The organism is Janthinobacterium sp. MP5059B (assembly GCF_001758645.1).
Taxonomy (GTDB): Bacteria; Pseudomonadota; Gammaproteobacteria; order Burkholderiales; family Burkholderiaceae_D; genus Janthinobacterium; species Janthinobacterium lividum.
In genome coordinates this window covers 169,858-226,819 of sequence record NZ_LRHX01000004.1, presented here as the reverse complement: position 1 = coordinate 226,819, position 56,962 = coordinate 169,858, and the positions used below count along the sequence as shown (strand labels likewise).

Below are 56,962 nucleotides of genomic sequence, written 5' to 3'. Positions count from 1 at the left end.
AGGTACACGGCCTGATGGGCACGGAAAAAGCCGCCCACACCGATATGCACGATGCTGGGCACGAGCGCGCCGCGCGCATACGCGGGCACGGCTGCGTCCACCGGCAGCTTGGCCAGGTTCGCCTGGTTCAATGCGATCGCGTCCATTACAGCGCTCCTTTCGCCGCCGCGTAGGTCTTGCCGGCGCGGTCAAAATAATGGACGAAGCCCGGCTCGAACGTCAAATGCGTTTGCTGGCCCGGCTGCAGGCTGCTGCGCTCCGCCCCGCGCGACACTACCTGCACATTGTTCGGCAAGCGCACATAGGTCAGGGTTTCCACGCCCAAGGACTCCACCAGGTCGACCGTGACGGGCACGCTGCCCGGCTGCGCCGCGCCCAGGTGCACGTGTTCGGGGCGGATGCCGACGAAGCCGTCCGCCTGCGCCGCGCTGCCCGCCTGCGCCAGCAGCTGCGGCGCCGCATCGGCTGGCACCACGTTCATGCTGGGCGTGCCGATGAATTGCGCGACAAAGCGGTTGGCGGGACGGTCATACAGTTCCAATGGCGAGCCATGCTGCTCGATCTGGCCGTCGCGCAGCACCACCACGCGGTCCGCCAGGGTCATCGCCTCCACCTGGTCATGGGTCACATAAATCGTGGTGGCGCCCAGTTCGCGGTGCAGCTTGGCGATCTCGATGCGCGTCTGCACGCGCAGGGCCGCATCGAGGTTCGACAGCGGTTCGTCGAACAGGAACACTTTCGGGTCGCGCACGATGGCGCGGCCGATGGCCACCCTCTGGCGCTGCCCGCCAGACAATTCTTTGGGCGTGCGTTCCAGGTAACGCCCAAGGTCGAGGATGGCGGCCGCCTTGTCGACTTTTTCGCGGATGATGGCCGGATCGACGCCGGCCAGTTTCAGCGCGAACGACATGTTCTGGAACACCGTCATGTGCGGATACAGCGCATACGACTGGAACACCATCGCCAGGTCGCGCTTGGACGATGGCAGGGCCGTGATGTCGCGCCCGTCGAGCGACAGCTTGCCGCCGTCGATCGGTTCCAGGCCCGCGATCAGGCGCAGCAAGGTGGATTTTCCGCAACCCGACGGACCCACGAAGACGACGAATTCGCCCTGCCGGATCTCCAGGTCGATGCCCTTGATGGCGCGATGCTCGCCAAAGAATTTTTCGATATTGCTCAGTTGAAGGTAAGCCATGATGTGTGTCTCTATTCTGTAGTTTATTTGACTGCGCCAAAGGTCATTCCCTGGACCAACTGCTTCTGGCAGAACCAGCCCAGCGCCATGATGGGCGCGATGGCCATCAGCGAAGCGGCCGACAATTTCGCCCAGAACAAGCCTTCCGGGCTGGAATACGAGGCGATGAGCCAGGCCAGCGTGCCCGCGTTGGAGGCGCCCAGGTTCAGCGACCAGAACGATTCATTCCACGACCACACCATGCACACGAGGGCCGTGGAAGCGATGCCGCCCACGGACAGGGGCAGCACGACGTGGCGGAATTCGTCCCACACGGTGGCGCCATCCATGCGCGACGCCTCCAGAATTTCGCGCGGCAGCTCCTTCATGCTCGTGTACAGCAGCCAGATCATGATGGGCAAATTCATCAGCATAAACATGATGGTCAGGCCGATGCGCGTGTCGAGCAGGCCGAAGTACTGGTAGCAGATATAGATCGGCATCAGGGCGCCCACGCCGGGCATGTAGCGCGAGCTGAGCATGAATTTCAGCAAGCCGATGGTGCCGCCCGTGGGAAAGAAGGCCATCGAATAGGCGGCCGGGATGGCGATCAACAGGCCGATGGCCGTCGAGAGCACGCTGGTAAACAGCGAGTTCCACGCGTAGCCGAAGTAATTGTCGCGTGCCAGCACTTCGCGGAAGCTGTCGAGCGTGGGCGTGAAAAACAGCAGCGGCGGCGTGGAAATGGCTTGTCCTTCCGTCTTGAAGGCCATCAGGCCCAGCCAGAAGATGGGAAAGAACAGCAGCAGCGCGAACAGCCAGGCGGCGGCCGTGCGGCCATACAGATTGAGTTTGCTATGCATCAAGGTCTCCTTATTTCGACAGATTCTTGCCGATGACGCGCATCAGGAAGAAGGCGGCGATGTTGGCGATGAGCACGGCGAACAGGGCACCGGCCGAGGCCGCTCCCACGTCATAGGACAGCAGTGCCTGCTGGTAAATCATGAAGGTGATGGTGGTCGTGTCGAAGCCGGGACCGCCGCCCGTGGTGGTAAATATTTCCGCAAAGATCGACAGCAAAAAGATCATCTCGATCATCAGCACCACCGAGACGGCGCGGCCCAGGTGGGGAATGTAGAGGTAGCGCAGCTGCTGCAGATAGGTGGCGCCATCCATGCGCGCCGCTTCCAGCTGTTCCCGGTCCATCGACTGCAGGGCCGTCATGAAGATCAGGCAGGCGAACGGCAGCCATTGCCACGAGACCATCATGATGATGGAAAACAGGGGATGGGCCGACAGCCAGTCGACGGGCGTGGCGCCAAAGAAAATGCTGATTTGCGCGAACAGGCCGTAGATCGGATTGAGCAGCATGTTCTTCCACATCAGGGCATTCACGGCCGGCATGATGAGAAACGGCGAAATCAGGAGCACGCGCACGATGGCGCGTCCCGGGAACGCTTCATTGATCAGCAAGCCCAGCGCCGTGCCCAGCACCACCGTGACCAGCATGACGGAAAACAGCAGGGTAAACGTGTTCTGCAATGCTGGCAGGAACGAGGCATCCGTAAAGAAAAAGTGGAAATTGGCCAAGCCATGGAAAGGATGGCCGCTCGGATCGAGCATGGAATAGCGCACGAACGAGTAATACAGGGTGATCAGCAGCGGGATCACGGAAATGACGGAGACGGCGACCACGGCCGGCGTCAGCAAAGTCCGAGGGATAATGCGTTTCATAGGATTTCTCTTGGGACGTGAGGTGAGTGATCTAGCGCAATAGCAAGGCCAGTCACATCACCTGTGTTACAAACCAAACAGCACAGCAAAGATGCCTGACAAAACCGTAGCGAGCGGCAGTGATTTGTGGCCGAGAAGCGCAGCCGTACTTTAGTACGGTGAGCATCGCCGGCCGCAAAGCGCGACGCGCAGTAGGTTTGGTCAGGCTATCCTCTTACTTGTAATAGCCGCCTTTACGCATTTCTCTTTCCGCCGTCTGCTGCGACAATTCCAGCGCCTGGTCCACCGTCACCTTGCCCAGCAGCGCTGCCGCCATCTGCTGGCCGGCTGCCACGCCGATCACCTGGAATTCGGGAATCGAAGCAAATTGCACGCCCACGTAAGGCGACGGCGGCAAGGTGCTTTGCACGGCGCGCGTGGTGGCCAGGGCCTTGCCTTCGGCGGCGGCAAATTTCGCCACTTTCTGGAACTCGGGGCTAGCATAGGTCGACTTGCGCGTGCCGGTCGGCACGTTGGCCCAGCTCGTTTCCTTGGCTACCAGTTTCACGTAGTCGGGCGACGTGGCCCAGTTGATGAAGCGCTGTGCTTCATTCGGGTGCTTGGAACTCGCGGGGATGGCGAGCGACCAGATCCACAGCCAGTTCGCGCCCCGCTCCGTCACGCCGATAGGCGACTGGGCAAACGCCACCTTGTCGGCCACCTTGCTTTGCTTGGGGTCCGTGATGAAGGAGGCGGCAATCGTCGCATCGATCCAGATGCCGCACTTGCCCTGGTTAAACAGCGCCAGGTTTTCATTGAAGCTGTTGGCGGCCGCGCCCGGCGGGCCGTATTTCTTCATCAGGTCGACATACATGGTGACCGCGTCCTTCCATGGCTTGCTGGTAAATTGCGGCTTCCATTTCATGTCGAACAGCTGGCCGCCATAGGAATTGGCCATGGTGGTGATGAGTGCCATGTTGTCGCCCCAGCCCGGCTTGCCGCGCAGGCAGATGCCGTACACGCCGTTGGCCGGATCGTGCAGCTTGGCCGCCACGTCGCGCAGCTGGTTCCAGGACGGACGATCCTCGATCGTCACGCCCGCCTTTTTGACCAGGTCGCTGCGGTACATGATCATCGAGCTTTCGCCGTAGAACGGCGACGCATACAGCTTGCCGTCGCCGGAGAGCCCTTCGCGGATGGCCGGCAGCAAGTCGTCGATATCGTACTTGGCGTCCGGCTTGATGGGGATCAGCCAGTTTTTCTTGCCCCAGATGGGCGTTTCATACAGGCCGATGGTCATCACGTCGAACTGGCCGCCCTTGGTGGCGATATCGGTGGTCATGCGCTGGCGCAAGACGCCCTCTTCCAGGGTCACCCATTTGAGCTTGATGTCAGGATTGGCTTGCTCGAAGAACTTGCTGAGCTTTTGCATTTCGATCATGTGGCCGTTGTTGACAGTCGCGATGACCAGGTCGGTGGCGGCAAAAGCGGACGAGCTGAGGCAGCCGGCGAACAGCGCGGCGATGGCGTAACGTTTCATTGTATGTCTCCAGTGTTTTTGTCGTTGGCAATGCTCAGGTACTTGGCACCACGACCACAATGTAGCACCGGACTTTGATACTTTCTGATACTCCAAAACCGCAATTCGATACTCTTTTGCAAGCCCGCTATGCGCAAGAGTATCGATATGTAGCAAAAACAACACTCTGAAAGAAAGTATCAGCACTTGCACGTTTTGTATCAGGGTGGTTAAAAAAGCGCTGCTAGACTTGGTTTTCGGCATTAGACCGCGTGCGGTGGTCGCCTTCAGGGGCGCCACCGCTACCACTTACATTCTTCTGGAGACCGCATGAACCGTACTGCATTGAAAACTTTACCTGCCCTGATCCTGGCCATCGCCAGCGCTTCCGCCATGGCCGACCCCATGTACCCAAGCGACGCCGAAGGCTTCCACGGCTACCTGCGCGCTGGCGCCGGCAGCAATACGTCGGGCGACGGCGGTTCGCAAGGCTGCTTCGGCCTGGGTGGCAATACCATGAAATATCGTCTGGGCAATGAGTGCGACGCCTACACGGAATTCGGCTACACCAAGTCTGTTGCCAAGTCCGGCGGCGTGAACTACCTGGCCACCATCTGGGTCAACGCCTACGCGCCAAACTCGGATTTCGGCGACAACAAACTGGGCATCGTCAAGGCCTATGTCGAAGCGCAGGGACTCGATTTCCTGAACGGCGGCACGGCCTGGATCGGTAAACGCTTCTACTACCGTCCTGACATCCACATGCTGGATCTGCAATACATCAACATGAACGGCACGGGTGCCGGTCTGGACCGCATTCCTGCGGGCCCGGGCAAGTTCTCGTATGCCTTCTTCAAGGACAACGACATCAACACCGTGTCGCCGACCGGCGTCGTCAGCACCAAGTCTGCCGTGCGCCAGAACTTCATCTACGGCGAAATTCCCGTCAATGAAAACGGCACCCTGGACCTGGCCGCGACCTACATCATCGGCGAAGGCAAGGACAACGATGCGAATGGCCAGAAGCACAATGGCTGGCAGCTGTCGGCATTCCACCGTCAAGGCAAAGTCTTTGGCGGCGGCAATACCTTCGGCGTGCAGTACGGCGTCGGTCCCGGCACAGGCAAGGGCGCGCAGTTCGGCGCTTCGGGCGACACCGGTTTCGGTTCGGACGTGAAACGCACGCGCGTGTTCAATGACATGGCGATCCAGCCGTTGCCGAACTTTGGCATGGAATTCGTCGCCCTGTGGCAAAAAGACGAGTCGAAAGCCACCGGTTCCTCGACCTGGACCTCGGTTGGCGTGCGCCCTGTGTACGCGTTCACCGACAACTTCAAGCTGGTGGGCGAACTGGGCACGGACCGCGTGACGCAGTCGGGCGGCCAGCCAGCCAAGCGCCTGACCAAGCTGACCATCGCGCCGACGATCTCGGCCGGTCCTGGCCTGTGGTCGCGTCCTGAACTGCGCGCTTTCGTGACGTACGGCAAATGGAACGATGCGGCCACCGCCTCGGTCAATGCGTCGAACAACGGCGGCCCGATCTACAACAACAATACCAGCGGCACGTCCTACGGTTTCCAGGTAGAAACCTGGTTTTAAGCCAGCTTAGCTAACGCCAGAAACTAAAAAGGGCGGAACCGCGGTTCCGCCCTTCTCTGTTTACATTACCGGATTCAACTTATGGCAAGGCTACCGGCAATTCCGGATACTCCTGCGTCAGCGCATACTTGGTGCCGCCCACGGTGACCGTGTAGTTGGCCGGTCCCGAGATCGGCAAACGGTAATTCAAGGTCAGCGCCACGGAGCCGCCCGGCGCCAGCGATTGCCAGGCGGGAATCGCGAAGCGGGCGCGGTTGTAGTTCTTCGTGAAGCCGCCGATATTGTTCGGCCCCGTATAGCCGGCATTGATCACCGTCAAACCGAAGCCTGACTGGTCGCTCATGTCCGATGGTGCCGAGACGGGATAGTCGAACTCCACCACGGTGCCGCCCGGCAAGGTCGACGCCGTATTGTTCTTCACCGTCATCACCGGGTTGATGGGGAAGTTGTTGTCGCCCAGCTTCCAGCCGCCCAAAGTGATGCTGACGTTGGCCGCCGTGCCCGGCATGGCGATTTCGGCGCGCTTGTTGCCATACACGCCAGCCGTGCGGAAGGCCTGGTACAGCACGTCCGTCAGGGTGGTGCCCATGAAATACTCGCCCTTGCCGCCGTTGCGCGTGGCATCCCAGGCATAGTCGCCCGCCATTTCCCAGATCATCACGCCGCCGATATTGTTGTTGACGATGTACTGGGCCTTGGCCGCGATCGACTGCGTGGTTTCCGTGGAAATGAACACTTTCTTGGTCGCATTCCACAGCCACGGCGCCACCATGGTGCTGCTGTAATGCGGCACATAGGTGCCCACCAGGGCCTTGTCCGTGACTTTATAGGCGTCCAGGTAGCTCGGCACGATACCGTTCTGCAAGTTCAACGCATGCCAGATCGGATTGCCGCCGCCTGGCGTGGGTTTACCCTGCGAGTCCAGGTCGTACCAGACGTTGTCGATGCCGGTGGCGCCCGTGCCGCACGTCTTGGTGCCGGCGCAGGTGACCGTGGAACTGATCAGTGGCGTCGTGCCCCACAAGCCATTCGTGCCACCCGTCACATCCTTCCAGCCCCGCGTGTAGAACGGCACGCCGATATTGATGCGCCCCGCCTGCATGGCACCGCGGTAGTAGCGGTAGGCCCAGTCCGTGTTCAGGTAGCCGATGTTCTGGAACTGGTAAGCGTTACCGGCACGCAATTCACCATCGTTGCCGTCGTCAAACAGCGCCGCGTTCGGCCCCACATACTGGTTCCACGCGCCGTGCAAGTCGTAGCTCATCAGGCTGGCGTAATCGAGATATTTCAATCCCGACATGTTTTCCTCCCCGCGCAAGACCCAGCCCGAGGCGGAGCCGGCGATGGTGAGCAGATAGTATTTATTGTCCTGCACGGCCGCCTCGTCGAGCTTCTGGCGCAGCACTTTCAGCAGCAGGTTGTAGCTCGTCATCAGGCCGGCCAGGCGCGGCTTCGAGACGGCGAAGTCGTTCGGATTGCCCGCTTCATTATTGGTGGTCGGATGTTCGTAATCGACATCGACGCCATCGAAGAAGTTGTACTGGCGCACGAAGGCCACCATGGAATCGGCCAGGGTGTTGATGCCGGCCGTGTTGATGCTGCCGTCCGCATTCGTCGTGGCCGTGTAGAAGCCGCCGCTGCCGGCCCAGCCACCCACGGAAATCATCAGTTTCACGCCCGGATACTTCTTCTTGTATTGCGACAGCAAGTTGAAGTGCCCCTTGTACGGCAAGGATGGGTCCATGGCGGCGGCTGGCACGTTCGGCCACGTGAGGCCCGTGTCCGGATTGGCCGCGCCGCTGCCGATGGCGATTTTCGAGGTTGCCGGATCGACGGAAGCGAACGCATAGTTCAGGTGGGTGATCTTGTCCCAAGGCAGATTGTTTACCAGATAGGTGGGGCTACCATCGACACCGGTGCGCCAACTGGCGAAGTAGCCGACGATGCGCCGGTTCAAGCCATTGCTCAGCACTTCGCGGCCATTCGCGTCATACACCTTGCAATACGGCACATTCGGCACAGCCGAGATCAAGCCGTCCGGGCGGCAAGGCGTGGGCGTTGGGGTCGGGGTCGGGGTCGGCGTCGGCGTTGGGTTGGTGTCGGGTTGGTGTCGGGGTTGGTGTCGGGGTTGGTGTCGGGGTTGGTGTCGGGGTTGGTGTCGGGGTTGGTGTCGGGGTTGGTGTCGGGGTCGGCGTCGGTGTTGGCGTTGGCGTTGGCGTCGGTGTCGGGGTTGGTGTCGGCGTATCCGTCACGGCCCATGGGCCCCACTGGTCGGCGGCGCTGGGGACATTGCCCTGCGTCCACCACTTGGCCTTGTAGGTGACGCCCTGGTAAATCACGCACTGGCCGCCCGTGTAGACGGTGGCGGCGTCCCAGACGGCGCACGCTTCGACGGCGGCGAGCAAGGTGTTCGGGGTGGCGGTCGTACCGTCTTGGCCACCGCCGCCGCAAGCGACGAGTACGCCGCTGAGCAGGGCCATCAATAATGCATTCGATTTCATGTTGTATTGGTCTCCGTTATGGTTGTACAGGTTGTACGTTGTGAGCTGTTGCAGGCCCCTGAAGGGGCTCTTGTCAACTGTTATCCCTGGCCGGCTATTCCTGCATTTACTGCTACTGCAACTTCACATTCCAGTTGGCTTCCACGCATTTCACGTAGTTCCCGGCCAGCAAGGCGCTGTACGGGGTTTGATAGCTGACCAACTGGCATTGGTTGTCGCCACCGGCGCTCCAGTTCTTTTCCCAATAGATGTTGTAGGAAGCGGAACTGGCCGGGGTGAAGCGTTGCATGTTGGCGCAAGACAATTGTTCGCCGGAATAATCCCAGCCCATGTCGGCGGCAAATTGCTTGTAGTAATCGATGCGGTTTTGCGCGGCCTGCTTTTCCGTGCCCTGCCCGCATTCGGCGTTGATGATCATGATGGTGGTGGCGAAGTTATTGCCCGCGCCAGCCGTCGTATCGGCCGCGTTCGGCACCCACGTGCCGTCGAGCACATGCAGCATCGACGGCTTCGGCGGTTGCGGATAGACAAAGAAGAACGTGGCCGAGGCCAGGTTCAGCCAGGTTGAGGCCACCAGGTCCGGGTTCTTCAGCAGCACGGACTGGTCGCCGTCATGCATGGCTTGCGAGAATGGGCCGTAATTGTAGTTGTACGACAGCTGCTTGGCGCCGCGGCCGAAATACTTCTTGAAGCTGCCATCGGCGTTCTTGCCGCAGGTCCAGACCTTGTTGAAGACGGGATCGGCGCACTCGACGTTGTAGCCGCAGCCGGCGCCCGTCTCGTCGCAGCCCAGCTCGCGCAAATACTTCAAGCCCTGGCGCCATTGCGGCAGCGGGCTGCTGGCGTTATGGTCGCCCGTTTCCTGTACGAAATGCGCGAACATGGTGGCCAGGCTGTGGCGGCAGATGGCGTCCGCATTGCGCCCGTCGCTGTAGTCGTCGCACACGGCGGGGAACTTGGCTACGGCTTGCAGGAAACGCTGATAGGTATAACTGGTGTCGCGCGCGGCAAAATAGTAATCCCACTTCGCCGCCGGCAGCAGGCGCTCGACCCGCTTGACGTTGAGCGGATTGCTGGCCAGGCCAGGCTGCACGGCCTCGACGGCCGTGTTGCCCAGGGTGCGGATCGACGCCTTGACCTTGCGGAAGAAATCGTTGTTCGTCAGCGCCGCCTCGTTGGCCTCGGCCTGGGCCTTGGTGGGGATGCCGGGCGTTGGCGTTGGCGTCGGTGTCGGTGTCGGTGTCGGCGTCGGGGTGGGTGTCGGGGTCGGGGTGGGCGTCGGGGTTGGAGTGCTGCTGTCGAGACTCCACGGTCCCCACTGGTCGTTGTTCGGCGCCGTGCCCTGCACCCACCATTTGGCGCGGTAGACCTTGCCGTCATACACGGCGCACTGGCCCGCCGTGTAGACGGCAGCGGCGCTCCAGGCCGCGCACTGATCGCTGGCGGCCGTGGCGGCCAGCAGGGTCGATGGGGGTTCGGTGGTGGAATTGCCGCCGCAAGCGAGCAGCGCGCTGCCCAGCAGGCCAGCCATCAAAGGCGAGGCCAGCCGGCTAATTTGCCGTGTCTTCACAATGTCTCCTGAACGTTATACGAAAACTATCGAAGTAGCTTTTTATGTTGTACGTAAAGAAAGCACAGCGAAGCGTCGGCTTTCTGCAGAGAGAATGCGACGCTCTAAATTGGTAGTCAAGTGGTTTTATATAACGGTGTTTTTTACAATACCAGTGCTGGCGATCGCTGCGGTGGCAAGCGATGTGGTGGCGAATGGGACAAGTAAAAAAAGGCCCGCTGCATGATGGCAGCGGGCAATACCGCGCTGGATGGGTGGCGGCAAGTGGTATTAAGGGTTGCGGCGCGTCCGGGACGAACTTATCTGTTCAGCACGTACTTCGCCAGGCTTGCCGCATCCGCTTCGCTCAGCTGGCTGAATGGCGGCATGGGTACGGGGCCCCATTTGCCCGCGCCGCCACTGCGGATGTTGGCCGCCACGGCAGCGACACCGTCCTTGCCCTTGTATCTGGCTGCCACGTCGGTAAAACCCGGGCCGACCACCTTCTGGTCGAGCGCGTGGCAAGCCATGCAGCCGTTTGCCGCCAGCAGGGTTTTGACATCCTTGCCGCTGGCGGCCGGGACAGCGGCTGCCACGGGTTTGGCGACGGCCGCGCCCGTTGCTGCCGCGCCCCGCTCCACGCCATAGGTTTTCACCAGGTAATCGACCATGGCCGGCATGTCCGCGTCGTCGAACTGCGCGCCAAACGGCTTCTTCATCTTCTTGACGGTGGCTTCCCAGTAGGCGCGCGGAGAGGCCGGCGGCTGGCTCGACGCATACTGGGCCGCGTGGCACGTCATGCAGTTGCGCTGCACCAGCTGGTAGCCGGGCAATTCGCTGGGTTTGTACGTCGCCGTTTCCGGCGGCAAGTGGATTTCCAGCGCGCACGCACCACCCGCCGCCGCCAGTGCCAGCGCGGCAATCAATATTTTCATTCGCATGTGAATCTCCTCAGACTGCCTGGATGCGCGTGGTTTCCACCACGTTGCGCATATAACCCATGGGATTCCACAGGGCTTTCATGGGCTGGCTCTGGCCGATGCGGTTGACGGCGCGCACCATCAGCACGTGCTTGCCCTTGCGCGGCGCCTTCATGAGCATGGTCCATACACGGAACGAGTAGCGTCCCAGGTCCTTGCCCAGCTTCGCTTCCTGCCACGTCTGGCCGCCGTCAAGCGACACGGTCACCTCGCTGATGCCCTGGCCGCCATCAAAAGCGATGCCGCGCAGGGCCAAGTCGCGCCCCGCCTTCACTTGCGCTCCATCCTGCACGCTGGTGATGAAAGAGCGCACGTTGAGGCGGCTGATCGGCGTCGTCTTGCCCACGGGTGCGCCCGGCTCGATGAAGCCGGAGCCGTTGTCGGGGATACGGTAGCCCGTGCTCATCCAGAAGCCATCGAATGGCTTGTCCAACACGGTGATGTCGCTCAAGTGCTTGACCCAGTAAGTGCCGTAATAGCCTGGCACGATCAGGCGCAGCGGATAGCCGTTGAGGAAAGGAATGTCTTCGCCATTCATGGCCCAGGCCAGCATGACGTCGCCCGCCATGATGTGCTCGACGGACAAGGCTTTTTGGAAGTCGGGACCATCGCCCACTGGCGGCGCTTCCAGGCCATTGAAGGCTACTTGCACGGCGCTGGCCGCGATACCGGCCTTTTCCAGCACGGTCTTCAGGGGGATGCCCGTCCAGCGGGCATTGCCCATGGCGCCATTGCCCAGCTGCCCGCCATTCGCGCGCGGGGCAAAGAAGCCGCGGCTGTTACCCGAGCATTGCGTCACGGCCACCACGTCGACCGGCTCGGCCAGCTGTTTCAGTTCCGCCAGCGACAGTTCCAAGGGAGTCTTCACCAGGCCGGCGATGCGCAGGCGGTAGCTGTCGCCATCGATGCTGGTAGGCAAGCCACTCCAGTGGTAGCGCACGAAAAACGCATCGTTGGGCGTGATCGCGCCTTCATTGAACACGCTGAACGGCGTTTCCAGCTGGGGAGGACGGCTGGTCAGCAGGATCAGCGGGCGCTTTTGCGGAAAGGCCACCAGTTCGCGCTCGCCATTTTCAAACGGCAAGGTGACGGACGCGCCGAGCGCCGGCCCCGCCACTGCGGCGGCGCCCAGGGTGGCCGTCGTACGCAGGAAGCGGCGCCGGCCTGCGGGCAACAAGGTCGTGTCAGACATGTTTGAGCTCCACTTTGGCTTCGTTGTCGCCGTTGCGGTCGTCGTTGACGAGCTTCTTGATGTAGTACATGACGCTCATGATGACCACGCTCAACAGGCCGAACCAGAACGACACGCGCTGCTCCGTATCGGACGACACGCTCATGGCACCGAGGATCACCAGCATGGCGATAATGGTGAAATACGTCAGGTAAGGGAACAGCCACATGCGCACCTTGATGCGTTCCGGACATTCGCGCTCCAGACGGCGGCGCAAACGCAATTGAGATATCGCAATGAGCAGGTACACGAACAGGATCAGGATGCCGTAGGAATTGACGATAAAGGGGAACACCAGGTCGGCCGATACATACGATACGGCAATGGCGAAATAGGCGAACAGGGTGCTGAACAAAATGGCGCGGATGGGCACGCCGTTCTTGCTCAGCTTGACCAGGCCCGTGGGCGCATCGCCGCGGCGCGTCAGTGCAAAGATCATGCGCGACGAAGCGTACAGGCTGGAATTCAAGGCCGACAGCACGGCCGTCAAAATGATGGCGTTCATGATGTGGGCCGCGTACGGGATGTTCATGACGGTCAGGGCGCTGACGAATGGCGTGGCGATGGCCGGCGAATCCCAGGGCACGATGCAGACGACGACAAACATGGACCCCACATAGAACATCAGCACGCGCGTGATGACGGAATTGGTGGCGCGGGCGATGGCCTTGGCCGGATCCGACGTTTCGGCGGCGGCGATGGTGACGATTTCGGCGCCCGAATAGAAGGCCGTGGCGGCGACGGCGCCACTGAGCACTGGTCCCCAGCCGTGGGGCATGAAGCCGCCGTTGCTGGTCAAGAAACCCAGGGTCGGGATGCTGTTGGGCAAGCTACCCGTGATGAACAGGGCGCCGACAAACAGGAAGACGATGATGGCGACGACCTTGATCGAGGCGAACCAGAATTCGAATTCGCCGAAGGCCTTGACCGAGAACAGGTTAAGGATGGTCATCGAGACGAGGAGCACCAGGCTGATAGCCCACGACGGTACGTCCGGCAGCCAGAAGTTGACCAGCTTGGCGCCGGCGATGGCTTCCAGGGCCACGACGACGACCCAGAAATACCAGTACATCCAGCCGCTCATGAAACCGAGGAATTTCGAGACCTTCGGCTTGTCGTCGAAGGCCAGGCGCGCATATTCGTAGAAGGAGCCGACCACGGGCAGGGACGAAGCCAGCTCGCCCAGCATGCGCATGATCAGGACGACGAGGCCGCCCGTGAGCAGGAAGGAAAGGATGGCGGCCGGGCCGGCGGCCTTGGCAATGACGCCGCTGCCGACAAAGAGGCCGGCGCCGATCACGCCGCCGATGGCGATCATGCTCATGTGGCGTTGCTTGAGCGAGTGCTGCAAGCCGGTACTGTTATGCGATTCGCTAATCATGTTTTGTCTCCTGAAAATCTCTGAAGCTCGGTGCGCCCTGCCTGCTGCGGCTTGTTCACGCCGCGCGGCTTTGTTTTATTTAGGCAACACCGTCAAGCAGCATCGATACATCGTGTGAATCAGTCTGGTTGGCCGCATTCCATAAGTCAATCTGGAAATGCAGCGGCCCGGCGCGGCGTCCAAGGGGCAAGCGCGCTGGAGAGTAAGTACGGGGTATTGCTGAGTTATTGCTGCTTAAAAAATGGGAGCGGCGGCAACACTTGTGGCGTGCGCGCCACTCCCAAGAACGTCTTACACCTTGCCCTTCCATGGCACGAGGGTACGTTCGAGGTAACGCATCATCAAATCAAACAGGAAAGCAAAGAAGCCGATCACGATAATGCCCATGATCACCACATCGCTGGCCAGGAACTCGGAGGCGCTCAGCACCATGTAGCCAAGACCGCGCGTGGCCGCCACCATCTCGCCAGCAACCAGGGTGGTCCAGCCCACGCCGATGCCGATCCGCATGCCGGTGAGGATTTCCGGAATCGCGGCCCGCAGGATCACGTGCACGATGACCTGGAAACGCGTGGCGCCCATCGAGTACGCCGCGTGGATTTGCTCCAGTGACACGGAGCTGACGCCGGCGCGGGCCGCGATCGCCATCGGCGCGAAGATGGCCAGGAAGATCAGGTAGACCTTCGAAAACTCGCCGATGCCGAACCAGATGATGACCAGTGGCAAGTAAGCGAGCGGCGGCAACGGACGGTAGAACTCGATCAAGGGATCGAAGATGCCGCGCGCCACGCGGTTCACGCCCATCATCACGCCGATGGGAATGGCGAACAGGCAAGCCAGGCCAAAGGCGCCAAACACGCGCACCAGACTGGCGACGGTGTGTTCCCACAGGGTGGCGCCGCCGAAACCCGTGGTGGCCGCCATGATGAATTTTTCATACACGGCTTGCGGCGACGGCAGGAACAGCGGCTTGACCATGCCGCTGGCCGTCACGCCAAACCACAGCAGCAGTACGGCGATGACGGTGACGGTGGCGATGCGGCTGGAATTGCCCTGCCCCGGCGCGCCGAACGCTTCGCCGGGCATGGCGCAGCGGGGAGCGAACAGGCGCGAGAAAAAGCCGGCGCGCTTGGCGGTGGTGGGAGGAAATCCCACGACGGATGGGCTATGCATGGGACACCTCCAGCTCTTTATTGACGGCGCGTTCGTCGCCATAAATGATGTTGAGCACCGTTTCGCGCATCTTGATGAAGTCCGGGCTCGATTTCACGGCGCGCGCATCGCGGCATTCGAGGAAGCGCTTGTTGAAATCGAGTTCATACGTGTGCGTGATGCGGCCCGGACGGGGCGACATGACGATCAGCCGGTTCGCCAGGAACAGCGCCTCGTCAACACTGTGGGTAATGAAGAAGAACATGGTGCTGGACTTGGCCCAGATATCGAGCAGCAATTCCTGGATGGTTTCACGCGTCAGCGCATCGAGCGCCGCCATCGGTTCATCCATCAGCAGCATGGCGGGATTGCTGGTCAGGGCGCGGGCGATGCCCACCCTTTGCTGCATGCCGCCCGACAACTGATAAATCATATTGTCATGAAAGTCCTTCAAGCCGACCAGCGCCAGGTTCTTGGCCGCCTGTTCGCGCCGCACGGCCTTAGCCACGCCTTGCAGCTTGAGGCCGAATTCCACGTTTTCCATCACGTTCAGCCATGGCAGCAAGGCATGTTTCTGGAACACGACGCCACGGTCGGCACCCGGCCCTTCCACTTTATTGTCGCCGAGCATGATCTCGCCCTTGGAGGGGGCGATGAAGCCTGCCATCAGGCTCAGCAAGGTAGTCTTGCCGCAGCCCGAGGCGCCCAGCGCGACGACGAAGTCGCCGCTATTGATGGTCAGGTTGATATTATTTAAGGCATGCACGCGTTCACCGGCCGTCTTGCCCGGATAAATCACGCTGACATCCTTGACGTAGAGATTTTCCATCGTGTGCCCCGCAAAGGTGTAGTCACTTCAGTTCAACGCATTCTGTTCAGTCAGCGCGCCCGCAGGCGCGCCATTGCACAACGTTTACTTCAGCAGGCCCGCGGCCTGTGCATACTTGGGTGTCACATATTTGGCGTAATCGCTTGCCAGGGTGTCGATCTTGCCTTCGCCCTTCAGGAATTGCGCCGTGGCCAGCAAGGCTTGCGCCACGCCGCCCTTCGCGCCGCCGCCGAGCCAGGCCGGCGAGGCCTGTTCCTGCAGCGATGGATAGGCGTACAGGGCCACGGAAGCGGCCACGTCCTTGGCGGCCGCGCCCGAATGCTTGACGTTGGCTTTCACTTGCGGGGAATCGATGGTCCACGCCTTGGGATTGGCGCGGTAGTCGGCATCGGCGGCGGCCATCACCTTGACGAACTTGGCCATGAAGTCCGCGTTCGCTTCGCCCCAGGCGCGCTCGACGGCCATGCCGTCAAACGTGGCCTTGCCCTTCTTGCTCAGTTCGCCAGAGGTGACGAGCACCTTGCCGTTTTGCTTGAGCTTGCTCAATGCCGGATCCCACACGAAGGCGGCATCGATATCGCCCCGTTCCCAGGCCGCGGCGATCTGGTTCGGCTGCATGTTCAGCAATTTCACTTCCGTGGGCTTGATGCCCCACGTTTCCAACGCGAACATGGTGTGGAAGTGTGTGGTGGAAACGAAAGGCACGGCGATCTTCTTGCCGCGCAAGTCGGTCGGCTTGGTGATGCCGGCGCCATTGCGGGCCACCATCGCTTCGGCTTCATTGATGTCGTCGATGATCCAGAACAGCTGCAGATCGACGCCGCGGCTGACGGCCGCCGTCAGGGGACTGGAACCGATGACGCCGATCTGCACGTCGCCGGAAGCCATGCCGGTGGCCACCTTGGCGCCCGAATCGAACTTGCGCCAGTTGATTTTATAGCCGGTGGTTTTCTCCACTTCGCCGCTGGCGATGGCCACCAGGAAGGGACCGTTGATTTCCTGGTAGGCAATCGTCACTTCCTTGCTTTGCGCGAAGACGGTGCCGCTGGAGGCAAGGGTAACGCCCAGTACCAGGGTGCCGAGGACGGCGCGGCGCATCGTTGAAAATACCGTGTTTTTGCTCGTATTTGTGTTCATGTCTCACTCCAAGTTATTGTTATGTGTGAACGTGCGGGCAATCTCATCCCTTGCGGGAGGCGCCGCTGGTCGATCTATGTCAACGCATGCGGCGGCTTAGTACGGCTACTGCTATTTAAAACACTTCATCCTTCAAGTGATACCAGCGGTACAGGAAGCGCTGGCCCAGGCGGCGGAACGGGGCGAACGCTTGCGACTCGACCAGTTCCATCATGTTGGGATACGGCAGTTTGGAATTGAAGATCGGCAAGCCCGTGTCGCTGGCCTTGCCGGCGATACGCTCGGCCATGCGCCGGCCCGCCTGCGCCGAGTACATGACGCCGTTGCCGCCGTAGCCGAGCGAATAGAAGATCGATTGCTTCGGGTCCGGTTGCACGATGCGCGGCATCATGTCGTGGCTGACGTCGACCCAGCCCCACCACGAATAATCGATGGCGATCCCGGTCAGCGCGGGGAACTTGCGGTGCAGATCGTTGATCAAAAACTGTTTGTACTTGTCGTCCGGCGCGTCGGCGCCCGTGATGGCGCTGCGGCTGCCGATCTGCACGCGGTTGTCCGGCATCAGGCGGTAGTAGTGGCGCAGGATGCGCGTATCCGTGATCACCTGGTGGGTGCGGAAGTTGCAGGCCTCGATTTCCGCCGGAGTCAGCGGACGCGTGACAAGCGAGTTCGACAAAATCGGCAGCAAGCGGTTCTTCACTTGCGGATGCAGATGCGGCGAGGTGTAGCCGCCCGTGGCCACGGCGACGGATCGGGCACGCACCACGCCGCCTGGCGTTTGCAGATAATGCACGCCGTTGCGCGTTTCCCAGCCCATCACGGGGCTGGACGGATGCACCTTGGCGCCCAGCGCGCGCGCCTTGCGCAGGTAGCCGAACGCCAGCTTGCCGGCATGGATGCCGATGCCTTCCGGCTCGTGCAGCGCGCCGGCCGCTTCCTTGTCATCGACGAATTCGCGCTTGACGGTGTCGGCGTCGAGGATGCGGGCGTCGTACTTGAAGATCTCGCGCATGACCTTGGCTTCTTTTTCCAGCGCGGGCATGGCTTTCGCTTTGTGGGCGATGTACAGGTGGCCGCCCGGCTGCGGGTCGCAATCGATGTCGGCCGTGATCTTCTTGAACGTTTCCATCGCATCGCACACTTCCGCGTGCAGTTTCAGGGCCGTGTCCAGCCCATAGCGATCTATCCACTGCGAGCGTTTCAGGCGGCCCGTCGTGCATTGCGCCTGGCCGCCGTTGCGCGTGCTGCAGCCCCAGCTGACCCGGTTCGCTTCCAGCACGGTGGCCTTGATGCCGTGTTCCTGGGCCAAAAAGATGGCGCAGGACAAGCCCGTGAAGCCGGAACCGATGATGGCCACGTCGACGTCGATGTCATGCGTGATGGGACCGTCGTCGGCGGGCGGCTCGCCGGCCGTGCCGATCCAGTAGGTGGGCGCGTAGGCATTGCCGTGGCCGGGGCGCTGGGCCACCAGCGGATCGAAGGCGGGATCGTAGGGCGTGCGGGCGGCGGTGCTGTTGTTGCCCATTACGCCAGGCGGGGTGTCGACAGGTTTGTTCATGGTCATTCCTGGTGAACGTGCTGGCTCAGACTGTGACGACGGGTGGGCGATCCTTGCGGAAAGCATTCTTGACGGCGATCTTGCCATCGCGGAAGGTGAAGATATCGACCATGCGCGCTTCGATGCGCGTGCCGTCCGCCTTGGTGCCGGCAAAGGTCGACTCCGTCACGCCCCGTTCGCCGCTGACGAAATGCACGGGGTTGAGCCAGGCGGCGTCGGGGAAGGTTTGCCAGGCCAGCTCGAAGCCGGCGCGCACGGCGTCGCGGCCGATGAAGCTCTTGCCCAGAAGCTCTGGACCGGCGACGGCGTGGAATTCGCAGTCGTCGGCCATGGCGGCCATCAGGGCCTCGATATCGTGGCGGTTCCAGGCATCGCCGAATGCTTGCAGGAAGTCCGTGGTGACGGCGTCAGTGTGCGGTACAGGGTGGTTCATGGTTGTCTCCGTAAATCGTTTTTGATACGATACGTTCCGTTTTTTGTCTTTTATTGAATTTAAGCCTTAAGCATGGCCTTGTCAAATCAAATAATTCAAAAAACGGGACGCCTTGTATTCTTTAATGAAATTATGATGCTTTCGTGACAATCTGTGAGAATTTGGTCACAGCGCTGTGTCGGATTACGCCGGGCTTGCGCCCGGCTAATCCGACCTACGCCAGCACCACGCGTCAATTGCGTAGGTTGCGTAGGTTGGATTAGCCCGCCAGGGCGTAATCCAACAACACCATCACATCAAACATAGTCTTTGTACTTGTCCAGGTGACGGATCGGTTTGCTCAGCGCATCGCGGCGGAATGGGTCGCCCAGCTCGCGCGTGCACATGATTTCGATGATGGTCGTCTTGCCTTCATTCATCTGCATGTCGATCGCCTTTTTCAAGGCCGGGCCCACGTCTTCCAGCTTGTCGACCGTGATGCCTTCGGCGCCCATGGCGCGCGCGATTTCCGCGAAGCTCTGGTTGTCGAGCTCGCCTGCGACGAAGCGGCGGTTGTAGAAATCGACCTGGTTTTTCTTTTCCGCGCCCCACTGGCGGTTGTGGAACACCACGGCCGTGACGGGAATGTTGTGGCGCACGCAAGTCATCGTTTCCATCAGGCTCATGCCCCAGGCGCCGTCGCCCGCATACGACACGGCCGGACGGTGCGGTGCGGCCACTTTCGCGCCGATGATGGTCGGGAAGGCATAGCCGCAGTTGCCAAAGCTCATCGCCGCAAAGAAGCTGCGCGGCTTTTCAAAGCGCAAGTAACTATTGGCCACCGAGTTGATGTTGCCGATGTCGGTCGACACCATCACGTCTTCCGGCATGGCCTTTTCCAGCTCGCGCAAGACCTGGCGCGGGTGCAGATAGTTGCCCGGCTCTTTCTTTTGCTCTTCGATCATGTCCAGGCTGTACGCATCCTTCTCGTGCGTCCAGTTGGTCAGCTCATCTTCCCACGCGGCCTTTTCCGCTTGCACGGTGGCGTAGCGCTCGTCGCGCGTCGCGTCGCAATCGAGGGTCTTGCCGTCCAGGCGCGCCAGGATGGCTTTCGCGGCCGCCTTGGCGTCGCCGCAGATGCCGACCGAAATCTTTTTCACCAGCCCCAGCATCTTGTTGTCCGCGTCGATCTGGATGATCTTGGCGTTTTTCGGCCAGTAATCCATGCCGTGCTGCGGCAAGGTGCCGAACGGGCCCAGGCGCGAACCGAGGGCCACGACGACGTCGGCCTTGGCGATCAGTTTCATGGCCGCCTTGGAACCCTGGTAGCCGAGCGGGCCGCACCACAGCGGATGGCTGGCAGGGAAGGAGTCGTTATGCAGGTAGCTGTTGACGACGGGTGCGCCCAGGCGTTCGGCCAGGGCCTTGCACTCTTCGATCGCTTCGCCCATGACGACGCCGCCGCCCGAGATGATCACAGGGAACTTGGCTTTGGCCAGCAATTCCGCCGCATCGTTCAGGCTTTGTTCGCCGCCGGCGCCGCGATCCAGGCGGTTCGGTTTCGGGATTTCCGCCTTGATTTCACCATAGAAATAGTCGCGCGGGATGTTCAATTGCGTCGGCCCCATTTCCGACATGGCGCGGTCAAAGCAGCGGCCCGTGAATTCCGCCATGCGGGCCGGATTGGTCACGTGGCCCTGGTATTTCGTGAATTCCTCGAACATCGGCAACTGGTTCGCTTCCTGGAAGCCGCCCAGGCCCATGCTCATGGTGCCCGTCTCCGGCGTGATGATCACGACCGGGGTATGCGCCCAGTAGGCGGCGGCGATGGCGGTCACGCAATTGCTGATGCCGGGGCCGTTCTGGCCGATGACGACGCCATGGCGGCCCGAGACGCGGGCGTAACCGTCGGCCATGTGGCCGGCGCCCTGCTCATGCACGACGGGAATCAAACGGATGCCGGCCGGGGCAAAGATATCCATCGGGTCCATGAAGGCCGAGCCCATGATGCCGAACATGTCGGTCACGCCATTGGCGGCCAGGGTTTCCACGAACGCTTCGGAAGGCGTCATCTTTTGCGGTCCGGTGGGGATGGCCGCTGCGGCGGCGGCTTTTTGCTCGGTCATGTCATTCATGGGTGTCTCCTGGTCTGTGGTGATTGAAGCTGTTGAAATTATCAACTCATTTATTAAAAATCGGTATATTTTGTTCCGAAATTTGATATACAATTCAATTTAAGCGTTCAGCAATCAAAAGTCAAACAGATTTTCAAGGAAACGGTACAATTTGAGTTCGAAAATGAAATAAGCTGAAGTAACACTCATAGCTACCCAACCGAGGCCACCATGGACATGATTTCATCCCCAAAACTTGAGCCGGAAAAACTGGAAGGCGACACGCCCACGATGCGTTTGTTTGCCTTGCTGGAAGTGATTGCCGAAAAAGACCAGTTGCTGTCGCTGCAAGCGCTGGTGGAAGAAACGGGGCTGCCCAAGCCCACCCTGCACCGCATGCTGCAACAGCTGGAAAGCGTGGGCGTGCTGCAGCGCGAAAGCGATGGCCGCCACTACAGCACGGGCGTGCGCCTGCGCCGCCTCGCATCGAACCTGCTGATTAACAACACTTTCCATGGCGCCCGCCGCATGGTCTTGCGCCAACTGGTCGAGGAAGTGGGCGAAAGCTGCAACCTGACGGCCTTCAGCGGCAGCGAAGTGGTGTACCTGGACCGCGTGGAAACGGCGGCCCCACTGCGCTTCTACCTGCATCCCGGTTCGCGCGTGCCGGCCCACTGCTCGTCCAGCGGCAAGCTGTTCCTGGCGCAAATGACGCCCGTGCAACGGCGCCGCCTGCTGGGCCACATGGAATTGACGCGCTTTACGGACAAGACGGAAACGGACCCCGTCAAGCTGGAACGCGAACTGGAATTGGTGCGCCGCAACGGCTATGCGCTGGACGACGAGGAATTCCTGCCCGGCCTGCTGTGCGTGGCCGTGCTGGTGCCGAACCCGAACGGCCGCTCGAACCTGGCCGTGGCCATCCAGGCGCCCATCATCCGTTTAACGCACGACAAGGCTTTACATTTCTTGCCAGCATTGCAACGCGCCGCGCAAGCCCTGGCCGCCATCGAATCGGAAACCATGCCGACGACGGGCGGGGACGACGACGCATTGCAAGCCGGTCACTCATAACCGCCGTAGCGCCCATGCTGCGGTTTCACAGGAGAACAAGGTGCCAGATTCACGCCAACATCCCCCCGCCGCAGCGGCGCAAACCTTGCAGTCCGTGCGCAGCCTGTTCAATATCGACAGCGACCTGCGCGTGCCCGTCTTCACGGAGCGCGACCCGCACGTGCCCGACATCGATCCCGCCTACCGCTTCAACCAGGACGTGACCCTGGCGATTCTGGCCGGCTTCAGCCACAACCGCCGCGTGATGGTGCAGGGCTTGCACGGCACGGGCAAGTCCACGCATATCGAGCAGGTGGCGGCGCGCCTGAACTGGCCTTGCGTGCGGGTCAACCTGGACGGCCACATCAGTCGCCTGGACCTGGTCGGCAAGGACGCTATCGTGCTGCGCGAGCAGCAGCAGGTGACCGAATTCCAGGAAGGCATCGTGCCCTGGTCGCTGCAGCGTCCCGTGGCCCTGATTTTCGACGAGTACGACGCGGGCCGCCCCGACGTGATGTTCGTCATCCAGCGCATTCTGGAGCGCGACGGCAAGTTCACCCTGCTCGACCAGAACCGGGTCATCACGCCGCATCCCCACTTCCGTTTGTTCGCCACGTCGAATACGGTGGGACTCGGCAACCTGAACGGCATGTACCACGGCACGCAGGTGCTCAATCACGCGCAGATCGACCGCTGGAATATCGTTGCTACCCTGAACTATTTGCCGCAGGCGGAAGAAACGGAGATCGTACTGGCCCGTGTTCCCGCCATGAACGACGAGGCGGGCCGCCAGCTGGCAGCCGCCATGGTGGCCGTGGCCAGCCTCACGCGCCACGGTTATGCGGCGGGCGACCTGGCCTGCCTGATGTCGCCGCGCACGGTGATTACCTGGGCCGAGAATTGCCAGATCTTCCGCGACCCGGCCCTGGCCTTCCGCCTGTCCTTCCTCAACAAATGCGACGAGGCCGAGCGGCCCTTGGTGGCCGAGTATTACCAGCGCTGTTTCAATGAGGAATTGCTGGCGAGCCAGGCATGAGTACGGAAGCGACCGCGCCTGCCGCCTACACGCGCGAACAGCAGGAAACGGACGAGTTGTGCGCGGGCGCCATCCGCGCGCTGAGCGGCGTTGCCTCCATCCGCTACCGTGGCCGGCGCCTGCACGATGGCCACCGCCCCGTGCCCATCCACGCAGCCCATCTGCAGCCCGATGCCGCGCTGCAGGATTTGCCCTCGCTGCGCGGCGCGGCAGACAGCGTCGCCCTGCGCCTGCTGCACACGGACGCCGCCTTGCACAAGTCGCTCTGCCCGGCCGAGCCCGTCGCGCGCCTCGTGTTCGAATTGCTGGAACAGTTAAGGGTGGAAACGCTTGCGCCCGAGCACCACGCTGGCGTCATCGGCAACCTGCGCCACCGTTTCACGGCATGGTCGCACGCATTCTACGATTCCGGCCTGGCCGAAGGCGCCTCGGGCTTGCTGCTGTACACGGTATTCCAGATGTGCTGGTCGCGCCTGACGGCGCGGCCCGTGCTGGAAAAGACGGAAGATTTCATCGAAGCGACGCGCTGGTCCATCTCTTCACAATTGAGCGGCGACCTGGCCGGATTGCGCCGCCACCGCATGGACCAGGCGGCCTTTGCGCGCCACTCTCTGGCCATCGCCCACGCCGTCGATGCCATGCTGCAAGACGCGCAAACGGCGCGCGACGGCAGCCAGGACGAGTCCGGCGACGCCAAGGCGCAGGCGGCCTTCAAGCTGCTGCTCGATTTTGACAGCGAGAATGACAACGTTCCCGATAGCGCACCGCTGGGCGAGAGCCGCGCCTTCAGCGACGGCGATGGCGCCTACCGGATTTACAGCACGGCGTACGACCGCGAAGAAAAAGCGGGCGAGCTGGTGCGCCGCGCCCTGCTGCTCGAATACCGCGAACGCATGGATGCGCGCATCGCCAGCCTGGGCATCAACACGGCCCGCCTGGCGCGGCGTTTCACGCAACTGCTGGCCATACCCGAGCGCGATGGCTGGTCGTTCGGCGAGGAAGAGGGCACTATCGATGGCCGGCGCCTGGCGCAACTGATCAGTTCACCGTCGGAGCGCCGACTGTTCCGCAAGGAACAATTCCTGCCGCAGGCCGACTGCCTCGTCACCTTCCTCGTCGACTGCTCCGGCTCCATGAAGACGCATGCGGAATCCGTGGCCGTGCTGCTCGACATTCTGCTGCGCGCGCTGGACCAGGCCGGGATCAGCACGGAGTTGCTGGGCTTTACGACGGGCGCGTGGAACGGGGGACGAGTCAGGCGCGACTGGATGCGCGCCCGCTCGCCCGCCAACCCGGGCCGTCTGAATGAACTCGTGCACATGGTCTTCAAGGATGGCGATACGAGCTGGCGCCGCGCGCGGCCCGACATCGCGGCCCTGCTGAAAGCGGACCTGTACCGCGAAGGCGTCGATGGCGAAGCCGTGGACTGGGCGTGCAACCGCATGCTGGCGCGCCCGGAACGGCGGCGCATCCTGCTCGTCGTGTCCGACGGCTGCCCGATGGATACGGCCACGAATCTGGCCAACGACGAGTTTTACCTGGCGCAACACTTGAAGCAAGTGGTGGCGCGCCGCGAAGCGCAGGGCGCCGTGGAAATCTGCGGGCTGGGCCTGGGCCTGGACCTGGGCGCCTACTACAGCCGCAGCCTGGCCACCACCCTGCCCGCCTCGCTGAACAATGAACTGTTCAGCGAAATCGCCCAGTTGCTCGCCGGACGCGGGAAACGCTGATCACACCATGGACTTGCGGCGGCGCGTCATCACGCCGGCCAGCGCCAGGCCCGTCAGCAGCATCACATACGTTTCCGGTTCCGGCACGGCGCTGATGTATTCATACGTCACTGCCACGCGGCCGGAAGCGGCCGTCTGGAATTGGGTCAGCAAATTACCGGAACCGCTGCCCGTCGAGGAACCGATGGCGTTCAGTCCCAGCTGGATCAAGCCACCGCCGGCCGAGGAAAACAGGGCGAAGTCGCTGGCACTGCCGCTCGTGTAGGAGTTGGCGCCCGTGCTGGACCGGGGTCCTGTATTGGCGCCCGAGGTGCCTGCAAAGTCGATGCTGCCATCGAAGGCGCTCAGGGCGAACGTCTGCGTGAACAGTGGGTTGGCCACCAGCAAGGTGGAATTGTCGGGACGGTACAAGGTCAGCAGCGACGCCAGGCTCAGGGTCACGTCAGAGGCGCTGGCGTCAAGGCTTTCCGCCTTGCCACTGCCCTGTACGGCGCCTTCCAGGTGGAACTTGATCGAGGTCAAGGTACCGAGGTTGCTGTCGAACTTGCCCAATCCCAGGGTGTCTGACCAATTGGTGGCACCCAGGGCGCGGTCGGCGCTGAAGGTGATGGTCTCGGTAGCCGCCTGTGCGGAAGACATGGCGCCAAAGCCAACCATGGCGGCGGCGGCCAATGCGATGAGAGATTTGTGCATCGATGACTCCTGTTCATTCAATGAGGGGGACGTGGATCAGCCAGTGATTCACACGGGAAACGCGAGGGTAGCCCCTCGCGCCGCAGCCCGGCAATGCGGCTATCCAGGCAATTCATTGTAATAAATGAAAAAGTCGCAATATACTCACTTTGTTGCAATTTTAAAAATAAGTGTTGTTATTTTGATTTCCCCGGAAACGATCAAACAGCCGGCCGAATGAAGCGCCGCACCTTTGCTGGCGCCTCAAGCGACACAGTAACGCACGGCATGCGCTTCCATCGGCAAGGGGATTTCCCAGTTCCACAGCATCGACTGCAGCTTCTTGTTACTGAGCGATGTGTCGCGCTGGCCATTGCGCCGCAATAACTCCTTGCGTGGCTGCTCCAGGTACACGAGTTCCACCTGCGCGTGGTATTTATACAGCAGGTTGAGCGTCTTTTCGCGCATCAGTTTTGACAGATGCGTGGCATTCCACACGAACGGTTCGCCCTTGCGCAGCAGTTCGCGCGCCCGCTCTTCCGCATAGTCGCCCACCTGCCCTTCGTTCTTGCCGTGCTTCAAGCCCAAGGCCATCCGCGCATCGTCGAAGGAGACTACGGGCAGGCGCGGATGGTGCTTCTCCACCCACGTATTCTTGCCCGAAGCAGGCAAGCCCGACATCACGATCACGTGCGAACCCGGCTCCTGGAACAGGGAATAATCGGGATGCGCCTCGGCGCCGCGAAAATATTTGACGCGCGTGTGATCATCGACAAAGACCTTGCGCTGACCGTAGCAGCCCTCCTCGCACGCCAGTTCGCGGAACAGCTCGATGGCGTCAAGTATGCGCTGCGGATCGGGACAGATCCGTCCACGGATATCGGCTTCGGCCAGCATGGCCAGCAAGCGGATATCGACCTGCCACGACAGTTCGCGCACGATAAATTCCGGCGTGACGCCGCGCCGCGACGTTTCCAGCGCAAAGAAGGGCACTTGATGTACGTTAATCAGGCGGCAGATTTCCTCGCGCGCGGCAAACGGCACGTCGCAATCCCACAGGGCGATGCGCGCATCGAGGGCGCCCTTGCGCGAGTGGCCGGGCTGGCCGATGGCGCCCGTCACCGGGTCGATCACCGTGGTGCTGCACTTGGCCACGTCGTGCAGCAAGGCGGCGAGGAACACGATTTCCTGTTCCGCCCGCGTCGCTTGCTGGTAATCGGGCATGGCCAGCAGGGATTCCACCACCATCATCGTATGCGTCCACACATCGCCTTCCGCGTGATACACGGGGTTTTGCGGCGTCGTTTTCGCCAGTTCCAGCTGCGGGAAGGCGGCCAGGCAGGCATTGAAATCGGGCGACTGGCCCGCTGGCGGCACCAGTTGTTGTAACTGTTTCCAGTTCATCTTGTACTCCTTGGAAAGGTTGCCAGTTCATCCAGCGAATGGCAGGTGTGCAAGCCCAGGCTTTCCCACGTCACCAGCGGCTGCGGCGCGTACAGGTCCACGCCTTCGGCCAGCTGGTTCGGGATCAAGGGCCGCGTGCTGTGGTGCGAACCGCTGTCGAGGATGGTTTGCGTAAAGTCATGGCGCACCAGCTTGTAGCGGGCCAGTACTTGCTCGTCGTCTTCCACTTTCAGGTACAGGCCTTCCGCGTGGTCGGACTTGTCCGTCTGCTTCCAGCACAGGTCCAGCGGCAGGCGTTCGCGCGCCACCGCGGTTTCAAAAGCGTCGCGCCACAGGCGGGACTTGGCCAGCGAATGGCGCAGCAACTGCCACAACTGTTTGGGCGACGAGGGCATCTTGCCCGCATACAGCACGGGGACGGAGAGCACGGGCGAGCCGGCCAGCATGGCGTGGCGGCGCGCCGTCGACAAAAACATCTGGGTGCGGCGGCAATACACGTCGAACTCGTTGAAGTAATGGGGCAAGCGGTCGTAAAACACGGAATGCTTGCTGTACGACCATTCGCCAAACAGCACAAATTGGTCTTCCAGCAGATGCAGCAAGGCGTGTTCATGCGCGTGCGCCCACGGTTTCAACAGGTTGAACTGGCGTTCGCTGCCGCCGCCCGCCAGGTAATGGCCGCGCGACTGCAGCAGCACCTCGCCCGCATCGCTGAACGACACGGCAGAGTTGGCGCCATCGATTTTTTCCTCGATGACGACGTACTGGCCGGCCAGCTTTTTCAGGGGCATCTGGTCGGAACCGTCGTCGCCGTCCTGCAGGCGCGAGCCTTCCAGGTGCGGCGTGCGCGGGTATTTGAATAAGGGTAAAGATTGTAAAAACATAGCGTCCCACGCCGCGTTCACCGGGGCGTGTCCATACAGGGTCAGGGGTGCTGACGACGTGTTCGGGCGTGGACGATCGAGACTGGCGTCTCGCATACGTGTGCGGAGGGAGCAAAAACAGTGCCGCAGCAATCGGGGGCGTCAACGCGCCGAACGATGCTGCAGAGAGCATTTCGTCAGCGTTAGCAGGTGATGGCGAAGAAGCGAGGCACTTTTGGCTCCAATAAGGAAGAGGTTCGAGAAAGAACCGCGAATATAAAGGCTGTTTGATTATTTTGCAAGTGGCTCCGCGTATTGTGCGCGCTCTTGCGCGCACTGTCGGCACCGGCGGCTTTGCAATCCGCACAAAGTTTGCTAAGCTGGCGGCACTTCCTGTCGCTGCTGCGTGGAAAACAAACATGGCCCTTGCAAAAGGGCCGTGCATTCGTTATTTCCGGAGCAGAATCGTGTTTCCCCTATCCAGATTACAAAAAGCCCTGCGCCGCCAGGGCATCGCTGTCGCCTATGCCGACGGCATTTATACACTCAGCAATCCGCACGCGCAGGCGTCCGTGCTGCTGCCCCACAACTTTCCGCTCGAGGAAAAAGCCGTGCGCCAGCTGATGGAGTTTGCCGCCGTCAGCGTGCCCGGCCAGGATGGCCATGTGTGCAAGGCATGCGCCACGCCCGACTTCCACCCGGGCAGCATCGCCCCCGTGGGCAGCATCGTTGCCACCAGCCCCGACATGGTGATCCCCGCCATTCCCGGCACGGACATCGCCTGCGGCATGCGCCTGATCACGACGGGCCTGAGCCTGGCGCAGTTCGAGGTGCGCAAGCCGCAGCTGCTCGGCAAGCTCAAGCACGTGCTGCTGGAAGACGGCCGCAACGTGCCGCTGCGCTCGAAAGCGTTTGCCGCCCTGTTCGACGTAGGGCCGGAAGCGTTCATCGACAGCCTGCACAATGAGGGCTTGTGGCCCCGCGTCGACAAGCAACGCCTGCTGCGCGAGCTCGACGATTGCATCGCCCTGCGCGAACTGGGCGGCGGCTTGCGCCATGCGCCCGAAGCGCTGGTCGGCACGCGCGAAGTAATACGCGACCCCAGCCTGGGCACCACGGGATCGGGCAACCATTTCGTGGAAATCCAGCTGGTCGATGCCGTCATGGACCGCCATGCCGCGTACCGGCACGGGCTGGTGCCTGGCGAAGTGGTCGTCATGATCCACAGCGGCAGCCGCGACGTGGGCTTTTTCGTCGGCAGCCGCTGGATGGACCGAGCCAAAGAGGCCTGGCCGAAAGGCGTGCGCCACCCGCAGTCCGGCCTGTACGGCTTGACGGGCGAACTGGCCGGCGAATACATGGACGCCATGGGCGTGGCATCGCGCTATGCCTGGGTCAACCGCATGGTCCTGGCCGAGCTGGTGCGGGACAGCCTGTCGCAGGTGTATGCGCACGATACCTCTCGCCTGGTGGTGGACGTGCCCCACAACGTCATCCTGCGCGAGCACGGCATGAACATCCACCGCAAGGGTGCCACGCCGGCGCGCGAGGGCGACCTGGCGCTGATCCCCGGCTCCATGGGCGATTACTCCTATGTGGCAACGGGCACGGGCAATCCTGACTGGCTGTGGTCGTGCTCGCATGGCGCGGGGCGCAGCATCCGTCGCCAGGCCATGCGCGCCATGCGGCCCACGTTGGGCGGCGACGAGATGGCGTTCCAGTGCGTGACTTTGCGCGAAGAACGCCGCGTCGAGGAAGCGCCGATGGCGTATAAAAAGATCGGTCCCGTCATCGCCGCGCAGGAGGAAGCTGGCTTGCTGCAATCGGTGGCGCGCTTGAAGCCCCTGCTGACGTTCAAGGCCTGAGCAATTGCGGCACGGCGGCCGCCATCAATGAGATACCGATGGCGGTCAGCACGGCAAACGCGATCCGGCGCATGCCGCGCTGGGCGATCGGTGGCGGATAGCGCTTGCCGGCCATCGTGGCCAGCACGCCAACGGGCAAGGCCAGCGCGCACAGCAGCAAGACTTTCGCGTCGAGCTGGCCCTGGCTGCCCGCCATCAGCGAGCGTCCGCCCGCGCTGATGGCGAACAAAAAGATCAGGCTGTAGCGGATGGTTTTCAAACTCATTTCCTGGCGATAAAACTGGTACACGAGCGGCGGTCCCGCCAGCGAAAACAGGCCCGAGAACAGGCCGCCGCACACGCCGCTGATGAAGAAGCTGCGCTTGTCCGCCGCGCCCGGCCCCGGCGGCGCCTGCAGCAGGATGCTGACGCCGCCATACACGATGGCCGCGCCCAGCAACAGTTTCAGCAGGGGCGCATACGCCTGGTCCAGGTATCCCAGTAACAACACGCCAGCCGCCATGGCTGGCAGCAGGCCGATGCTGGCCGCGCGGATGGCGCGCCAGTCCAGGTGGTGCAAGGCGCCCGGCAAGGCCACCAGGCAATTCGCCAAGGACAACAAACTGACGAGGGCCGCCAGTGCGGGCACGGGCGCCAGGCCCATGCCGCTGGCCACGCCCATGACGATCATGCCCAGGCCAAAACCCGTGACGGTCTGAAAATACGTGCCCGCCGCCACCACGCCCAGCAGCGCCAGCACCGGCAAGCTGAACAGGAAGTCAGCGTCCACCCTGGGCCTGCACGGACGTGACGGCAATCACGTTGTACACGTCGTCGGCGCTGCAACCGCGCGACAGATCGTTGGCGGGCTTCTTCAAGCCTTGCAGCAGGGGGCCGATGGCGACGGCGCCGCCCATGCGTTCGGCCAGCTTGTAGCCGATATTGCCCGCGTCGAGGTTCGGGAACACCAGCACGTTCGCGCGGCCGTTGACGACGGAATCCTTGACTTTTCTCTGCGAAATCTCGGCCACGATGGCCGCGTCGAGCTGCACGTCGCCATCGATGGCCAGCAGCGGACGCTGGGCCTTGACCCGGTCTGTTGCCGCATGCACCTTGTCGACGGCCGCGTGGTGGGCGCTGCCGCTGGTGGAAAACGACAGCATGGCCACGCGCGGTTCTTCCATCAGCAAGGCTTGCGCGCTGTCGGCGGCCGCCATGGCGATGTCGGCCAGTTCCTCGGCCTTCGGGTCGACAACGAGGGCGCAGTCGGAAAAGATGAAACCGCCCTTGAGGCTGTGGAAAGGTTCGCACAGCATCATCAGGAAAAAGCTCGACACCAGCTTGAAGGCCGGATCGACGCCGATGATCTGGATGGCGCTGCGCACCACGTCGGCCGTCGTGTGCACGGCTCCCGCCACGCAGCCATCCGCGTCGCCCAGGCGCACCATCAGGTTGGCATAGCACAGCGGATCCTGCACGGCGATCCTCGCCTGCTCCACCGTCATGCCCTTGGCCTGGCGCAGCACAAACAATTGCTGGGCATAGTGTTCCGACTCGCTGGACTCTGCCGGGTCGACCAGGCGCACGCTATCGAGGTCCAGCGCATGTTCGCGCGCCAGGGCCAGGATGGCGGCCGGCTTGCCGACGATGGTGATGTGCGCCAGGCCTTCGCTTGCCGCCCGCGCGGCCGCCTGCAGCACGCGCGCGTCGTCGCCCTCGCACAACACGATGTTCTTCGGCACGGCGCGGGCTTGCTCGATGATGCGGTGCAGGGCTTTCATGGCGACTCCAATTCGGTAAAAAAAGTACCGGAACCATGGAAGCATGAAACATGGTTCCGGCACATAAAACCCGGCAAGCCGGGGTCATACAAGGATCGGTCAGGGTGGTGCCGGATTACGCCGGGCCGAGGCCCGGCTAATCCGACCTACACAGTCGCGTAGGTTGGGTAGGTTGGATTAGCCCGCCAGGGCGTAATCCAACAACACCATCACATCAAACATAGTCTTTGTACTTGTCCAGGTGGCGGATCGGTTTGCTCAGCGCATCGCGGCGGAACGGGTCGCCCAGCTCGCGCGTGCACATGATTTCGATGATGGTCGTCTTGCCTTCATTCATCTGCATGTCGATCGCCTTCTTCAAGGCCGGGCCCACGTCTTCCAGCTTGTCGACCGTGATGCCTTCGGCGCCCATGGCGCGCGCAATCTCGGCAAAGCTCTGGTTGTCGAGCTCGCCTGCCACGAAGCGGCGGTTGTAGAAATCCACCTGGTTTTTCTTTTCCGCGCCCCACTGGCGGTTGTGGAACACCACGGCCGTGACGGGAATGTTGTGGCGCACGCAGGTCATCGTTTCCATCAGGCTCATGCCCCAGGCGCCGTCGCCCGCATACGACACGGCCGGACGGTGCGGTGCGGCAACCTTGGCGCCGATGATGGTCGGGAAGGCATAGCCGCAATTGCCAAAGCTCATCGCCGCAAAGAAGCTGCGCGGCTTTTCAAAGCGCAGATAGCTGTTCGCCACCGAGTTGATGTTGCCGATGTCGGTCGACACCATCACATCTTCCGGCATGGCTTTTTCCAGCTCGCGCAAGACCTGGCGCGGGTGCAGATAGTTGCCCGGCTCTTTCTTCTGCTGTTCGATCATGTCCAGGCTGTACGCATCCTTCTCGTGCGTCCAGTTGGTCAACTCTTCTTCCCACGCGGCCTTTTCCGCTTGCACGGTGGCATAGCGCTCGTCGCGCGTGGCGTCGCAGTCAAGGCTCTTGCCATCCAGGCGGGCAATAATCGCCTTGGCAGCCGCCTTGGCGTCGCCGCAGATGCCCACCGAAATTTTCTTGACCAGCCCGAGCATCTTGTTGTCCGCGTCGATCTGGATGATCTTGGCGTTTTTCGGCCAGTAATCCATGCCGTGCTGCGGCAAGGTGCCGAACGGTCCCAGGCGCGAACCGAGGGCCACGACGACGTCAGCCTTGGCGATCAGTTTCATCGCCGCCTTGGAACCCTGGTAGCCGAGCGGGCCGCACCACAGCGGATGGCTGGCAGGGAACGAGTCGTTATGCAGATAGCTGTTGACGACGGGCGCACCGAGGCGTTCGGCCAGCGCCTTGCACTCTTCGATGGCTTCGCCCATGACGACGCCGCCGCCGGAGATGATCACGGGGAACTTGGCTTTGGCCAGCAATTCCGCCGCATCGTTGAGGCTTTGCTCGCCGCCGGCGCCGCGATCCAGGCGGTTCGGTTTCGGGATTTCCGCCTTGATTTCGCCATAAAAATAGTCGCGCGGGATGTTCAGTTGCGTCGGGCCCATTTCCGACATGGCGCGGTCAAAACAGCGGCCCGTGAATTCGGCCATGCGGGCCGGATTGGTGACGTGGCCCTGGTATTTGGTGAATTCCTCGAACATCGGCAACTGGTTCGCTTCCTGGAAACCGCCCAGGCCCATGCTCATCGTGCCCGTCTCAGGGGTAATGATCACGACCGGGGTATGCGCCCAGTAGGCGGCGGCGATGGCGGTCACGCAATTGCTGATGCCGGGGCCGTTCTGGCCGATGACCACGCCATGGCGGCCCGAGACGCGGGCATAGCCGTCGGCCATGTGGCCGGCGCCCTGCTCGTGCACGACGGGAATCAAACGGATGCCGGCCGGGGCAAAGATATCCATCGGGTCCATGAAGGCCGAGCCCATGATGCCGAACATGTCGGTCACGCCATTGGCGGCCAGGGTTTCCACGAACGCTTCGGAAGGCGTCATCTTTTGCGGGCCCACAGGTATCGCTGCGGCGGCGGCTTTTTGGTCGGACAAATCGGTCATGGCTCAGTCTCCTTACGGTTTTATAAAAAATCGGTATATTTTGTTCCGATATTTGAAATACGTGTTCAATTTAACGGTTGCGAAATGCGCTGTCAATGAAAATTCATGAAAAATCGGACTGTTTCATTCCTGAATCCGGAATCCGTGACTTAGGTCCACTCCTGAAACAACAATGGCGGCTTATCCGCAACAGACAAGCCGCCATCGTTCTCCTTTTGCGCCGCGCTTAGAACTTCAGGCGCATGCCGGCCGTGAAGGCGCTCGAGTTATGCCCAGGCAAGGGCACGCTGCCGCCGCTGGAGGCATCGCCAACGAAATTGGTGCCCGCGCCATCATTGTTGATGCGGCCGTACGAGGTGTACAGATTCGTGCGTTTGGACAAGGCATAGGTATAGCCGATGGCCAGCTGGCGCCCGCCGCGGCGCGCATTCGTGCGGTCATCCTTCTTGATGTAGGACGCCATCACGCTGCCCGCCGCGCCTACAGGGGCCGACGCACCCAGCATGTAGTTGCGGAAATCCGTGCCCGCATCATCCTTGTCCGTCTCATACGCGGCGTGCAGCTTGGCGGGACCGAAGTCATAGGTGCCGCCCAGCAAGGTCACTTTCGCCGTGTTCAGCGGCGTATCCTTGCGGTTGTCATGCGCCAGCGTCAGCACCAGCGGGCCATTGGCGTAGTCGATGGAAAAGTCGATGGTGCGGCCCAGGGTGTTGCTGTCCGGCTTTTCGCCCAAGCCATACATGATGGCGGCCGACAAGCCGTTCACCTTCGGCGTTTCATACATGATGGAGTTTTTCGTGCGCAGGCTGGCCACGCTCATCAGGTTGATCGAGGCGCCCGTCATGCCCGTCTCGAAGGGGTCGATATTGTCCAGCGCGGTAAACAGCGGGTTGTGCTGCAAGCCCAGGTTTACGGCACCAAAGCCGCCCGACAGACCCACGTAAGCCTTGCGGCCGAACAAGGCGCCCTGGCGGTTGGCGCCCGTATCCACGTCGAGGCCATTTTCCAGCAAGAAATTGGCCTTCAAATTATTGCCCAGGTCTTCCGTGCCCTTGAAGCCGATGCGGCTGCCCGACTGCACGCCGGTGGCCAGCTTGGTGACGGAACCGTCCGCGCCGCCATGTTCGGATGTCAGGCCCGCGTCGAGCAAGCCGTACACGGTGACGGACGATTGGGCGCTGGCGTTGCCAGCGAAGAAGGAGGCCAGGATGGCTGCCGCTACGAGTGTGTGTTTCATGTCATCTCCAGGTATTGTGGTTTTTATAAACGCTTGAAACGATAATCAACTACGGTGCTGCAAACTTGGCTCAGGCGATCAGCCCGGCCATTGGCGACGAGGGCGAGGCGCGCATGGCGCCAGGCTGCGTCATACTTTTCGGCATTGCGTTCCGGCCAGGTAAAGCCTCGCGTCGCGCCTGCACTGCACTGCCAGTTTCATGGCGCGCGCCATGCGTATCGGTTCGCGCGCCGCCGCGATGGCGGTATTCATCAAAATGCCGTCGCAGCCGAGCTCCATGGCGATGGCCGCGTCCGACGCCGTGCCCACGCCTGCATCGACCAGCACGGGCACGCGGGCTTGCTCGATGATCAGCGACAGATTCCACGGATTCAGAATGCCCATGCCCGAGCCGATCAGGGAAGCCAGCGGCATGACGGCGATGCAGCCGATGTCTTCCAGCATGCGCGCCTGGATGGGGTCGTCGCTGCAATACACCATCACCTGGAAGCCATCGCGCACCAGCTGCTCGGCCGCCTTCAAGGTCTCCGGCATGTTCGGGAACAAGGTCTTTTCATCACCGAGCACTTCCAGCTTGCACAGCGGGTGGCCGCCCAGCAGCTCGCGCGCCAGCTGCAAGGTGTAGACGGCGTCGCGCGCGTTGTAGCAGCCGCCCGTATTGGGCAGGATCGTGTATTTCGATGGCGGGATGAAGTCGAGCAGGTTCGGCTCGCCCTTCTCCTGGCCGATGTTCACGCGGCGTATCGTCACGGTGACGATCTCGGCGCCGCTCTCTTCGATGGCCAGGCGAGTTTCCTCGAAATCCTTGTATTTGCCCGTGCCCACCAGCAGGCGCGACTGGTAGGTGGTGCCGGCCAGGGTCAGGCCGCCGGGTGCTTGGCTGGGGGTGGCGTCGTCTCTCATCGTGGTGCTCTCCTAAGTTGAACCAAAGCGGTCTCTGGCCGGGGTGGCTCCCCGCAAAACGCAAAATCGACTTCCGGCCGGCGTCCCGACACGAGGTCCGAGATCGCCCTGCCCGCGCCGCAGCCCATGGTCCAGCCCAAGGTGCCGTGGCCCGTGTTGAGGAACAGCTGGCGGTAGCGCGTGGCGCCGATGTAGGGCACGTTTGACGGTGTCAGGGGGCGCAGGCCGGCCCAGTAGACGGGGTCGCCGTAATCGCAGGCGTGCGGGAACAGCGCCTGCACGCGGCGCGTGATGGCGGCGCAGCGCACGGGATTGAGTTCCCGCGTATAGCCGTTCAGCTCGCACGTGCCCGCCACGCGCAGGCGCTCGCCCAGGCGCGAAAACACAAGCTTGTGGCCATCGTCCGTCAGCGAGACGGTCGGTGCGGCGGATGGGTCAAGAATCGGATAGGTGGCGGAATAACCTTTGCCCGGATACAGCATCAAGCGCATGCCCAGCGGCTGCAGCAAGGGCGCGGAAAAACTGCCCATGGCCACCACCACGGCATCCGCATGCTCGATGCGGTGGCGCCCTTGCGCATCGATGCATTCCGCGCCGGTAACTCTTTCGCCGTCCTGCAGCAGCCGCGTCACCGTCATGCCAAAGCGAAAATCCACGCCGGCAGCGGCGGCGCGGGCCGCCAAGGCCGTGGTAAACAAATGCACGTCGCCCGACTCGTCGCTGGCCGTAAAGTCGCCGCCGACGATGTGCTGGCGGGCATGGGCCAGGGCCGGTTCCAGCCGTATCACTTCATCGGCGCTGACGGTGTTGCGCGGGCAGCCCAGTTCGCGCAAGAGGGCGGCGCCCGACTGCGATTTATCGAACTCCTGCTGGTCCGTATAGAAATGCAGAATGCCGCGCTCCAGGTGGTCATATTCGATACCCGTTTCGCGGCGCAGGGATTGCAAACTCTGCCGGCTGTACTCGGCCAGGGCAACGATCTGCCGCATATTGCGCGACACGCGCGACGGCAAACACTCGCGCAGGTAATGCAGCGCCCACTGCCATTGCAGCGTATCGAGGCGAGGACGGAACAGCAGCGGCGCATCGTCCTTGCCCAACCAGCACACGACCTTGCGCAGGGTGGCGGGATTGGCCCACGGTTCCGCGTGCGAGACGGATATCTGCCCGCCATTGCCGAAGCTGGTTTCTTGCGCGGCGCCCGGCTGGCGCTCGAACACGCGCACATCGTGGCCAGCCTGGCGCAAGTACCAGGCCGATGCCGTGCCGACCACGCCGGCGCCGAGGACTAGGATCTTCATGGCAGGCCCGGCTCGCTTAGCGCGTCAGCAGCACGGCGATGGCGACAAAGGCGGCGATCCATACGGTTTCCATCACCAGCATGATCACGGGACGCCAGCCCAGCGAGGCCAGCGACTGGAACGACGTTTTCACGCCCAGCGCGGCAATGGCGATGACGAGGCAGGCGCGCGAGGCATTGTTGATCCAGCCATTCACTTCCTGCGGAATCAGGCCCAGGCTATTCGTGATGACGAGCCACACAAAGCCGATCAGGAAGAATGGCACGAGCGGCGGCGCATCGACTTCGCTCTTGCCGTCCTTGCGCTTGAACATGATCGACAGGCCCAGCACGACAGGCACGAGGCAAGCGACGCGCGTCAGCTTGACGAAGGTGGCCACGTCGCCCGTGTGGTTGCTGACCAGGTAGCCGGCGCCCACCACTTGCGCCACGTCATGAATCGTGCCGCCGATGAACACGCCCGCTTCCGTCGGATCAAAGCCCAGCAGCTTGACCAGCAGCGGGTAGACGATCATGGCCAGGGTCGACAGGGTCGTCACGCCCACCACCGTCAGCAGCGTGAATTTTTCGTTTTCCTTGGTTTGCGGCAGCACGGCCGAGATGGCCAGCGCGGCCGAGGCGCCACAGATGGCCACGGAACCGCCCGACAGGATGCCTTCCGTGATGGGGCGTTTCAGCCACCTGGCCAGCAGGTAGCCGAAGCCCAAAGTTGCCACCAGGCCGCCGACGACGATCAATAACGGCGTCACGCCGACGGAAGCGATCTGGTTGAAGGTGATGCGCGCGCCCAGCAGGGCCACGCCCGTGCGCAGCAGCACCTTGCTGCAAAACTCGATGCCGGGCTTGCAGGTGGGGTCGGAGGCGAGGAAGTGGAAAGCCAGGCCGAAGAACAGCGCATACAGCAGCTGAGGACCGCCGTAATTGCTGGAAATAAAGGTGGCCGACAGGGCGATCACCAGCGCGATGGCCACGCCGGGCCAGCTGCGCAGCACGGCGCGGGGACGCCAGATGGCAACGGCGGAAGACAGGTAGGGAATGTTCTTGTCGACAACGCGTGTTATCGCTGAGGAGTTGGTTTTCATGCGGGTCCGCTCATAATGTTTTAAAAATTGGGACATTTCATCTCGTTTTTTAATAATACACGATGAGCTAGCGAAGTCCATGCTTTTCCATGAAAATCGAAACCGGATGTTCCGGAAACTGACGTTTTAAGGTTAATGCTGGTGTAAACGACAAGCGGCGCGGCCCTGTGCAGGGACGCGCCGCCGTGTCTGGCGTTTGAACGATTACTTTTTGTTCAGGCGGGTAATCAGGCTGGATGTATCAAAGCGGTTGCCGCCTGCCTGTTGCACTTCGCCATAGAACTGGTCCGTCAAGGTCGTCACGGGCAAGTCGCTGCCGTTGCGCTTGGCTTCGGCGAGGCAGATGCCGAGGTCCTTGCGCATCAGGTCGACGGCGAAACCGAAGTCGAACTTGCGCTCTATCATGGTCTTGCCCCGGTTTTCCAGCTGCCACGACTGCGCCGCGCCCTTGGAAATCACGTCGACGACGAGGGCCGCATCGAGGCCCGCGTTTTCCGCAAAGGCGATGCCTTCGCTCAAGGCTTGCACGAGGCCGGCGATGCAGATCTGGTTGACCATCTTCGTCAGCTGGCCGGAACCGGAAGCGCCCATGTAGGTGACGGCGCGCGAGAACAGGGCGATGACAGGCTCGGCCCGTGCATACGCCTCGGCATCGCCGCCCGCCATCACCGTCAGCTTGCCGTTTTCCGCGCCCGCCTGGCCGCCGGACACAGGCGCGTCGAGGAAGAACACGCCCTGCTCTTTCGCCGCCGCGTGGATGGTGCGCGCCGCTTCGGCCGAAGCCGTCGTGTGGTCAATCAGGATGCTGCCCGGCGCCATGGCGGACAGCAAGCCGCCCTCTTCCAGGATGACCTGGTACAGGTCGTTATCGTTGCCGATGCAGGTGAAGACGAACTCGGCGCCCGCCGCCGCAGCAGCCGGCGTGGCGGCGCTGCTGCCCTTGTGCTGTTCCAGCCAGGCGGCCGCGCGGGCCGGGTTGCGGTTGTACACGGTGACGTCGTGCCCGCCCGCCGCCAAGTGACCTGCCATGGGGAAACCCATGACGCCCAAACCGATGAATGCCACTTTTGCCATATTGTCCGTCCTGTCGATGAATGAATCCGATTATTGTTGCACAAATGGCCCGTGGCGGCAGCATGGCGCGGCCCTGCGCGACGTTTGGCGTACACGGAGTGGTGATTGGGAAACATCCGCTTTTCAGCTATACAAGACGAAAATTATCATAAAGAACTTTGTATTGCATTTTTTTCTAGTTAATATTATATTGAATTGGCATTATAAATAAGTAAACTTTTGCCGCATCCTTTTCCCAACCCTTGTGAAGGAGTCGATCTTGCAAACTGCATTCTCCCGCCTGAAAATCATGAGCGCCGCCGCCCTGCTGCTCGCCGCCAGCGCCGCACACGCAGACATCACGGTATTTACCAGCCAGTCCGCCTATCTGGCAGCGGTCGGCAATACCGGCGTCGACACCTTTGATGATTTACCCATCGATGCGCTCGACGGCCCGCTGAACCGCAACGCGGGCAGCTATGCCTACACGGTCAGCAGCGTTGGCGCCTCGCCCATCCTGTATGGCGCAGGCACGGGCAGCGACAACTGGCTGAGTACGAACGACCGCAACGACAGCGTGGTGTTCTCCAACTTTTCCAGTGCCGTACGCGGTGTGGGGGGATTCTTCTTCGGATCGAACTTTGCCGGCGAATATGCCAATGGCCAGAGCATCACGCTGACGGCGCGCAATGCGCTGGGCGAGCTGCTCAGCTATGATCTGGCCCTGCCGACGCAAGCTTCGTTTATCGGCTTCGTGTCGTCGGACGCGTTCTCCGACCTGTCCGTCAGCACAGCCGGACAGATCGGTATCTGGCCAACCATCAATAACCTGTCCGTGTCGGCCGTACCGGAGCCAGCCACTTACGGCATGCTGCTGGGCGGCCTGGGCTTGCTCGGCTTCATGGCGCGCCGCCGCCGAGTCAGCCAGCAGTAAGCAAACTGGCGCCTGGTACGGCTGCCGGTAGCCGTACCAGGCCTGCCATCACGACAATATCTCGCGCAACGCCGCCATCAAGGCCGCGCACTCGCCCACATTACCAATGCTGATGCGCAAATACTGGCTGATGCGCGGCGCATTGAAGTGGCGCACGATCACGGAGCGGGCACGCAAGCCGGCGGCAAGTTGCGCCGCGTCATGCTGCGGATGACACGCAAAGACAAAGTTGGCCACCGAGGGCAGTACCTCGAAGCCCAGCGCAGCCAAGTCCGCCGCCAGCTGTTCGCGGGTGGCAATAACGGCCTGGCGAGTCTGCTGGAAATACGCTTCGTCGTGCAGCGATGCGACGGCCCCGGCCAGCGCCAGCCGGTCCAGCGGATACGAGTTGAAACTGTTCTTGACTCTTTCCAGCGCCTCGATCAAGTCCGGATGCCCGAATGCACAGCCCACGCGCAAGCCGGCCAGCGAGCGCGATTTCGAGAATGTCTGCACCACCAGCAAGTTCGGATACCGCTCCACCAGGGCCACGGCGCTCTCGCCGCCGAAATCCACATACGCTTCATCGACCACCACCACGGCATCGGGATGGGCGCGCAGCAAGGTTTCCACGCCGGCCAGCGGCAAGTCCACGCCCGTGGGGGCGTTAGGATTGGGGAAGATGATGGCGCCGCACGGCCCCTGGTAGTCTTCCGGACGGATGCGCATGGCATCGTCGAGCGCCACCGTGCGGTAATCGATGCCGTACAGCTTGCAATACACGGGGTAGAAGCTGTAGCTGATGTCCGGGAACAGCAGCGGCGCATCGTGCTTGAGCAAGGCCATGAAAGCCAGCGCCAGCACTTCGTCGGAGCCATTGCCGACGAACACTTGATTGCTGTTCAAGCCGTGGTAGCCGGCCAGGGTTTGCTTCAGTTCGCTGGCGGACGGATCCGGGTAGAGGCGCAGGCTGTCGTTGGCTCCTTCGCGCAGTGCGGCGAGCACCTGCGGCGACGGGCCGTAGGGATTTTCGTTGGTGTTGAGTTTGACCAGGTTGGGCAGTTTGGGTTGCTCGCCCGGGATGTAGGGGGTCAGCTCGCTGACGATATTGCTCCAGAATCGGCTCATTGCTTGGGTATGGGGACAGGATGGGGACACGCTAGATTACCATAGGGTGAGCGGGGTCAAGGCGGACACCATCGGCGAGGAGTAGCGTGGGCGGCATCGGCCCCAACGTGAAGAGGACGCAGCATGAACAGCATGCACAAGCTGAGCGATACGCAAATGCGGCATGGCGCGCTGACGCAACAGTCACGCCAGCGCAAGATCGATGCGTGGCTACAGGTTGCAGCCAGTCTCAGCGGGCAGATCACCGTCGAATTGCAGACTGCCACGGAGCAGCTGCAGGGCGAAGGAATGGCCGACTTGCAGCGCGTGACGGCGCTGGCGCAACGCCTGGCAAGCAATAGCAAAGCCATGCGCGATACCCTCGGGACACTGTTTGACAGCGGTGAAAAAAGCGAGGAGCATGCAGTGACAAGCACGGAGGATTGCGCCATGGACGAGCAAGTCAACACGCTGGGAAAGGACATGGCCAGTGTGAAACTGGACGTAAAGGATGTAAAGGCCGATGTGACTGACATCAAAGTCGATGTTGCGGACTTGAAAACCGATGTTGCGGACATCAAGGTGGATGTTGCCGGCCTGAAAACGGATGTCGCTGCTCTCAAGACCGATGTCGGCGTTCTCAAGACGGATGTCAGTGGCTTGAAACTGGACCTCGCTGTGGTGCGCTCCAATTATGCGACCAAGTCCGATGTGGCTGAGGCGAAGTCGGCTGTCATCCTGTCGTGTGTGGGGACGATCATTGCCATGTCGGGCGTCGCGTTTGCGGTGGCGAGGCTAGTGCATTAGATTGCGTTTGTGGGAACGCTGGCTTTCAAAGCCTGAATGGAGGAAAAAACGCCTTGCGCTGCGCGCTTTGGGCGGTTTTTTCTACCTGGGTTTGATGTGCTGGTGGCTGGCATCTGTTCTGGGCATAAAAAAAGCTCCCTTGCGGGAGCTTCTCTTATGTATTCTGGCGGAGAGGGTGGGATTCGAACCCACGGTACGATTTAACGTACGCTTGATTTCGAGTCAAGTACATTCGACCACTCTGCCACCTCTCCGTTTACTGCGGTCTATTCGTTCAAACTGGCGTGCCTGTTTGAACGAGGCGCTATTTTAGCATGGGGATTGTTGGGTTGGGTAGGGGTTTTATTGGCGATTTGCAACTGAGGGCTGGTAGCCAAACCAAAAAACCAATTGGTCGATTCGGGGAGCCTCGTACAAGGCGCGGCTCGCCTTTGTAGACGCCACCTTGGCGCACGCGTAAAACCAAATTGACGATTCGGGGAGTCTCGCGCGAGTACGCGCTCGTCTTCGAATCCCACGCGCAAGGCGCGCAGGCGCCTTGCTCCTTTCCGCCGCCACAAATAAAAAAAGCTCCCTTGCGGGAGCTTTCTCTATTTGTTCTGGCGGAGAGGGTGGGATTCGAACCCACGGTACGATTTAACGTACGCTTGATTTCGAGTCAAGTACATTCGACCACTCTGCCACCTCTCCATTTGCTGCGGTCTTTCCCGCATTGCTGCGAGAAGGCAAGATTATAGCAGCCCGCGGCGAAAAGGAAAGGACTATTTTAGGCCTTCAGATGCGTCAGGCCACCCATGTATGGGCGCAGCACGGCCGGGATCTCGACGCTGCCGTCTGCCTGCTGGTAGTTTTCCAGCACGGCCACCAAGGTGCGGCCCACTGCCAGGCCGGAGCCGTTCAGAGTGTGGACCAGTTCCGGCTTGCCGGCGGCGTTACGGAAACGCGCCTGCATGCGGCGGGCCTGGAAGGCTTCGCAGTTCGACAGGGACGAGATTTCACGGTAGGTGTTTTGCGCCGGCAGCCATACTTCCAGGTCGAAGGTCTTGGTGGCGCCGAAACCCATGTCGCCCGTGCACAGCGACATCACGCGGTATGGCAGGCCCAGGCGTTGCAAAATCGTTTCCGCATGGCCGACCATTTCATCGAGCACCTGGTACGACGTGTCCGGATGCACCACTTGCACCATTTCCACCTTGTCGAACTGGTGCTGGCGGATCATGCCGCGCGTGTCGCGACCGTAGCTGCCCGCTTCCGAACGGAAGCATGGCGTATGGGCCGTCATTTTCAGAGGCAGTTGATCCAGCGCGAGGATTTCATCGCGCGCGATATTGGTCAGCGAAACTTCCGACGTCGGGATCAGGTAGAAGGTCTCGCCCTCGCCTTCCGCGCCGCCTTTTTTCACCGAGAACAGGTCGGCTTCGAATTTCGGCAGTTGGCCCGTGCCGCGCAGCGAGTCGGCATTGACCATGTACGGGGTATAGCATTCCGTGTAGCCATGTTCGTCCACGTGCGTGTTGAGCATGAATTGCGCCAGCGCGCGGTGCAGGCGGGCGATGCCGCCCTTCATGACGGAGAAGCGCGAACCGGTCAGCTTGGTGGCCACTTCGAAATCGAGGCCCAGCGGGCCGCCCACATCGACGTGATCCTTGACTTCAAAGTCAAAAGTGCGTGGCGTGCCGACCTTGCGCACTTCCACGTTACCCGACTCGTCCGTACCCAGAGGCGACGACTCGTGCGGCAAATTCGGCACGGCCATGATGAAGTCGCTCAGCTTGGCTTGCACTACGCTCAGGGCCGCTTCATCGGCTTTCAATTCATCGCCCAGGCCAGCCACTTGCGCCATCACGGCCGAGGTGTCTTCCCCCTTGCCTTTCAACATGCCGATTTGCTTGGACAGCGCATTGCGCTTGCCTTGCAGCTCTTCGGTGCGCGTCTGGATCGCCTTGCGTTCGGCTTCGAGGGCATTGAAACCTGCCACGTCGAGCTGGAATTTGCGCGTCGCCAGGCGTTCTGCGACGGTGGCGATGTCTTTACGGAGAAGTTGGATATCTATCATGGGTGGATGGCGGTGCCGATGTATCGAAAGCACTCATTGTACCAAGACCCGTTCAGTTCTTTATGAGTTTTGCACATGGCCAACCATCGTCATGGCGGCATGGCCGGGCACTCGCACCCGCTTTACATTGTCTGCTTAGCTTATTGCTTAAATGAACGCGGCTTTTTCGGCAGCGGTCAGGCGGCGGGCGCTGACGGTAACGACAGGCATCGTACTGTCGGCAGCCTGAGCGATCACGGTGCTGCTGGCGCTCACTTCCACCGTATTCGCGCCGGCGGTGGCGAAGCTGGCGCCGATGGCGATGATGGCGGCGGCGACAAAGGTGATTTCCATGTTTTTCAGTGCGTTCATGATGTTACTCCTGGTTAGTTTGTTTCGTTGACTGCTGCTGGTATGGTGGTACTTTAGCCAACGGCCGCGAACAACGCCACCGGCTTGCGACCAGCGGCGAAAAACAGGGAGCGAACGGTGAAAAACGGGGACTGAAGCGCAGAGAATAGTTACAAGGCATCCTTGACCAGACGCCCCAGGCGGCCGATGGCCTGCTCGATGCGCGGCGTCCACGCATTGCCGCAATTGAGACGCAGATAATTGCCGAACTTGCCCGAGGCCGAGAACAGCTGGCCCGGCATATACGCCACGCCTTCCGCGATGGCCTGGCCGTGCAGTGCCAGCGCATCGATTTGCGGCGGCATCTGCACCCACAGCACGAAACCGCCCTGCGGCTCGGACAGCATGCAGTCCGCCGGAAAGCTGGCCGCCACGGCGTCGGACATGCGGGCGATGCGCTGCACCAGGGTGCGCCGCATCTTGCGCAGCTGCTGGTCATAACTGCTGCCTTCCAAAAAGTCGGCCAGCACGGCTTGGAAGAAATGGCTGGTGGCACCGCTCGACACGGTTTTGAGCAAAGCCACTTCCTGCGCGAAACGCCCGGCCAGCACGTAGCCGACGCGCGACGCGGGCGTGATGGCCTTGGAAAACGAGGAGCACAGCAGCACATTGCCGCTCGTATCGTAGGCTTTCACGGGCCACGGCCGCTGCGGTGCAAAGCACAGGTCGCCATACACGTCGTCCTCCACCAACGGAATATTGAATTCCGACAGCAGGCCCGCCAGCCGTTTCTTGTTTGCTTCCGGCATGACGCAGCCGAGCGGGTTGTTCGCGTTCGGCACGAACAGGCACGCTTGGACGAGTCCGGCACGCAGGGCCAGCTCGAGCGCGTCGAGCGACGGCCCCGTCTTCGGGTCGGTAGGAATTTCCAGCGCCTTCATGCCCAGGCTTTCGATCATCTGCAGCAGCACGAAATACGTGGCCGACTCGATGGCGATGGTGTCGCCCGGCTTGGCGACGGCGCGCAGGCACAGGCTGATCGCTTCCGTGCAGGAATTCGTCACGACGATCTCTTGCGGGTCCAGCTTGCCCCAGTCCAGCGCCCGGCGCGCCACCTGGCGCAGGAAATTGCCTTCGCTGACGTCGTAGCAGCTGACCTTGCTCAATAAAGCGGGTTCGCGCCGCGCCACGGCGCTGATGGTGCGCTGCATGCGCTTGATGGGCAGTATCTCGTCGGGCGGCCAGGCCGTGCCCAGCTGCACGATATCGGACGTTTCGTTGTCCTTCAGCACGCGCATCAACAGATTGTTGATGCCGACAAAGGCCGGCTCCTTCAAATGCTGGGCGTCGGCACTGCACGGGCGGCGCGGCGCCCGGTGGCGCACGAAATAGCCGGACTGGGGCCGCGCATCGACTTGCCCCCGGTCTTCCATCAAGCGCAAGGCTTGCATCACGGTACTGATGGAGATGCGCTTTTGCTGCGCCAGGTGGCGGATCGACGGCAGGCGGTCGCCGGGCGCGAACACGCGCGAGTCGATCAAGGCGCCCAGCTCATTGGCCAGGTGCTCGTACAGATTCAAATGCGCGCTCATGTTCATCCTTTCAGTATGCGGCTGCCGCGCGTCGCCGGCACAGATACAGTTGCCGAGTTTTTTGATAAGCACAGTCTACGACAAGCGACACTGTATGCATCACAATTTCGTTTTCCTGCATCTGTCATGGCTCACTGCAAGGGCCTAAGCTGTTCCTGTCAGCACAACAGGAGCGATGCCATGCATACCGACCACGAATTACGCAGCGAACGGCCTTTGCGCCTGGAAAAAGCGCATGCCAAGGTCATCGAATGCCTGTCCGGCACGGCGTGGATCACGGCCTACGCCCAGTTCGAGGATTGCGTGCTGCGCAGCGGCGAACGCTATACGATACCGAATGACGGCCTGGTGCTGGTCGAAGCCGTGGGCAGCGGACACATCCGCGTGCATGGCACAAGCGCACCGCGCACCGCCCTGCTGCGCTGGCTGAACCTGGCACTGCCTCACACCTTGAATATTAGGAATACATGACTCAAGCACCACCACTGCGCGTCCTCGTCACGGGCGCCGCCGGCGTTATCGGCACCGTTTTCTGGAAGAGCCGGCACGGGGAATTCTCCCTGCGCCTGGCCGACCTGCACACAGGCAAGCTGGCCGAAGCGCCCTGCCCATCCATTCAACTCGACGTGGCCGACTATGCCGCCTGCCTGGCCGCCTGCACCGATATCGACGTGGTGCTGCACCTGGCCGGCGTGCCGCACGCCAGCGCCGATTTCGATGCGCAATTGCTGCAGCCGAATATCCTCGGCACGCACAATATCTTCCGCGCGGCACAGGCGCAGGGCGTGAAAAGAGTCGTGTTTGCCAGCAGCGCGCAAGCCATCGAAGGCTATCCGCTGGATATGCAAGTGCAGGAAAACATGCCGGCGCGGCCAGCAAACATGTATGGCGCCAGCAAGGCCTTCGGCGAAGGCGTGGCCTCCGCGTTCGCGCACCAGCATGGCATGACGGCAATCGCGGTGCGCATCGCCAACGTGGCCAACTTTGCGCCAGGCCAGCAGCACAGCGCGCGCGACGTGGCCGCCTTCATCAGCGAACGGGACGTGGTGCAATTGCTGGCGCGCTGCATCGCCGCCGACGTGCCGCCCGGCTACCACGTCGTGCATGGCGTGTCGGACAACCGCTACAAGCGGCTGTCCATCGCGGCGACGCGCCAGCTGGTGGGCTACGCGCCGCAGGACGACGGTTTTACCTTGCTGGGCCTGTAGCCTCAGCCCTTGCTGGCTGGTTTTCCCGCTTTGCGGTCCAGCTCGCGCAGCCAGGCCAATTTATCGGCGATCTTGCTTTCCAGGCCGCGCGGCACGGGCTGGTACCAGCCCGGTTCCGCCATGCCGTCCGGGAAATAGGTTTCGCCGGCCGCGTAGGCATCGGGCTCGTCGTGCGCATAGCGGTAGGCGTGGCCGTAGCCCAGTTCCTTCATCAGCTTCGTCGGCGCATTGCGCAAGTGCACGGGTACTTCCTTGGATTTATCTTTCTTGACGAAAGCCATGGCCGTATTGAACGCGTTATAGCCGGCATTGCTTTTCGCGGCAATCGCCAGGTAAATCACGGCTTGGCCCAGCGCCAGCTCGCCTTCCGGCGAACCGAGGCGTTCATACGTTTCCGCCGCGTCATTGACCATGGTCAAGGCACGGGGATCGGCCAGGCCGATGTCTTCCCAGGCCATGCGCACGATGCGCCGCGACAGGTAGCGCGGGTCGGCGCCGCCGTCGATCATGCGGCAAAACCAGTACAGGGCCGCGTCCGGGTTCGAGCCGCGCACGGATTTATGCAGTGCGGAAATCTGATCATAGAAATTGTCGCCACCCTTGTCGAAGCGGCGCGAATTCAAGGTCAGCGCATTGTCGACAAAGGCCGCGTCGATCTTCGTCGTGCCCGTCGAGCTGGCGGCCGTCTCGGCCTGTTCCAGCAAATTCAGGAAGCGCCGCGCATCGCCGTCCGCGTAGCCGATCAGGGTGTCGGCCGCCGCCTCGTCGAAGCTCAAGTGCGCCAGGGCCGTGGACTGCGCCTTGGCCAGCAACTGCTTCATCTCGTCTTCGTTGAGCGATTTCAATACATACACTTGCGCGCGCGACAGCAGCGCCGAGTTCACTTCAAAGCTGGGGTTTTCCGTCGTCGCGCCGATGAACGTCACCAGGCCCGATTCCACGAAAGGCAGCAAGGCGTCCTGCTGCGACTTGTTGAATCTGTGGATTTCGTCGACGAACAACAAGGTGTGCTTGCCGAACTGGTCCAGGCTGTTGCGGGCCTGGTCCATGGCTGCACGGATATCTTTTACGCCAGCAAACACGGCTGACAGGGCGATGAATTCGCTGTCGAAGGCGTTCGCCATCAGGCGCGCCAGGGTCGTCTTGCCCACGCCGGGCGGTCCCCACAAGATCATCGAGTGGGCCTTGCCCGCCTCGAACGCCAGGCGCAGCGGCTTGCCCACGCCCAGCAGGTGCGTCTGGCCGATGACTTCGTTCAGGGTGGCCGGCCGCAAGGCTTCAGCCAGCGGCTGGCGCGGTGCGGTGGAAAAGAGATCCGCCATAATGAGTTACCTAATAAGAATGCAAAAGCCCCGCATTGCTGCGAGGCCGGCTCATACGCAAGGCGCGACAGTCTTAATTATTAATGACGTCGGCGCCCTTGGGCATGACAAATTTAAAGTGATTGGCCGAAAGCGCCGGATTTTTCTGGAAGTTCTTGAACGCCAGCACCGACGTCTGGCCGAACGAATCGCGCAACTCCATCGCTTCCGGCACGCCGTTGCGCAGGCCGATGGTGATTTCATCAAACGTCGTGTCCTTGGCTTTCGGCGTGGCCTTCAGCCATTCCAGGCCATCGCGCGTGCCCGCTTCGGCCAGGGTGAAATTCTTTTCCAGGTCGTTGCTGCCGAACAGGATGGCGGCTGGCGAGGAGCCGAGCGCGTCGCCCAGTTTCTTCACCGTCACCTGGCTCAAGTCCTTGTCGTAGATGTACAGCTTGTCGCCGTCCGCTTGCAGCAGCTGCTCGTACGGCTTCAGATACGTCCAGATGAACTTGCCCGGACGGGCAAACTCGAACGTGCCGCTGGCCGGCGTCGACACTTTCGCCTTGCCGCTGGCATCCGCCTTCTTGACTTGCCGCTGCACGAACTCGCCCTTGGCCGACTTGGTGCCGGCCGCAAAGCTCTTGAATTGCTCGAGGGCGCTGGCCGAGGCGCTGGCCACGAACAGCAGGCTGCAGGCAACGCTGGCTGCGCCGATCATCATTTTTGCTGCGAAAGTCGTGTTCTTCATTCTGTTTACCCTTGTTCACTACTGGCCGCCGGCACCAGGATTTCCCGGTTGCCATTGGATTGCATGGTTGAGACCACCCCGCTCTGCTCCATCTGCTCAAGCAGACGGGCGGCGCGGTTGTAGCCGATGCGCAAATGACGCTGCACCAGCGAAATCGAGGCGCGGCGGTTTTTCAGCACCACCGCCACCGCCTGGTCGTACAGGGCATCGGCCTCGCCGCCGCCCTCGCCCGGCGCGCCGCCTTCGGCGCCGTCGCCTTCCAGGGTGCCGCCTTCGAGGATGCCCTCGATGTAATTCGGTTCGCCCTGCAGCTTGAGATGGCTGACAACGCGGTGGACTTCTTCATCGGAAACAAACGCGCCGTGCACGCGCATCGGCAAGCCGGTGCCGGGCGGCATGTACAGCATGTCACCCATGCCCAGCAGGGTTTCCGCGCCCATCTGGTCGAGAATGGTGCGCGAGTCGATCTTCGACGATACCTGGAAGGCGATACGCGTCGGGATATTTGCCTTGATCAGGCCCGTGATCACGTCTACAGATGGGCGCTGCGTGGCCAGAATCAAGTGCAAGCCGGCGGCGCGCGCCTTTTGCGCGATACGCGCGATCAATTCCTCGACTTTTTTACCCACCACCATCATCAGATCGGCCAGCTCGTCGATGATGATGACGATGGTCGGCAGTTTTTCCAGCGGCTCCGGCGAATCCGGCGTCAGGCTGAACGGATTCGGGATATGTTCTTCGCGCTTTTTCGCGTCGGCAATTTTGGCGTTATAGCCAGCCAAGTTACGCACGCCCATCTTGCTCATCAGCTTGTAGCGGCGTTCCATCTCGTTCACGGCCCAGTTCAGCGCATGGCCGGCCTGGCGCATGTCCGTCACGACGGGCGCCAGCAAGTGCGGAATGCCTTCATATACGGACATTTCCAGCATCTTCGGATCGATCAGGATCAGGCGCACGTCGAGCGGGTCGGACTTGTACAGCAGCGACAAAATCGTCGCATTGATGCCAACCGACTTACCGGAACCGGTGGTGCCGGCCACCAGCAAGTGGGGCATCTTGGCCAGATCCGCCACGACGGGCTTGCCGGCGATATCCTTGCCCAGCGCAATCGTCAGGCTGGACACGCCATCGTTGTAGACTTTGGAGCCGAGGATTTCCGTCAGGCGCACGATCTGGCGTTTACTATTCGGCAGTTCCAGCGCCATGTAGTTCTTGCCGGGAATGGTTTCCACCACCCTGATTGACGTCAAGGACAGCGAACGGGCCAGGTCGCGCGCCAGGCCGACGATCTGACTGCCCTTGACGCCCGTTGCCGGCTCGATTTCATAGCGCGTCACCACCGGGCCGGGGTAAGCGGCCACTACCTTGGCATCCACGCCAAAGTCGGACAATTTCTTTTCGATCAGGCGGCTAGTAAACTCCAAGGTTTCCACGGAGACCGTTTCCACCACGGGCGGCGCTTCATCGAGCAAGGACAGCGGCGGCAGCTTGCCATCGCCAGGGGTTTCAAACAGATGCGCCTGGCGTTCCTTTTCCACGCGCTCCGATTTCACCACCGTTACAACCTGCGGCTCGATCTTCACGGGTGGCGCGGCCACATGTTTCTCCACGTGCTTGGCCCGCTCGATCACCACCACCTCGTCGCGGCGCACGGCGGCCACTTCGCCCTGGCGGCGGTCTTCGCGGTCCTGGTAGCGCAGCACGAACCAGTTGAAGGCGTCTTCGATGGCGCCGCCGATGCGCTCGGCCACTTGCAGCCAGGACACATGGAAGAACAGACTGAAACCCAGGCCGAACAGCAGCAACAGCAGCAAGGTCGCGCCCGTGAAACCGAAGGCCACGTGGGCCGAGTGCCCCACCAGCTGGCCCAGCACGCCGCCCGGATCGCGCGGCAGCTGCACGTGCAGGCTTTTCGCCATGCGCAGGTATTCCAGGCCCATGCTGCCGATCAGCATGATGGAGAAGCCGACGATGCGGATCAGCATCTCGACATGGTGTTCACGCTCCACCTCTTCCTCTTCCAGCAGGAAGCGCTTACTCAACCGGCGATAGCCATGCCACACCGTGCGCAGCAGCCACACGCACCACCACCAGGCGGAAAAGCCGAAGATATACAGCAACAGATCGGAAAAGGTCGCACCGAGCTTGCCGCCCAGGTTGGCCACCTTGTCGACGTTGGTGGCGTGCGACCAGCCGGGGTCGAGCTTGTTGAAGCTGGCCAGTATCAGCACGAAATACAGGGCAAACGCGGCCAGCGCGAACCAGCGCGCCTCGGACAGCAGCCGCACCAGCCGGTTGGGCAAGGGCCGGCGTTCGACCGGTTTTCGGGTGTAGCTATTTTGATTGGCCTGGGCTGGTTTAGTCATTCTGGGAAGCGCTGCAAGGTGATAAATGTTTCTGAAAGGGAATTTCCCATAATAAGGAAGTATTCTAAGCCATATATGCCCCGGACGGCCCCACGATTCGTCGCTACAGGCGGCTTGGTCTATAATCGTGGATTGCTTGCACAAGCGCAATACGCCCTTGTTCTTCGCGCGTATGCCCCCAATTCGGATAGACCCCACTCATAGAGAAGCCTCATTATGACCACTACCAAACACGCCCGCGTTTTGATCCTCGGCTCCGGCCCAGCCGGCTACAGCGCCGCCGTCTACGCCGCCCGCGCCAACCTGAACCCGATGCTGGTCACCGGCGTGGAACAAGGCGGTCAATTGATGACCACCACCGACGTGGAAAACTGGCCTGGCGATCCGATGGGCGTGCAAGGTCCGGACCTGATGCAGCGCCTGTTGCAGCACGCCGAGCGTTTCAATACGGAAATCGTGTTTGACCACATCCACACCACCTTCCTGAATGAAAAACCGATCCGCCTGAAGGGCGACAGCCACGAATACACGTGCGACACGCTGATCATCGCCACGGGCGCGTCCGCGCAATACCTGGGCCTGCCATCGGAAGCGGAATTCATGGGCAAGGGCGTGTCCGCCTGCGCCACCTGCGATGGTTTCTTCTACCGCAACCAGGAAGTGGCTGTTGTCGGCGGCGGCAACACGGCCGTCGAGGAAGCGCTGTACCTGTCGAACATCGCCAATAAAGTCACGCTGATCCACCGCCGCGACAAGTTCCGCGCAGAAGCGATTTTGATCGACCGCCTGAACGCCAAGGTTGCCGAAGGCAAGATTGTGTTGAAATATAACCACACCCTGGACGAAGTGACGGGCAACGAAGGCGGTGTGACGGGCCTGAACATCAAGTCGACCATCGACGGCAAGGTCGAAGCGTTGAGCGTGCACGGCGTGTTCATCGCCATCGGCCACAAGCCGAACACGGGCATCTTCGAAGGCCAGCTGGAAATGCACAACGGCTACATCAAGACCAAGACGGGCCTGGAAGGCATGGCCACCGCCACCAGCGCGCCGGGCGTGTTTGCGGCTGGCGACGTGCAAGACCATATCTACCGCCAGGCCATCACCAGCGCCGGCACGGGTTGCATGGCAGCACTGGACGCCCAGCGCTACCTGGAAGGCCAGGAGTAAGCGGCGCATGGCGTCGATGAAAGACTTTGCCGACCTGAAAGCGGTCAGCAAGCAGCTCAAGGAGCAGGCGGACGCACGCGCGCAAGCTGCGGCTGAGCGCGCGCAGCAGGTGAAGGTGCAGGCCGTGGAGAGCAATCTGTTCAAGGCCAGCATCGGCGGCGTCAAGCGCATGCCCGAGTCGGACCGCTACGTGCCCAGCCTGCCCAAGGCGGGCACCATGGCGGCCCAGCAGCCGGCCCGCAAGCTGTCGCCGGAAGAAGACGATGCGGCCGTGCTGCGTGAGTCGCTGTCGGACTTGTTCGAGGTCGACCACTACCTGGAAAACGATCCGGCCCTGAACTACGCCCGCCCCGGCGTGGGCCCGGACGTGATCAAGAAGATGCGCAAGGGCCACTGGCCCATCCAGGATGAGCTGGACTTGCACGGCTTGCGCCGCGACGAGGCGCGCGACGGCATCGGCGCCTTCCTGAACCAGGCGACAAGACGCAAGCTGCGCTGCGTGCGCGTGATCCACGGCAAGGGTTTTGGCTCGAAAGGCCAGGAACCGGTCTTGAAATCGATGGTGCACAGCTGGCTCGTGCAAAAGGATGAAGTCATCGCCTTTTGCCAGGCGCGCCGCTCCGAAGGGGGCGATGGCGCACTGGTCGTATTGCTTTCTTCCGCACTGCAGCCCATCCGCTAGCCTTACAGCAAGATCACAATTCAATAACAAGTTCCGCACTGCACACGGCCCCGTTTGTCACCATTCGGGGCCGTGTCATGTTAACCTGTGACAATTATTTCCTGCTCAAGCGCTCCACCCATGATGCCACCCCAATTGCCGCCTGGCTCGCTGATCAAGATCATTGAGGTCATCGCCATCCTGGTGGGCGCGTTTTCCGGCTTCATCGAAGCGCGCCGCAAGCGCATGGACCTGGTCGGCGTATTCGTCGTGGCCTTCATCACGGCGTTTGGCGGGGGGACTTTGCGCGACATCCTGCTCGACAAGCGGCCCCTGTTCTGGGTGTCGCACCAGGAATACGCGATTCTCATCTTCGTGCTGGCCCTGACGGCCGCGCCCCTGATCCAGCACTTGCGCCAGATCGTCTCGGAACGCCTGATCATCGTGGCCGACGCCATCGGCCTGGGCATGTTCGCCATCGCGGGCGTGGCCGAAGCCATGCGCGCCGGCATGCCGATTTTTATTGCCTCGATGATGGGGGTGATTACGGGGATTTTTGGCGGCGTGATGCGCGACATCGTCTGCAACGAAGTGCCGATGGTGTTTCGCGACGGCAAACCATATGCGATCTGCGCGTTTTTCGGCTGCTGGGCCTACCTGCTGCAAATGCACTTCGGCGCCGAGCACGACTTCGCGCTGTGGACCAGCGCCAGCGGCATCACGATTCTGCGCCTGATATGCTGGAAATTCGACATGCGGCTGGGGCGCTGAACCGCGCCGGGGCGTAATCCAGCAATATTATTCGCAACTCGTGTCGGATTACGCGCACGCGCTAATCCGACCTACGGCCTGCTGAAGAACATCTACATAGCGCCTGCCAGAAGCGTAGCGAGCGGCAGCGATTTGTGGCTAAGAAGCGCAACCGTGCTGAAGCACGGTGAGCATCGCAGGCCGCAAAGCACGACGCGCAGTAGCTTATGGCTGGTGCTAGACGGCGTCTGGGCCGGTTTCGCCCGTACGGATGCGGATCACCTGCTCCACGTCGCGCACGAAGATCTTGCCGTCGCCAATCTTGCCCGTGCGGGCTGCCTTGATGATGGCGTCGACCACCAGTTCCGACACGCTGTCGTCCACCACCACTTCGACTTTGACTTTCGGCAAGAAGTCGACCACGTACTCGGCGCCACGGTACAGCTCGGTATGCCCCTTCTGGCGGCCAAAGCCCTTCACTTCCGTCACGGTCAAGCCCGTCACGTTCACATCGGCCAGGGCCTCGCGCACTTCGTCGAGCTTGAATGGTTTGATGATGGCGGTAATCTGTTTCATGGCTACTCCTTAAAATTGTTGGATTGTGGACAGATGGCTGCTTATTCGTAAAACTTCGACGTGATGGGGTAGCGCCAGTCGCGGCCGAAGCCACGGTGCGTGACGCGGATGCCCACCGGCGACTGGCGCCGCTTGTATTCATTGATCTTGATCAGGCGCGTGACCCGGGCCACATCGGCCGGCGGGTAGCCAGCCTCGATAATCTCGGCGATCGGCCGGTTTTCTTCCATGTACAGCTGCATGATGCCGTCGAGCACGTCATATGGCGGCAAGGAATCCTGGTCCAGCTGGTCGGCGCGCAGCTCGGCCGACGGTCCGCGCGTCAGGATGCGCTCGGGAATCACGTCCGACACGCTGTTGCGCCACGCGCACAGGCGGTACACCAGGGTCTTGGCGATATCCTTGATGACGGCAAAGCCGCCCGCCATGTCGCCATACAGGGTGCAATAACCGACGGCCATCTCGCTCTTGTTGCCGGTCGTTAGCACGATGCTGCCATGCTTGTTCGACAGGGCCATCAGCAAGGTGCCGCGGATGCGCGCCTGGATATTTTCTTCCGTCGCGTCTTCCGCCAGTCCGGCGAACTCGTCAGCCAGGGTGGCGCGGAAAGCGTCGAAAGTTTGCTTGATCGGAATTTCATCGTAGCGCACATTGAGGCGTTTTACCATGTCGCGCGAATCGATCCACGAGATATCGGCCGTAAATTGCGACGGCATCATCACGGCGCGCACCTTGTCGGCGCCCAGCGCATCGACGGCAATCGCCAGGGTCAGGGCGGAATCGACGCCGCCCGACATGCCGATCAGCACGCCCGGGAAGCCGTTCTTGCCGATATAGTCGCGCACGCCCAGCACCAGCGCCTGGTACACCTGCGCCTCGGTGGTCAATGGCGCGGCCAGCGCTTGCGGCACGGGCGTGGCGCCGTCGAAGTCGACGACCTGCAAGTCTTCCTCGAAATGGCGCAGCTGGGCGCAGATCGTGCCGGCCGCATCCATGACAAACGAGTCGCCGTCGAAGATCAGCTCATCCTGGCCACCGACCAGGTTGGCGTAGACGAGGGCCATGCCTTGCGCGCTGACATTCCTGCGCATGGTTTCATAGCGCAGATGCTGCTTGTTCATGTGGTAGGGCGAACCGTTCGGCACCAGCAGCACTTGCGCGCCGGCCGCGCGGGCGCGCATCGGTGCATGCTCGAACCACGTGTCTTCACAGATATTGATGCCGAAACGCACACCCTTCACGCCAAACACGAAAGCCTGGTCGGACGACGTAAAGTAACGCTTTTCATCAAACACGGTCGTGTTCGGCAAATCGTGCTTGCGGTAGGTGCCCAGCACTTCGCCGTTCAGCAGCACGGAGGCGGCATTGTGGCGCACGCCCTTCTCGTCTTGCAGGGGCAAGCCCACCACCACGTGCAAATCCTTGAACTGGGCCAGGTCAGCGGCCAGTCCCGCAAACGCTTCCTGCGTTTTTGCGTAGAATGCATTGCGCAGCAGCAGGTCCTCGGGTGGATAGCCGACCAGCGACAGTTCCGGCGTGAGCACGATATCGGCGCCCGCCTCGAACGCGCGGCGGGAAAGGTCGAAGATCTTGGCACGGTTGCCGGCCAGATCGCCGACCGTACTATTCATTTGAGCAATTGCGACTTTGACTGTCATGATGATGATGGATATTTTCGTTCTATTAAACAAGACAGGGGCGCGCGGGCCGATGGCGGCGCCCCGAGAGTGATGAATGCACACTACAACAATGAATTATCGCACGGCTATCGTCACTACCCTGGCTGAAATTGGCGAAGCGGCCTGGTCTGAACTGCTGGCAAGCCAGGCGGAGGCCACTCCCTTCCTTTCCTACGCCTTTTTGCACGCGCTGCACGAGTCCGGCTGCGCCAGCGCGGACACGGGCTGGCAACCGAATTACCTGGTGCTGTGGCAAGGCGATGTGCTGGCCGCCGCCCTGCCCCTGTACCTGAAAATGCACTCGTATGGCGAGTACGTGTTCGACTGGGCCTGGGCCGAGGCCTATCAGCAACATGGTCTCGAATATTACCCGAAACTGTTGTCCGCCATTCCGTTTACGCCCGTGAGCGGCACGCGCTTGCTGGCCCGCGATGGCGAGGCGCGCGCGGCCCTGCTGGCCTTCCTGCAAGCGCAGCAGCAAGCCAGCGAGGTGTCGTCCTGCCACATCCTGTTCCCGCCGGAAAGCGAAGCGCGCCAGCTGGCGCAAGCTGGCTATCTGATGCGTAGTGGCGTGCAGTTTCACTGGCTCAATCCCGGCTACACGGATTTCGAGCAATTCCTCGCCACGCTGGAACACAAGAAGCGCAAGAATATCCGCGCCGAGCGGCGCAAGGTGCGGGAAGCGGGCGTCACCATGCGCCAGGTGCGCGGCGTGGATGCTGTTGAGGCCGACTGGAAGCTGTTCCACCGCTGCTACAGCAATACCTATGCGGAACACCGCTCGTCGCCTTATCTGAGCCTGGACTTCTTCCGGCGCATAGGCGCCAGCATGCCGCAGAACATTCTATTGGTCATCGCC

General features: G+C 61.7%; 50 protein-coding genes, 2 tRNA genes and 1 pseudogene (2 of these 53 running past the window's edge). 13 read left to right on the top strand and 40 right to left on the bottom strand.

The genetic code is table 11. The features are described from left to right. The 5 genes from JAB1_RS03365 to JAB1_RS03345 all read right to left on the bottom strand — a co-directional run. Positions 1 to 146, bottom strand: partial view of a mannitol dehydrogenase family protein gene (locus JAB1_RS03365; RefSeq protein ID WP_070278773.1) — the beginning only. It extends 1,342 nt beyond the left edge of the window; only the first 146 of its 1,488 coding nucleotides appear in the window; its start codon is at positions 144 to 146; its stop codon lies off the left edge, out of view. Further along, positions 146 to 1,195: an ABC transporter ATP-binding protein gene (locus JAB1_RS03360; RefSeq protein ID WP_034777947.1), complete on the bottom strand. Its 1,050-nt coding sequence runs from the start codon at positions 1,193 to 1,195 to the stop codon at positions 146 to 148. Before JAB1_RS03360 ends, JAB1_RS03365 begins: the two co-directional genes overlap by 1 nt. A gap of 23 nt (positions 1,196 to 1,218) precedes the next feature. Beyond that, positions 1,219 to 2,037: a carbohydrate ABC transporter permease gene (locus JAB1_RS03355; protein WP_034777945.1), complete on the bottom strand. Its 819-nt coding sequence runs from the start codon at positions 2,035 to 2,037 to the stop codon at positions 1,219 to 1,221. 10 nt (positions 2,038 to 2,047) lie between these two features. Then, the gene (locus JAB1_RS03350; RefSeq protein WP_034777943.1) at positions 2,048 to 2,908 is read right to left on the bottom strand and encodes a sugar ABC transporter permease; all 861 of its coding nucleotides are present in this window, start codon (positions 2,906 to 2,908) and stop codon (positions 2,048 to 2,050) included. 214 nt (positions 2,909 to 3,122) lie between these two features. Continuing rightward, positions 3,123 to 4,427 carry a sugar ABC transporter substrate-binding protein gene (locus JAB1_RS03345; RefSeq protein WP_034777941.1) on the bottom strand — a complete coding sequence of 435 codons (1,305 nt, stop codon included), beginning with the start codon at positions 4,425 to 4,427 and terminating at the stop codon, positions 3,123 to 3,125. Between the two features lie 309 nt (positions 4,428 to 4,736). On the opposite strand from JAB1_RS03345, the gene JAB1_RS03340 reads away from it, so the two are divergent. Beyond that, on the top strand, positions 4,737 to 6,005 hold the full coding sequence (locus JAB1_RS03340; protein WP_070278771.1) for a carbohydrate porin: 1,269 nt from the start codon (positions 4,737 to 4,739) through the stop codon (positions 6,003 to 6,005). A 79-nt stretch (positions 6,006 to 6,084) separates the two neighbouring features. Here the strand turns inward: JAB1_RS03340 and JAB1_RS03335 are convergent, their stop codons facing one another. From JAB1_RS03335 to xsc (JAB1_RS03285), 13 genes and pseudogenes are all read right to left on the bottom strand, one after another. Then, entirely contained in the window at positions 6,085 to 8,037 is a 1,953-nt protein-coding gene (locus tag JAB1_RS03335) for a glycosyl hydrolase family 18 protein (RefSeq protein WP_254671950.1), read from the bottom strand. Next, positions 8,034 to 8,264 carry a hypothetical protein gene (locus JAB1_RS30180; RefSeq protein ID WP_254671965.1) on the bottom strand — a complete coding sequence of 77 codons (231 nt, stop codon included), beginning with the start codon at positions 8,262 to 8,264 and terminating at the stop codon, positions 8,034 to 8,036. Before JAB1_RS30180 ends, JAB1_RS03335 begins: the two co-directional genes overlap by 4 nt. A 53-nt stretch (positions 8,265 to 8,317) precedes the next feature. Further along, positions 8,318 to 8,485, bottom strand: a pseudogene (locus JAB1_RS30490) (carbohydrate-binding protein); the annotation flags it as partial. A gap of 133 nt (positions 8,486 to 8,618) precedes the next feature. Beyond that, positions 8,619 to 10,076, bottom strand: coding sequence for a glycoside hydrolase family 19 protein (locus JAB1_RS30485; RefSeq protein ID WP_225317244.1), 1,458 nt, complete (start codon positions 10,074 to 10,076; stop codon positions 8,619 to 8,621). 299 nt (positions 10,077 to 10,375) lie between these two features. Then, positions 10,376 to 10,996, bottom strand: coding sequence for a c-type cytochrome (locus JAB1_RS03325; protein ID WP_070278769.1), 621 nt, complete (start codon positions 10,994 to 10,996; stop codon positions 10,376 to 10,378). A gap of 10 nt (positions 10,997 to 11,006) precedes the next feature. Continuing rightward, on the bottom strand, positions 11,007 to 12,227 hold the full coding sequence (locus tag JAB1_RS03320) for a molybdopterin-dependent oxidoreductase (protein WP_070278767.1): 1,221 nt from the start codon (positions 12,225 to 12,227) through the stop codon (positions 11,007 to 11,009). Continuing rightward, positions 12,220 to 13,647 (bottom strand): amino acid permease, encoded by a 1,428-nt coding sequence (locus JAB1_RS03315; RefSeq protein ID WP_070254562.1) that lies wholly within the window; start codon positions 13,645 to 13,647, stop codon positions 12,220 to 12,222. The genes JAB1_RS03320 and JAB1_RS03315 overlap by 8 nt, the downstream gene beginning before the upstream one ends. A 291-nt stretch (positions 13,648 to 13,938) precedes the next feature. Beyond that, positions 13,939 to 14,733 carry an ABC transporter permease subunit gene (locus tag JAB1_RS03310; protein ID WP_051959683.1) on the bottom strand — a complete coding sequence of 265 codons (795 nt, stop codon included), beginning with the start codon at positions 14,731 to 14,733 and terminating at the stop codon, positions 13,939 to 13,941. A 79-nt stretch (positions 14,734 to 14,812) separates the two neighbouring features. Then, positions 14,813 to 15,628 carry a taurine ABC transporter ATP-binding protein gene (locus tag JAB1_RS03305; RefSeq protein ID WP_034788398.1) on the bottom strand — a complete coding sequence of 272 codons (816 nt, stop codon included), beginning with the start codon at positions 15,626 to 15,628 and terminating at the stop codon, positions 14,813 to 14,815. Positions 15,629 to 15,712: 84 nt separating this feature from the next. Beyond that, positions 15,713 to 16,765 (bottom strand): taurine ABC transporter substrate-binding protein, encoded by a 1,053-nt coding sequence (gene tauA / locus JAB1_RS03300; protein WP_070278758.1) that lies wholly within the window; start codon positions 16,763 to 16,765, stop codon positions 15,713 to 15,715. Between the two features lie 115 nt (positions 16,766 to 16,880). Then, positions 16,881 to 18,290, bottom strand: a complete 1,410-nt coding sequence (locus tag JAB1_RS03295) for an FAD-dependent oxidoreductase (RefSeq protein ID WP_034788412.1) — start codon at positions 18,288 to 18,290, stop codon at positions 16,881 to 16,883. Between the two features lie 58 nt (positions 18,291 to 18,348). After that, positions 18,349 to 18,756, bottom strand: coding sequence for a nuclear transport factor 2 family protein (locus tag JAB1_RS03290; RefSeq protein ID WP_034788413.1), 408 nt, complete (start codon positions 18,754 to 18,756; stop codon positions 18,349 to 18,351). A 296-nt stretch (positions 18,757 to 19,052) separates the two neighbouring features. Then, positions 19,053 to 20,861, bottom strand: coding sequence for a sulfoacetaldehyde acetyltransferase (xsc, locus tag JAB1_RS03285; RefSeq protein WP_070278856.1), 1,809 nt, complete (start codon positions 20,859 to 20,861; stop codon positions 19,053 to 19,055). Positions 20,862 to 21,080: 219 nt separating this feature from the next. Between xsc (JAB1_RS03285) and JAB1_RS03280 the strand changes: the two genes are divergently transcribed. Genes JAB1_RS03280 through JAB1_RS03270 form a run of 3 tightly spaced genes read left to right on the top strand, consistent with a single transcriptional unit; the run spans position 21,081 to position 24,668 of the window. Next, on the top strand, positions 21,081 to 21,923 hold the full coding sequence (locus tag JAB1_RS03280; protein WP_034787999.1) for an IclR family transcriptional regulator: 843 nt from the start codon (positions 21,081 to 21,083) through the stop codon (positions 21,921 to 21,923). Between the two features lie 40 nt (positions 21,924 to 21,963). Further along, positions 21,964 to 22,938: an AAA family ATPase gene (locus JAB1_RS03275; protein WP_083299542.1), complete on the top strand. Its 975-nt coding sequence runs from the start codon at positions 21,964 to 21,966 to the stop codon at positions 22,936 to 22,938. Continuing rightward, positions 22,935 to 24,668 carry a cobalt chelatase gene (locus JAB1_RS03270; RefSeq protein ID WP_070278754.1) on the top strand — a complete coding sequence of 578 codons (1,734 nt, stop codon included), beginning with the start codon at positions 22,935 to 22,937 and terminating at the stop codon, positions 24,666 to 24,668. The genes JAB1_RS03275 and JAB1_RS03270 overlap by 4 nt, the downstream gene beginning before the upstream one ends. Here JAB1_RS03270 and JAB1_RS30165 read toward each other — a convergent pair whose 3' ends face one another. The 3 genes from JAB1_RS30165 to JAB1_RS03255 all read right to left on the bottom strand — a co-directional run bounded on the left by JAB1_RS30165 (position 24,669) and on the right by JAB1_RS03255 (position 27,628). Continuing rightward, positions 24,669 to 25,361 carry a choice-of-anchor E domain-containing protein gene (locus JAB1_RS30165; protein WP_083299541.1) on the bottom strand — a complete coding sequence of 231 codons (693 nt, stop codon included), beginning with the start codon at positions 25,359 to 25,361 and terminating at the stop codon, positions 24,669 to 24,671. It abuts the gene before it with no gap. 243 nt (positions 25,362 to 25,604) lie between these two features. Then, positions 25,605 to 26,744 (bottom strand): AAA family ATPase, encoded by a 1,140-nt coding sequence (locus JAB1_RS03260; RefSeq protein ID WP_070278750.1) that lies wholly within the window; start codon positions 26,742 to 26,744, stop codon positions 25,605 to 25,607. After that, positions 26,741 to 27,628, bottom strand: coding sequence for an RNA ligase family protein (locus JAB1_RS03255; protein ID WP_034788010.1), 888 nt, complete (start codon positions 27,626 to 27,628; stop codon positions 26,741 to 26,743). Before JAB1_RS03255 ends, JAB1_RS03260 begins: the two co-directional genes overlap by 4 nt. Before the next feature lie 446 nt (positions 27,629 to 28,074). Between JAB1_RS03255 and JAB1_RS03250 the strand changes: the two genes are divergently transcribed. Beyond that, a complete protein-coding gene (locus JAB1_RS03250) occupies positions 28,075 to 29,472 on the top strand; it encodes an RtcB family protein (protein ID WP_070278748.1) in 1,398 nt (465 codons plus the stop codon). Here JAB1_RS03250 and JAB1_RS03245 read toward each other — a convergent pair. From JAB1_RS03245 to JAB1_RS03210, 8 genes are all read right to left on the bottom strand, one after another. After that, positions 29,462 to 30,241: a sulfite exporter TauE/SafE family protein gene (locus JAB1_RS03245; RefSeq protein WP_070278746.1), complete on the bottom strand. Its 780-nt coding sequence runs from the start codon at positions 30,239 to 30,241 to the stop codon at positions 29,462 to 29,464. The genes JAB1_RS03250 and JAB1_RS03245 overlap by 11 nt on opposite strands. Continuing rightward, complete coding sequence (gene pta / locus JAB1_RS03240; RefSeq protein WP_070278744.1) at positions 30,231 to 31,232, bottom strand: phosphate acetyltransferase; 1,002 nt, start codon at positions 31,230 to 31,232, stop codon at positions 30,231 to 30,233. Before pta ends, JAB1_RS03245 begins: the two co-directional genes overlap by 11 nt. A 214-nt stretch (positions 31,233 to 31,446) precedes the next feature. Further along, entirely contained in the window at positions 31,447 to 33,261 is a 1,815-nt protein-coding gene (xsc, locus tag JAB1_RS03235) for a sulfoacetaldehyde acetyltransferase (protein ID WP_070278742.1), read from the bottom strand. A 226-nt stretch (positions 33,262 to 33,487) separates the two neighbouring features. Then, the gene (locus tag JAB1_RS03230) at positions 33,488 to 34,498 is read right to left on the bottom strand and encodes a porin (protein ID WP_070278740.1); all 1,011 of its coding nucleotides are present in this window, start codon (positions 34,496 to 34,498) and stop codon (positions 33,488 to 33,490) included. 129 nt (positions 34,499 to 34,627) lie between these two features. After that, a complete protein-coding gene (locus JAB1_RS03225) occupies positions 34,628 to 35,401 on the bottom strand; it encodes a thiazole synthase (RefSeq protein WP_070278737.1) in 774 nt (257 codons plus the stop codon). Next, complete coding sequence (locus JAB1_RS03220) at positions 35,398 to 36,702, bottom strand: D-amino acid dehydrogenase (protein WP_070278735.1); 1,305 nt, start codon at positions 36,700 to 36,702, stop codon at positions 35,398 to 35,400. Before JAB1_RS03220 ends, JAB1_RS03225 begins: the two co-directional genes overlap by 4 nt. 16 nt (positions 36,703 to 36,718) lie before the next feature. Next, positions 36,719 to 37,783: a YeiH family protein gene (locus JAB1_RS03215; protein WP_080753631.1), complete on the bottom strand. Its 1,065-nt coding sequence runs from the start codon at positions 37,781 to 37,783 to the stop codon at positions 36,719 to 36,721. A 204-nt stretch (positions 37,784 to 37,987) separates the two neighbouring features. After that, on the bottom strand, positions 37,988 to 38,857 hold the full coding sequence (locus tag JAB1_RS03210; protein ID WP_070278732.1) for an NAD(P)-dependent oxidoreductase: 870 nt from the start codon (positions 38,855 to 38,857) through the stop codon (positions 37,988 to 37,990). A 259-nt stretch (positions 38,858 to 39,116) separates the two neighbouring features. Between JAB1_RS03210 and JAB1_RS03205 the strand changes: the two genes are divergently transcribed. Continuing rightward, the gene (locus tag JAB1_RS03205; protein ID WP_230522696.1) at positions 39,117 to 39,770 is read left to right on the top strand and encodes a PEP-CTERM sorting domain-containing protein; all 654 of its coding nucleotides are present in this window, start codon (positions 39,117 to 39,119) and stop codon (positions 39,768 to 39,770) included. 48 nt (positions 39,771 to 39,818) lie between these two features. Here the strand turns inward: JAB1_RS03205 and hisC are convergent, their stop codons facing one another. Further along, complete coding sequence (hisC, locus tag JAB1_RS03200) at positions 39,819 to 40,877, bottom strand: histidinol-phosphate transaminase (protein ID WP_070278730.1); 1,059 nt, start codon at positions 40,875 to 40,877, stop codon at positions 39,819 to 39,821. A 123-nt stretch (positions 40,878 to 41,000) separates the two neighbouring features. Here hisC and JAB1_RS29120 point away from each other — a divergent pair, with 123 nt between their 5' ends. Continuing rightward, positions 41,001 to 41,663, top strand: coding sequence for a hypothetical protein (locus JAB1_RS29120; RefSeq protein WP_139144423.1), 663 nt, complete (start codon positions 41,001 to 41,003; stop codon positions 41,661 to 41,663). 164 nt (positions 41,664 to 41,827) lie between these two features. Here the strand turns inward: JAB1_RS29120 and JAB1_RS03190 are convergent. The 5 genes from JAB1_RS03190 to JAB1_RS03170 all read right to left on the bottom strand — a co-directional run bounded on the left by JAB1_RS03190 (position 41,828) and on the right by JAB1_RS03170 (position 45,641). Then, positions 41,828 to 41,917: transfer RNA gene (locus JAB1_RS03190), tRNA-Ser, on the bottom strand. 346 nt (positions 41,918 to 42,263) lie between these two features. Further along, positions 42,264 to 42,353: transfer RNA gene (locus tag JAB1_RS03185), tRNA-Ser, on the bottom strand. 76 nt (positions 42,354 to 42,429) lie between these two features. Then, positions 42,430 to 43,719 (bottom strand): serine--tRNA ligase, encoded by a 1,290-nt coding sequence (gene serS, locus JAB1_RS03180; protein ID WP_070278728.1) that lies wholly within the window; start codon positions 43,717 to 43,719, stop codon positions 42,430 to 42,432. 147 nt (positions 43,720 to 43,866) lie between these two features. Beyond that, positions 43,867 to 44,070 carry a hypothetical protein gene (locus JAB1_RS03175; RefSeq protein ID WP_034786145.1) on the bottom strand — a complete coding sequence of 68 codons (204 nt, stop codon included), beginning with the start codon at positions 44,068 to 44,070 and terminating at the stop codon, positions 43,867 to 43,869. Positions 44,071 to 44,219: 149 nt separating this feature from the next. Next, positions 44,220 to 45,641, bottom strand: a complete 1,422-nt coding sequence (locus tag JAB1_RS03170) for a PLP-dependent aminotransferase family protein (protein ID WP_070278852.1) — start codon at positions 45,639 to 45,641, stop codon at positions 44,220 to 44,222. Positions 45,642 to 45,821: 180 nt separating this feature from the next. Between JAB1_RS03170 and JAB1_RS29800 the strand changes: the two genes are divergently transcribed. Both JAB1_RS29800 and JAB1_RS03160 read left to right on the top strand, forming a co-directional pair. Beyond that, entirely contained in the window at positions 45,822 to 46,112 is a 291-nt protein-coding gene (locus tag JAB1_RS29800) for a DUF2917 domain-containing protein (protein ID WP_070278726.1), read from the top strand. Beyond that, positions 46,109 to 46,849 carry an NAD(P)-dependent oxidoreductase gene (locus tag JAB1_RS03160; RefSeq protein WP_070278724.1) on the top strand — a complete coding sequence of 247 codons (741 nt, stop codon included), beginning with the start codon at positions 46,109 to 46,111 and terminating at the stop codon, positions 46,847 to 46,849. Before JAB1_RS29800 ends, JAB1_RS03160 begins: the two co-directional genes overlap by 4 nt. A gap of 2 nt (positions 46,850 to 46,851) precedes the next feature. Here JAB1_RS03160 and JAB1_RS03155 read toward each other — a convergent pair whose 3' ends face one another. The 3 genes from JAB1_RS03155 to JAB1_RS03145 form a co-directional block, all read right to left on the bottom strand. Then, positions 46,852 to 48,171 carry a replication-associated recombination protein A gene (locus JAB1_RS03155; protein WP_070278722.1) on the bottom strand — a complete coding sequence of 440 codons (1,320 nt, stop codon included), beginning with the start codon at positions 48,169 to 48,171 and terminating at the stop codon, positions 46,852 to 46,854. A gap of 73 nt (positions 48,172 to 48,244) precedes the next feature. Continuing rightward, the gene (gene lolA / locus JAB1_RS03150) at positions 48,245 to 48,901 is read right to left on the bottom strand and encodes an outer membrane lipoprotein chaperone LolA (RefSeq protein ID WP_070278720.1); all 657 of its coding nucleotides are present in this window, start codon (positions 48,899 to 48,901) and stop codon (positions 48,245 to 48,247) included. 5 nt (positions 48,902 to 48,906) lie between these two features. Continuing rightward, complete coding sequence (locus JAB1_RS03145) at positions 48,907 to 51,267, bottom strand: DNA translocase FtsK (RefSeq protein ID WP_034786152.1); 2,361 nt, start codon at positions 51,265 to 51,267, stop codon at positions 48,907 to 48,909. 216 nt (positions 51,268 to 51,483) lie between these two features. Here JAB1_RS03145 and trxB point away from each other — a divergent pair, with 216 nt between their 5' ends. From trxB to JAB1_RS03130, 3 genes are all read left to right on the top strand, one after another. Further along, the gene (trxB, locus tag JAB1_RS03140) at positions 51,484 to 52,437 is read left to right on the top strand and encodes a thioredoxin-disulfide reductase (RefSeq protein WP_034786153.1); all 954 of its coding nucleotides are present in this window, start codon (positions 51,484 to 51,486) and stop codon (positions 52,435 to 52,437) included. Positions 52,438 to 52,444: 7 nt separating this feature from the next. After that, positions 52,445 to 53,119 carry a Smr/MutS family protein gene (locus JAB1_RS03135; RefSeq protein ID WP_070278718.1) on the top strand — a complete coding sequence of 225 codons (675 nt, stop codon included), beginning with the start codon at positions 52,445 to 52,447 and terminating at the stop codon, positions 53,117 to 53,119. 120 nt (positions 53,120 to 53,239) lie between these two features. Further along, positions 53,240 to 53,869 carry a trimeric intracellular cation channel family protein gene (locus JAB1_RS03130; RefSeq protein WP_070278716.1) on the top strand — a complete coding sequence of 210 codons (630 nt, stop codon included), beginning with the start codon at positions 53,240 to 53,242 and terminating at the stop codon, positions 53,867 to 53,869. Positions 53,870 to 54,085: 216 nt separating this feature from the next. Here JAB1_RS03130 and JAB1_RS03125 read toward each other — a convergent pair whose 3' ends face one another. Both JAB1_RS03125 and JAB1_RS03120 read right to left on the bottom strand, forming a co-directional pair. Further along, a complete protein-coding gene (locus JAB1_RS03125) occupies positions 54,086 to 54,424 on the bottom strand; it encodes a P-II family nitrogen regulator (RefSeq protein WP_034758685.1) in 339 nt (112 codons plus the stop codon). A 41-nt stretch (positions 54,425 to 54,465) separates the two neighbouring features. Beyond that, on the bottom strand, positions 54,466 to 56,082 hold the full coding sequence (locus JAB1_RS03120; RefSeq protein WP_034786157.1) for an NAD+ synthase: 1,617 nt from the start codon (positions 56,080 to 56,082) through the stop codon (positions 54,466 to 54,468). 91 nt (positions 56,083 to 56,173) lie between these two features. Here JAB1_RS03120 and JAB1_RS03115 point away from each other — a divergent pair, with 91 nt between their 5' ends. Continuing rightward, positions 56,174 to 56,962: the 5' portion of a GNAT family N-acetyltransferase gene (locus tag JAB1_RS03115; RefSeq protein ID WP_070278714.1), read on the top strand. It continues 345 nt past the right edge of the window; the window shows 789 of its 1,134 coding nt (coding positions 1–789); the start codon lies at positions 56,174 to 56,176; its stop codon lies off the right edge, out of view.

Excerpts from the sequence above, each read along its gene's own strand:
- JAB1_RS03315 (WP_070254562.1), bottom strand. The coding sequence starts at position 13,647 with ATGATTAGCGAATCGCATAACAGTACCGGCTTGCAGCACTCGCTCAAG.
- JAB1_RS03325 (WP_070278769.1), bottom strand. The coding sequence starts at position 10,996 with ATGCGAATGAAAATATTGATTGCCGCGCTGGCACTGGCGGCGGCGGGT.
- JAB1_RS03230 (WP_070278740.1), bottom strand. The coding sequence starts at position 34,498 with ATGAAACACACACTCGTAGCGGCAGCCATCCTGGCCTCCTTCTTCGCT.
- lolA (WP_070278720.1), bottom strand. The coding sequence starts at position 48,901 with ATGAAGAACACGACTTTCGCAGCAAAAATGATGATCGGCGCAGCCAGC.
- JAB1_RS03340 (WP_070278771.1), top strand. The coding sequence starts at position 4,737 with ATGAACCGTACTGCATTGAAAACTTTACCTGCCCTGATCCTGGCCATC.
- JAB1_RS03225 (WP_070278737.1), bottom strand. The coding sequence starts at position 35,401 with ATGAGAGACGACGCCACCCCCAGCCAAGCACCCGGCGGCCTGACCCTG.
- JAB1_RS03360 (WP_034777947.1), bottom strand. The coding sequence starts at position 1,195 with ATGGCTTACCTTCAACTGAGCAATATCGAAAAATTCTTTGGCGAGCAT.
- pta (WP_070278744.1), bottom strand. The coding sequence starts at position 31,232 with ATGAAAGCCCTGCACCGCATCATCGAGCAAGCCCGCGCCGTGCCGAAG.
- xsc (WP_070278856.1), bottom strand. The coding sequence starts at position 20,861 with ATGACCGAGCAAAAAGCCGCCGCCGCAGCGGCCATCCCCACCGGACCG.
- JAB1_RS03355 (WP_034777945.1), bottom strand. The coding sequence starts at position 2,037 with ATGCATAGCAAACTCAATCTGTATGGCCGCACGGCCGCCGCCTGGCTG.
- JAB1_RS03135 (WP_070278718.1), top strand. The coding sequence starts at position 52,445 with ATGGCGTCGATGAAAGACTTTGCCGACCTGAAAGCGGTCAGCAAGCAG.
- JAB1_RS03310 (WP_051959683.1), bottom strand. The coding sequence starts at position 14,733 with ATGCCCGGCGAAGCGTTCGGCGCGCCGGGGCAGGGCAATTCCAGCCGC.
- JAB1_RS03155 (WP_070278722.1), bottom strand. The coding sequence starts at position 48,171 with ATGGCGGATCTCTTTTCCACCGCACCGCGCCAGCCGCTGGCTGAAGCC.
- JAB1_RS30165 (WP_083299541.1), bottom strand. The coding sequence starts at position 25,361 with ATGCACAAATCTCTCATCGCATTGGCCGCCGCCGCCATGGTTGGCTTT.
- JAB1_RS03125 (WP_034758685.1), bottom strand. The coding sequence starts at position 54,424 with ATGAAACAGATTACCGCCATCATCAAACCATTCAAGCTCGACGAAGTG.
- serS (WP_070278728.1), bottom strand. The coding sequence starts at position 43,719 with ATGATAGATATCCAACTTCTCCGTAAAGACATCGCCACCGTCGCAGAA.
- JAB1_RS03210 (WP_070278732.1), bottom strand. The coding sequence starts at position 38,857 with ATGGCAAAAGTGGCATTCATCGGTTTGGGCGTCATGGGTTTCCCCATG.
- tauA (WP_070278758.1), bottom strand. The coding sequence starts at position 16,765 with ATGAACACAAATACGAGCAAAAACACGGTATTTTCAACGATGCGCCGC.
- JAB1_RS03345 (WP_034777941.1), bottom strand. The coding sequence starts at position 4,427 with ATGAAACGTTACGCCATCGCCGCGCTGTTCGCCGGCTGCCTCAGCTCG.
- JAB1_RS03280 (WP_034787999.1), top strand. The coding sequence starts at position 21,081 with ATGGACATGATTTCATCCCCAAAACTTGAGCCGGAAAAACTGGAAGGC.
- JAB1_RS03170 (WP_070278852.1), bottom strand. The coding sequence starts at position 45,641 with ATGAGCGCGCATTTGAATCTGTACGAGCACCTGGCCAATGAGCTGGGC.
- trxB (WP_034786153.1), top strand. The coding sequence starts at position 51,484 with ATGACCACTACCAAACACGCCCGCGTTTTGATCCTCGGCTCCGGCCCA.
- JAB1_RS03255 (WP_034788010.1), bottom strand. The coding sequence starts at position 27,628 with ATGTTTTTACAATCTTTACCCTTATTCAAATACCCGCGCACGCCGCAC.
- JAB1_RS03120 (WP_034786157.1), bottom strand. The coding sequence starts at position 56,082 with ATGACAGTCAAAGTCGCAATTGCTCAAATGAATAGTACGGTCGGCGAT.
- JAB1_RS29120 (WP_139144423.1), top strand. The coding sequence starts at position 41,001 with ATGAACAGCATGCACAAGCTGAGCGATACGCAAATGCGGCATGGCGCG.
- xsc (WP_070278742.1), bottom strand. The coding sequence starts at position 33,261 with ATGACCGATTTGTCCGACCAAAAAGCCGCCGCCGCAGCGATACCTGTG.
- JAB1_RS03350 (WP_034777943.1), bottom strand. The coding sequence starts at position 2,908 with ATGAAACGCATTATCCCTCGGACTTTGCTGACGCCGGCCGTGGTCGCC.
- JAB1_RS29800 (WP_070278726.1), top strand. The coding sequence starts at position 45,822 with ATGCATACCGACCACGAATTACGCAGCGAACGGCCTTTGCGCCTGGAA.
- JAB1_RS03130 (WP_070278716.1), top strand. The coding sequence starts at position 53,240 with ATGATGCCACCCCAATTGCCGCCTGGCTCGCTGATCAAGATCATTGAG.
- JAB1_RS03175 (WP_034786145.1), bottom strand. The coding sequence starts at position 44,070 with ATGAACGCACTGAAAAACATGGAAATCACCTTTGTCGCCGCCGCCATC.
- JAB1_RS03220 (WP_070278735.1), bottom strand. The coding sequence starts at position 36,702 with ATGAAGATCCTAGTCCTCGGCGCCGGCGTGGTCGGCACGGCATCGGCC.
- JAB1_RS30180 (WP_254671965.1), bottom strand. The coding sequence starts at position 8,264 with ATGGGCCGTGACGGATACGCCGACACCAACCCCGACACCGACGCCAAC.
- JAB1_RS03320 (WP_070278767.1), bottom strand. The coding sequence starts at position 12,227 with ATGTCTGACACGACCTTGTTGCCCGCAGGCCGGCGCCGCTTCCTGCGT.
- JAB1_RS03270 (WP_070278754.1), top strand. The coding sequence starts at position 22,935 with ATGAGTACGGAAGCGACCGCGCCTGCCGCCTACACGCGCGAACAGCAG.
- JAB1_RS03145 (WP_034786152.1), bottom strand. The coding sequence starts at position 51,267 with ATGACTAAACCAGCCCAGGCCAATCAAAATAGCTACACCCGAAAACCG.
- hisC (WP_070278730.1), bottom strand. The coding sequence starts at position 40,877 with ATGAGCCGATTCTGGAGCAATATCGTCAGCGAGCTGACCCCCTACATC.
- JAB1_RS03305 (WP_034788398.1), bottom strand. The coding sequence starts at position 15,628 with ATGGAAAATCTCTACGTCAAGGATGTCAGCGTGATTTATCCGGGCAAG.
- JAB1_RS03160 (WP_070278724.1), top strand. The coding sequence starts at position 46,109 with ATGACTCAAGCACCACCACTGCGCGTCCTCGTCACGGGCGCCGCCGGC.
- JAB1_RS03260 (WP_070278750.1), bottom strand. The coding sequence starts at position 26,744 with ATGAACTGGAAACAGTTACAACAACTGGTGCCGCCAGCGGGCCAGTCG.
- JAB1_RS03295 (WP_034788412.1), bottom strand. The coding sequence starts at position 18,290 with ATGGGCAACAACAGCACCGCCGCCCGCACGCCCTACGATCCCGCCTTC.
- JAB1_RS03215 (WP_080753631.1), bottom strand. The coding sequence starts at position 37,783 with ATGAAAACCAACTCCTCAGCGATAACACGCGTTGTCGACAAGAACATT.
- JAB1_RS03290 (WP_034788413.1), bottom strand. The coding sequence starts at position 18,756 with ATGAACCACCCTGTACCGCACACTGACGCCGTCACCACGGACTTCCTG.